The sequence below is a fragment of the Pseudoalteromonas sp. RWi3 genome (assembly GCF_054960735.1).
In genome coordinates this window covers 115,344-163,111 of sequence record NZ_JBHNYL010000009.1, presented here as the reverse complement: position 1 = coordinate 163,111, position 47,768 = coordinate 115,344, and the positions used below count along the sequence as shown (strand labels likewise).

33 protein-coding genes (1 of these 33 only partly in view) are annotated in these 47,768 nt (G+C 40.5%); 12 read left to right on the top strand and 21 right to left on the bottom strand.

Annotated features, from left to right (window positions below; all coding sequences use genetic code 11):
• Window positions 1-137 precede the first annotated feature (137 nt).
• The 3 genes from ACFI4Z_RS13130 (at window position 138) to ACFI4Z_RS13120 (ending at window position 3,128) form a co-directional block, all read left to right on the top strand.
• Window positions 138-1,973, top strand: a complete 1,836-nt coding sequence (locus tag ACFI4Z_RS13130; RefSeq protein ID WP_462670983.1) for a diguanylate cyclase — start codon at window positions 138-140, stop codon at window positions 1,971-1,973.
• 118 nt (window positions 1,974-2,091) lie between these two features.
• A complete protein-coding gene (locus ACFI4Z_RS13125; RefSeq protein ID WP_462670982.1) occupies window positions 2,092-2,706 on the top strand; it encodes a DUF1287 domain-containing protein in 615 nt (204 codons plus the stop codon).
• Between the two features lie 17 nt (window positions 2,707-2,723).
• A complete protein-coding gene (locus ACFI4Z_RS13120; protein ID WP_462670981.1) occupies window positions 2,724-3,128 on the top strand; it encodes a DUF1801 domain-containing protein in 405 nt (134 codons plus the stop codon).
• A 91-nt stretch (window positions 3,129-3,219) separates the two neighbouring features.
• Here ACFI4Z_RS13120 and ACFI4Z_RS13115 read toward each other — a convergent pair whose 3' ends face one another.
• Window positions 3,220-5,400 (bottom strand): OsmC domain/YcaO domain-containing protein, encoded by a 2,181-nt coding sequence (locus tag ACFI4Z_RS13115; RefSeq protein ID WP_462670980.1) that lies wholly within the window; start codon window positions 5,398-5,400, stop codon window positions 3,220-3,222.
• Window positions 5,401-5,814: 414 nt separating this feature from the next.
• Here ACFI4Z_RS13115 and ACFI4Z_RS13110 point away from each other — a divergent pair, with 414 nt between their 5' ends.
• Together ACFI4Z_RS13110 and ACFI4Z_RS13105 are read left to right on the top strand one after the other, a co-directional pair.
• A complete protein-coding gene (locus tag ACFI4Z_RS13110) occupies window positions 5,815-6,894 on the top strand; it encodes a porin (RefSeq protein WP_462670979.1) in 1,080 nt (359 codons plus the stop codon).
• A gap of 10 nt (window positions 6,895-6,904) precedes the next feature.
• Window positions 6,905-7,321: a type 2 periplasmic-binding domain-containing protein gene (locus tag ACFI4Z_RS13105; protein WP_462670978.1), complete on the top strand. Its 417-nt coding sequence runs from the start codon at window positions 6,905-6,907 to the stop codon at window positions 7,319-7,321.
• Window positions 7,322-7,415: 94 nt separating this feature from the next.
• Here the strand turns inward: ACFI4Z_RS13105 and ACFI4Z_RS13100 are convergent, their stop codons facing one another.
• Together ACFI4Z_RS13100 and ACFI4Z_RS13095 are read right to left on the bottom strand one after the other, a co-directional pair.
• Window positions 7,416-8,501, bottom strand: coding sequence for a methyl-accepting chemotaxis protein (locus tag ACFI4Z_RS13100; protein WP_462670977.1), 1,086 nt, complete (start codon window positions 8,499-8,501; stop codon window positions 7,416-7,418).
• A gap of 181 nt (window positions 8,502-8,682) precedes the next feature.
• Window positions 8,683-9,633: an AraC family transcriptional regulator gene (locus ACFI4Z_RS13095; protein ID WP_462670976.1), complete on the bottom strand. Its 951-nt coding sequence runs from the start codon at window positions 9,631-9,633 to the stop codon at window positions 8,683-8,685.
• A 173-nt stretch (window positions 9,634-9,806) separates the two neighbouring features.
• Here ACFI4Z_RS13095 and exaC point away from each other — a divergent pair, with 173 nt between their 5' ends.
• From exaC to ACFI4Z_RS13075, 4 genes are all read left to right on the top strand, one after another.
• Window positions 9,807-11,327 carry an acetaldehyde dehydrogenase ExaC gene (gene exaC, locus ACFI4Z_RS13090; RefSeq protein WP_462670975.1) on the top strand — a complete coding sequence of 507 codons (1,521 nt, stop codon included), beginning with the start codon at window positions 9,807-9,809 and terminating at the stop codon, window positions 11,325-11,327.
• Between the two features lie 73 nt (window positions 11,328-11,400).
• Window positions 11,401-11,721 (top strand): PspC domain-containing protein, encoded by a 321-nt coding sequence (locus ACFI4Z_RS13085; protein WP_462670974.1) that lies wholly within the window; start codon window positions 11,401-11,403, stop codon window positions 11,719-11,721.
• A gap of 133 nt (window positions 11,722-11,854) precedes the next feature.
• Complete coding sequence (locus tag ACFI4Z_RS13080) at window positions 11,855-12,289, top strand: hypothetical protein (RefSeq protein ID WP_462670973.1); 435 nt, start codon at window positions 11,855-11,857, stop codon at window positions 12,287-12,289.
• Window positions 12,290-12,464: 175 nt separating this feature from the next.
• Window positions 12,465-13,946 carry a S41 family peptidase gene (locus ACFI4Z_RS13075; protein WP_462670972.1) on the top strand — a complete coding sequence of 494 codons (1,482 nt, stop codon included), beginning with the start codon at window positions 12,465-12,467 and terminating at the stop codon, window positions 13,944-13,946.
• 58 nt (window positions 13,947-14,004) lie between these two features.
• Here ACFI4Z_RS13075 and ACFI4Z_RS13070 read toward each other — a convergent pair whose 3' ends face one another.
• Genes ACFI4Z_RS13070 through ACFI4Z_RS13035 form a run of 8 tightly spaced genes read right to left on the bottom strand, consistent with a single transcriptional unit; the run spans window position 14,005 to window position 24,340 of the window.
• Entirely contained in the window at window positions 14,005-14,790 is a 786-nt protein-coding gene (locus ACFI4Z_RS13070) for a sterol desaturase family protein (protein ID WP_462670971.1), read from the bottom strand.
• Window positions 14,783-15,415 (bottom strand): CDP-alcohol phosphatidyltransferase family protein, encoded by a 633-nt coding sequence (locus ACFI4Z_RS13065; RefSeq protein ID WP_462670970.1) that lies wholly within the window; start codon window positions 15,413-15,415, stop codon window positions 14,783-14,785. The genes ACFI4Z_RS13070 and ACFI4Z_RS13065 overlap by 8 nt, the downstream gene beginning before the upstream one ends.
• Window positions 15,408-16,058: an ATP-binding cassette domain-containing protein gene (locus ACFI4Z_RS13060; RefSeq protein ID WP_462670987.1), complete on the bottom strand. Its 651-nt coding sequence runs from the start codon at window positions 16,056-16,058 to the stop codon at window positions 15,408-15,410. The genes ACFI4Z_RS13065 and ACFI4Z_RS13060 overlap by 8 nt, the downstream gene beginning before the upstream one ends.
• Window positions 16,048-17,769 carry an ABC transporter permease gene (locus ACFI4Z_RS13055; RefSeq protein WP_462670969.1) on the bottom strand — a complete coding sequence of 574 codons (1,722 nt, stop codon included), beginning with the start codon at window positions 17,767-17,769 and terminating at the stop codon, window positions 16,048-16,050. The genes ACFI4Z_RS13060 and ACFI4Z_RS13055 overlap by 11 nt, the downstream gene beginning before the upstream one ends.
• Window positions 17,766-19,031: an ABC transporter substrate-binding protein gene (locus tag ACFI4Z_RS13050; protein ID WP_462670968.1), complete on the bottom strand. Its 1,266-nt coding sequence runs from the start codon at window positions 19,029-19,031 to the stop codon at window positions 17,766-17,768. Before ACFI4Z_RS13050 ends, ACFI4Z_RS13055 begins: the two co-directional genes overlap by 4 nt.
• On the bottom strand, window positions 19,018-19,836 hold the full coding sequence (locus ACFI4Z_RS13045; RefSeq protein ID WP_462670967.1) for a DUF547 domain-containing protein: 819 nt from the start codon (window positions 19,834-19,836) through the stop codon (window positions 19,018-19,020). Before ACFI4Z_RS13045 ends, ACFI4Z_RS13050 begins: the two co-directional genes overlap by 14 nt.
• Window position 19,837: 1 nt before the next feature.
• Window positions 19,838-21,991, bottom strand: coding sequence for an FAD-dependent oxidoreductase (locus tag ACFI4Z_RS13040; protein ID WP_462670966.1), 2,154 nt, complete (start codon window positions 21,989-21,991; stop codon window positions 19,838-19,840).
• 12 nt (window positions 21,992-22,003) lie between these two features.
• Window positions 22,004-24,340, bottom strand: coding sequence for a TonB-dependent receptor (locus ACFI4Z_RS13035; protein ID WP_462670965.1), 2,337 nt, complete (start codon window positions 24,338-24,340; stop codon window positions 22,004-22,006).
• 146 nt (window positions 24,341-24,486) lie between these two features.
• Here ACFI4Z_RS13035 and ACFI4Z_RS13030 point away from each other — a divergent pair, with 146 nt between their 5' ends.
• Entirely contained in the window at window positions 24,487-24,912 is a 426-nt protein-coding gene (locus ACFI4Z_RS13030) for a hypothetical protein (protein WP_462670964.1), read from the top strand.
• A gap of 164 nt (window positions 24,913-25,076) precedes the next feature.
• Window positions 25,077-25,274 carry a CPXCG motif-containing cysteine-rich protein gene (locus tag ACFI4Z_RS13025; RefSeq protein WP_462670963.1) on the top strand — a complete coding sequence of 66 codons (198 nt, stop codon included), beginning with the start codon at window positions 25,077-25,079 and terminating at the stop codon, window positions 25,272-25,274.
• 89 nt (window positions 25,275-25,363) lie between these two features.
• On the opposite strand, the gene ACFI4Z_RS13020 is transcribed toward ACFI4Z_RS13025, so the two are convergent.
• The 5 genes from ACFI4Z_RS13020 to ACFI4Z_RS13000 form a co-directional block, all read right to left on the bottom strand.
• Window positions 25,364-28,345 (bottom strand): TonB-dependent receptor, encoded by a 2,982-nt coding sequence (locus ACFI4Z_RS13020; protein ID WP_462670962.1) that lies wholly within the window; start codon window positions 28,343-28,345, stop codon window positions 25,364-25,366.
• A 79-nt stretch (window positions 28,346-28,424) separates the two neighbouring features.
• Entirely contained in the window at window positions 28,425-31,085 is a 2,661-nt protein-coding gene (locus ACFI4Z_RS13015) for a family 16 glycosylhydrolase (RefSeq protein WP_462670961.1), read from the bottom strand.
• A gap of 557 nt (window positions 31,086-31,642) precedes the next feature.
• Window positions 31,643-32,068, bottom strand: a complete 426-nt coding sequence (locus ACFI4Z_RS13010; RefSeq protein ID WP_099296691.1) for a hemerythrin domain-containing protein — start codon at window positions 32,066-32,068, stop codon at window positions 31,643-31,645.
• 192 nt (window positions 32,069-32,260) lie between these two features.
• On the bottom strand, window positions 32,261-34,309 hold the full coding sequence (locus ACFI4Z_RS13005; RefSeq protein WP_462670960.1) for an alpha/beta hydrolase family protein: 2,049 nt from the start codon (window positions 34,307-34,309) through the stop codon (window positions 32,261-32,263).
• Window positions 34,310-34,402: 93 nt separating this feature from the next.
• Window positions 34,403-36,958: a TonB-dependent receptor gene (locus ACFI4Z_RS13000; protein WP_462670959.1), complete on the bottom strand. Its 2,556-nt coding sequence runs from the start codon at window positions 36,956-36,958 to the stop codon at window positions 34,403-34,405.
• A 227-nt stretch (window positions 36,959-37,185) separates the two neighbouring features.
• On the opposite strand from ACFI4Z_RS13000, the gene ACFI4Z_RS12995 reads away from it, so the two are divergent.
• Window positions 37,186-39,303, top strand: coding sequence for a winged helix-turn-helix domain-containing protein (locus ACFI4Z_RS12995; RefSeq protein WP_462670958.1), 2,118 nt, complete (start codon window positions 37,186-37,188; stop codon window positions 39,301-39,303).
• Here ACFI4Z_RS12995 and ACFI4Z_RS12990 read toward each other — a convergent pair.
• From ACFI4Z_RS12990 to ACFI4Z_RS12970, 5 genes are all read right to left on the bottom strand, one after another.
• Window positions 39,284-40,693 (bottom strand): TonB family protein, encoded by a 1,410-nt coding sequence (locus ACFI4Z_RS12990; RefSeq protein ID WP_462670957.1) that lies wholly within the window; start codon window positions 40,691-40,693, stop codon window positions 39,284-39,286. The genes ACFI4Z_RS12995 and ACFI4Z_RS12990 overlap by 20 nt on opposite strands.
• A 218-nt stretch (window positions 40,694-40,911) precedes the next feature.
• Window positions 40,912-43,473: a TonB-dependent receptor gene (locus ACFI4Z_RS12985; RefSeq protein ID WP_462670956.1), complete on the bottom strand. Its 2,562-nt coding sequence runs from the start codon at window positions 43,471-43,473 to the stop codon at window positions 40,912-40,914.
• Between the two features lie 897 nt (window positions 43,474-44,370).
• On the bottom strand, window positions 44,371-45,603 hold the full coding sequence (locus tag ACFI4Z_RS12980; protein WP_099296696.1) for a threonine/serine exporter family protein: 1,233 nt from the start codon (window positions 45,601-45,603) through the stop codon (window positions 44,371-44,373).
• Between the two features lie 117 nt (window positions 45,604-45,720).
• On the bottom strand, window positions 45,721-46,941 hold the full coding sequence (locus ACFI4Z_RS12975) for a glycosyltransferase (protein WP_462670955.1): 1,221 nt from the start codon (window positions 46,939-46,941) through the stop codon (window positions 45,721-45,723).
• Window positions 46,938-47,768 carry the 3' portion of a LacI family DNA-binding transcriptional regulator gene (locus ACFI4Z_RS12970; RefSeq protein ID WP_462670954.1) on the bottom strand. It continues 177 nt past the right edge of the window, so the window shows 831 of its 1,008 coding nt (coding positions 178-1,008); its start codon lies off the right edge, out of view — the gene reads right to left on this strand; it ends in the stop codon at window positions 46,938-46,940. The genes ACFI4Z_RS12975 and ACFI4Z_RS12970 overlap by 4 nt, the downstream gene beginning before the upstream one ends.

The window sequence follows — 47,768 nt, the reverse complement described above, 5'->3', positions numbered from 1 at the left end:
CCCGAGAATGGTTATGATGATAAGAAGTTGTTATTTCAATCTGTTATCAAATTCATTTTAGTGCAATAATTGTTTGGATTTTAATGTTAAATACTTAAATAATAAATACCTCGCTTTGGACTAAGGGATTGTAAAGTATGTACAGGACGTTGTTGTTTTTTTTCTTTTCAACCAGCATTTTTGCCAGTGATGTAAAAAATAGCATCGATCGCGTTTATCAAGGGTATACCACCAAGCCTGAGTCTGTGGCTGTATTAGCTTCACTTGAAGCTGGTATGCCATACAATGATGACTTAGACGATGCTAGGGTTATGGCGTTTAAGTGTCTCTTTTTTGATACCGATACGCTAGATAAGCGCCATGCATTTAAAGTGTTTTTAGCCGAGGCTAAGCAGGTTATAAGCTTTTCAGGAGATGCAGTGCTTTGGCAAGATCTTAGAGTATGTGAGGCCCACCAACTTTACAGCCAAGGCTTATATGAACGTGCAAAAATGATTTTGCAGCCAATCGCTGAAGTTACTTTAAATCCACAACTTGATAATAAATCACAAACCTCTGCTATTGGTTTTGCTAATCTTGTCTTGAACCGCGTTTATTTAGCGAAAGGCCAATACAAGTTGGCTTTTGATGCTGCACAAAAATCTTACCAAGCTTTCGAACTGGCTGAAAACTATTACGAACGAGCTTTATCTCTAAGAGAGATAGCGTCTATACATTTAGCTCTTTTTAACTATGATTTAGCGATTGAGCAGTTACTTCGTGCAAAGTCTGAGTTGGCAAAATTTAATGTGCAAGAACATTATAAAGTGACTGACGAAATTGCTTATGCGCATGAATTAAAAGGGGAAATTAGTAAAGCTATTGAGCTATATTTATTGATCTTTTCTGCGGTGCGTCAATATGAAGATGATGATGGTTTTGGTTACTTAGTAATAAAAGTTGCCCAGCTTTATACTCAGTTGAATGAGTTTGAAAAAGCACAGCAATATTTTAGTCAAGTACAAAAACTTGATATTACAAGTGATTGGATAACGCTTTTATATACATTGGCACGTGCTCAGTGGTTTTTAGCAACAGAGCAGATATCCAGTGCAGTTCGTGAAAATAATGTACTCGCTCAATTAGAGCAACAAAATTGGCCTGCAAGTTTTACAAAGCGATATTTGCAGTTTTACGCTACTTTAGCTATGCGACAAGGTGATTACCAAACACAAGCTAATGTACAAAAACAGTTGCTAACAATTGCAAATACCCAAGTGAATAATGTAGCTGATAGGGCGTTACTTTCTGAACGGTTAATGTTTAATTTAAATCAGCAAAACCGAGAAATAGCTCGACTCGAAGAAGTTGCTGATATTAAAGAAAAATTACTAGCTGTAGCTGTAGATAAGGCGCTTTGGCAGCGGCTAACTTTAGTCTTTGCTTGTGTGATACTTTTAATGTTGGCAGTGTATGCCTATAAGCAAGTTCAACATAAACAACATTACAAAGTATTGGCATTAAAAGATGAGTTAACCGGTGTTGCCAATCGCCGAGCTATTTTGGACATGAAGAAAAGAGCAATTAGTAAGAGCAAAAGTACAGGGATTGCTCATTCACTTATTTCTATTGATATTGATCACTTTAAAGTGGTTAATGACCAGTATGGACATGATATGGGTGACGAACTGATAAAGTCAGTGGTTAATGCACTTTTACAAGGTGTGCGCTCCTCAGATAAGGTTGGTAGGGTTGGCGGAGAAGAGTTTTTAATAGTACTTGAGCAACAATCACTGCAACATGCTTTAGAAGTCGCAGAAAGAATTAGAAGCTCTATTGAGCTACAAACTCATACGGTACAAAATATTAAAGCTACGGTGAGCATGGGGGTTGTGGAAGTTGCTCCAGATGAATCGCCTAAACAAGCTGCAAAACGTGCTGATGTTAATTTGTATACAGCAAAACGAAGTGGCAGAAATACGATTATTGGTTAAGGTGTTAAGGTGTTAAGGTGTTAAGGCGCTCATCGTACCTAATTTAAAATTAGGCTGATGCTCAGTGGGCTTTTTAGTTCCAACAGTTAAAACTAAGCTAAATGTAAAGGGAAATACAATGCAGTTAAAGTTTCTAGGTGTTAATACCAATAGCTTCTTGTTACTCGCTCTATTGTTTTCTGCTTTTAGTCATAGTAATACATTTACTGATGACTTGGTAAACGCCGCAAACGATAGAACACAACATAATGTACGTTACGATGGCGCCTATCATCGCATTGCTTACCCAAATGGTGATGTACCTGCGAATATTGGTGTGTGCACTGATGTAATTATTCGAAGTTACCGAGCTTTAGGGATTGATTTACAAAAGTTAGTGCATGAAGACATGCGCGATAACTTCTCTTCTTATCCTTCAAAAAGAATATGGGGCTTAACTAAACCCGATAGTAATATTGATCATCGCAGAGTGCCCAACTTACAAACTTTTTTTAAACGTCACGGTACAGTGCTAGCTATGACTAATGATGCTGATAGCTATAAAGCGGGTGATATTGTTACGTGGATGCTGCCTGGCAATTTGCCGCATATAGGTATCGTGGTAAATGAGCTCGCGGCAGATAACAAAACGCCGCTTATTGTGCATAACATCGGAGCCGGGCCACAACGAGAAGATGTGCTGTTTCGCTATAAAATCACCGGGCATTACCGGTATAAGCCAGCTGAACTATAAAGGAAATATTTAAAAATATGGATGAAAACGTAAAGCAAAAGTTTACGACTTACCCTGACAATATTGCACTTTTATTGCACGATATTCGAAATTTAATTTTTGGCGTTGCCGCACAAGATGGTATCACCGAACTTGAAGAAACCTTGAAATGGGGAGAGCCCAGTTATATCTCAAAATGTGGTTCAACAATCAGATTCGATTATAAAGATAAAGCACCGCAGCAGTTTTGTATTTACTTTAATTGTAAAACAAAACTAATCGATACATTTAAAGAACTATACGGCGATACCTTTATCTATCAAGGTAACCGTGCGTTGGTGTTTGAGCTTGATCAAGCATTGCCGAACAAGGAACTTGCCCATTGTATCTCTTTGGCACTGCGCTACAAAAAAATAAAGCACCTGCCAATGCTAGGTGCTTAAATTTAATGGCTGATTAGCGCGGCGTAAAGCTGAGCCTACGTGAAGGACGACGGCTCAAACCTTTAACCACGCAAACTCGTGCTCACTCTTTTTACTTAGCCCTTGCAGCGCGTGCAGCGTGAAGTTTTTTGTAGCTGTCGATTAAACGCTGATGACGCTCTAATCCTTCAAGCTGCATATTGGTAGGCGTTAAGCCATAAAACAATACATCGCCATTGATTGAACCTACCACGGCATCCATCACTTCTTGTCCAAACATGCGGGTAAAGCTGTGAATGTAGTCTTCAATTTCAAGTTCATCATTTAAGGCAACTTCAAGTGTGGCGTGCATTGCTTGGTAAAACAAGCCGCGTTCAACGGTGTTATCGTTAAATTGTAAAAAGGTTTCAACCAATTCCATCGTCGCTTCTAAATCACCTAATGCCAAGTAAATAAGTAATTTAAGCTCAAGAATTGTTAGTTGGCCCCAAACTGTGTTTTCATCAAACTCAACACCAATTAGAGTGATAATATCAGTGTAGTTATCAAGCTGGCTTTCTTCTAAGCGCTCGACTAAATCGGCAAGTTGGTCTTCATCTAAACTGTGCAGGTTTAAAATGTCTTCACGGTATTTAAGGGCTTTGTTGGTGTTATCCCAAATTAAATCTTCAACAGGGTAAACTTCTGAGTAATCAGGCACTAAAATACGACATGCGGTGCCTAAGTCTGAAAACTCAGCTATGTAGGCTTCTTTACCTAAATCTTTTAAGATGCCGAACAGGCTGGCCGTTTCTTCTTCATTGGTGCCCGAAAAGTCCCACTCTACAAAGTCATAATCATGTTTTGCACTGAAAAAGCGCCATGAAATTTTACCGGTTGAATCAATAAAGTGCTCAACAAAGTTTTCAGGTTCTGAGACAGCCATGCTGTTGAAAGTTGGTTTTGGTACGTCATTTAAGCCTTCAAAACTGCGACCTTGTAATAGTTCTGTTAAGCTGCGCTCTAGGGCAACTTCAAAACTAGGGTGTGCACCAAATGAGGCAAAAACACCGCCGGTTTTTGGATTCATTAATGTCACGCACATCACAGGAAATTGGCCGCCAAGGGAGGCGTCTTTAACAACGACTGGAAAGCCTTGCTCTTCTAAACCTTTAATACCGGCAACAATACCTGGGTATTTAGCAAGCACGTCTTCTGGTACGTCAGGTAGTACGATTTCTTGTTCGATAATTTGGCGTTTAACAGCACGCTCAAAAATCTCAGATAAACATTGTACTTTTGCCTCAGCAAAGTTATTACCGGCGCTCATACCATTACTTAAGAATAAGTTTTCAATTAAGTTTGATGGAAAATACACGGTTTCGCCGTCAGATTGGCGCACATACGGGATAGAGCAAATACCGCGTTCAACATTACCTGAGTTTGTGTCGATTAGGTGTGAGCCACACAACTCATCTTCAGGGTTATAAATGCTCAGCGTGTAGTTGTCTAAAATGCCCTCAGGCAATGAATCATCGTCAGTAAGGGCAAACCATTTTTCATTCGGGTAATGAACAAATTCGCTGTTGGCAATTTCTTCACCAAGGAATTGATCATTATAGAAAAAGTTACAGTTTAAACGCTCAATAAATTCGCCAAGGGCAGAGCATAATGCGCTTTCTTTAGTTGCGCCTTTACCATTGGTAAAGCACATTGGAGAGGCAGCATCACGAATATGTAATGACCACACGTTTGGTACAATATTGCGCCACGATGAAATTTCAATCTTCATGCCCAAATCGGCTAAAATCGCGGTCATATCAGCGATGGTTTGCTCAAGCGGTAAGTCTTTTCCAAGAATAAAGGTGTTTTCGCTGCCCTCAGGCTTTGTCATTAACATAGCCTCTGCGTCGTTATCGAGGCTTTCTACCGCGTCAATTTTAAACTCAGGCTTGGTTTGAATAACACGTTTTACTGTACAGCGATCGACTGAGCGCAGGATACCGGTGCGATCTTTTTCAGAAATGCTTTCAGGCAGTTCAACCTGAATTTGAAAAATTTGGTTATAACGATCTTCTGGATCAACAATGTTATTTTGCGCAACGCGAATACCGTCGGTCGAGATATCACGCGCATTACAATACACTTTTATAAAATACGCAGCACATAAAGCTGAGGAGGCCAGGAAGTAGTCAAAAGGGCTTGGCGCAGAGCCGTCGCCTTTGTAACGGATTGGTTGATCTGCAATGACTGAGAAATCGTCGAACTTAGCTTCTAATCTAAGGTTATCGAGAAAATTAACTTTAATTTCCATTGAGTTGGTCCACCTTCGTGCGCACTTTTTTAGTTAGCTTTACTTTGTTTTAGCCACACTAAATCAGTGTATTTTCATTAATTGGTAATTATCCGCTTTTTAAGGCCTCACATACAAGTAATAGTCTTAGGTTAAATAAAATAAATACGGGTAACGATCCCGCGCAATCAAAGTTTAGTACGTCTATTTTTGTGAAAAACGCGATAAATATTTAGAGGTTTATAGGAAAAATAGAGTATTTGAGTCAGAGGATATACAGTGATGAGCTTACAGTGTCAGACTTTATAGTGGCGTGTATTTGTGCCTATCATACTTATTTTTGAAATAATCTGTTGGATTAATGAGCAATATTTTGATGTTGGTCTAGTTTTAATTATGCATATTGCAAAATACTCATATCATAAGGTAACGCAAATGATGAAAAAGCTGTATTGGTTATTAACTGTAAATTGTTTACTGTTTACGGGGGTTTCTTACGGCGAGATTAATTTCTCAGGCTTTAGCAGTATTAATGCTGGTAAAGTTTTATCCGGAAGTGGTGTCCCGCAATACGATATACCTCCTACCTTTTTAGCTGATTATCCGATTGTTTCAGCGTATGACGAAGATGTTTCATTTAAACCTGAGAGCTTATTTGGGTTACAGGTAAGTGCAGATTTAGCTGATGGTTTGTCTATGACAGGGCAAATAGTTGCACGGGGCGCTAATGATTTTGATGCATCAATCGAGTGGGCTTATTTATCCTATGAGCTTAATGACAATTGGACAATTCAAGCAGGAAAGAAACGCTTACCTCTATTTTATTATTCTGATTTCTATGACGTAGGTTACGCCTATGTATGGATGCGCCCACCTGCAGATAATTACACCTGGCAAATCTTTAATTACAATGGTGTGAACGCCTTATACAGCGGAGAAATCGGTGACTGGTCTGTGATGGGAAATCTTTACTATGGAGAAGAAGACGATAAAGATAATAAATTACTCAGCGAGTTTTTCTTTAAAGAGCCAACACGTGAGATTTGGCGTGACATGCTTGGCGCAGTGCTGCAACTAAATAAAGAGTGGTTTGAAGTACGGCTCACTCACATGACTTATAAAAATGAACGGTATCGCAGTGGTGAACGTGTGCTATTTGATGGTGAAACGAGCCGAACTGGTAAGTTTTATGGCGTGGCTGTTAATTTAGATTTTGACAACATATTTGTTTTAACAGAATTAAATCGCTTAGACTTAAATGGCAATCTCGATACCTCAATGATCACACTAGGTTATCGCTTTGATGCTGTAACACCTTATGTTTCATATTCTCAATTTAAAGAAGATTCGCAAGATGGTGAGCAGCATAATACTACGTCACTTGGAGTACGTTGGGACTTTCATTCATCGGCAGCGTTTAAAGTGCAATTTGATAAAGTGAACGATGAATCATTTGACCTTGCTGTAGCAGGTGATAGTGAATCAATCTCACTTGGCATTGACTTGGTATTTTAAGGAATACGTTATGATAGTGTTTAAAAAATTACTCTTACCACTTTTATTACTGGGTTGTTATTCAGTAAATGCAGAAGTTGTTGTTATTGTTCACCCATCTAATAGTAGTAGTTTTGATCAATCAGAAATCTCTAAGTTTTTTTTAGGTAAAGCAAAATCGTTTTCTGATGGGAATCAAGCTGTTCCAATTAACCAAGAAGATAATTCCACAGTACGTAAAGAGTTTGATAGTAACGTGTTATCTAAATCTGGAAGCCAGCTCAAAGCGTATTGGTCAAAACTTATTTTTACGGGCAAGGGATCCCCGCCAAAAGAAGTGTCAAATGATGCAGATGTAATCGATTTAATCAGTAAAAACCCCAGCATGATTGGCTACATTGATGCTGCATCACTCAACGATACTGTTAAGTCGGTGGGTAAGTTCTGACCCTATATGTGAGTATAAAAAGTCGATTACATTTAAACCGTCATCGACTTTTTAATGTCTGCGCTATGATGTTATTTGTGACTAAAATTGTGGTTTATTGGTTTGCTATATCATCAAGCAGATTCATAACACGCTCACTGGCTGCTTCCATTAAGTTAATATGCTTGATTGCATTTGCTTTTTCACCGCTATGAATAAGCACGAGTGCTTCAACGCCGTTGCGATGTACTTCTTTATGCGGTTCTTCCAATTGTTTAAATGCATTAAGCTGCTTAAACTCTTGTGCTTCTTCAGAATTGTACCATTGGCCCAAGCGGCACATTGTATGGTTACTAAAATCGTCAATCGACTTATTTAAAGTGCCATTAGCAACCGCATATACTTCGCCTTTCCATACGATATGGTCAAGTTTTACGGTTTGAATAAATGAACGTATAGCAGCATTAGTTATGGTGTTTTTCATACTTGAGCAATGATCAATGATGGTGCCGTAATCATTATTTAATGCCCCAAAGTTACTTGAAAGCTGCGAGTTGTTGTCTTGAATTGTTGAAACGGAGTTAACGGTTTCACTTGTTTTACTAATAATGCCTTTAACAAGCTCAGAGACTTCTTGCGCAGATTTATTGGTGTTAGTGGCCAATGTTCTTACTTCATCGGCAACAACACTAAACCCTCTGCCAGCCTCACCCGCTCTTGCTGCCTCAATAGCGGCATTTAATGCCAATAAGTTTGTTTGATCAGAAATTTTAGAAATGGTGATTACAAAGTTATTAATGCTATCAGCCATAGTCGACAGCCCAGAGATACTCTGTGTCATGCTGCCCATTTTAGTGGTCATTTGATCCATTTCTTGGATGATTTGTTGAAGCGATTTACTCGAAGTCTCTAGAAGGTCGCTGATTTGATAGCTCACCTTACTTTCTTCATCAATGGTTGTGTATGACTCTAAAACTGTCTGCCTTATGCCCTCAATTTGGTTGATACATTCAATTGTACTTTGTAGTAAGCTTGCATTAAATTGTTGTTCTTCGTCTGATGACTGCTGATTTAACTGAGCGTGCAATTGTTCATTTTCGATGGTGATTGCTTGATTGTCGGCTTTTAATAACTCAATTTCTTTTAAAAGCGCCTCACATTGGTTTTGTGATGCTAAATAGGTTTTACTTGAGACGAACATGAACATTTCCTGTAATTGAGGATCCAAAGATGACCCGAACAATAAAATTAGCTTAGATTTAGACGAAGTACAATCATATTAATACATTAGGTTAACTTTATCTTAAATTTAATTCGTTAAATTTTCTTATTTTGTGAATGGCAATAAGTAACTAATCTGTTCATCCACATACATAGTTAGGTTATTGCAGCGAATTATTGCACTTTTTATCGAGTTTATTTTTGACTTGCATCAACATGCTCTTAGGTGGCTTGCCAAACGCGCTTTTAAATAATCGGCTGAAATGACTCGGGCTTGCAAAGCCAAGTTCGTAACAAATCTGACTAACCGACTTACCCTGTTGTAATTGTGAGTGTGCAAGTTTAAGCCTTAATTGCTGTTGCCATTGGGCAGGGCTTTGGCCAAAAGCAAGTTTAAACTGTTGATAAAATTTACTGCGGCTCATGCAGGCTATTTTACATAGTTCATCAATATCAAGTTGGTGACTTAGGTTGTGTTCAATATGCCTTAAAACGTCTGTAAAACCACAATCAATGATTGGTTTTTGGCTATTTGCCAATAATAAATCGCGGCTTTGTTGTTGTAATAGGCGAGTAATTAATTCATTAATGCTCAATTCAATCAAGTATTTGCGGTCTTGCTCATTCTCGCTAAATAAACCCACCATGCGTTCTAATAAGCTCTGCGTGTTTTGATTGTGTTCAGTGTGAACAAGTTGCGGGGTATATTGAAAGAAATCATCCTTGCTTATTTGTTGTTGTATATTCAACGCATCTGCTACTTGGCTTATTTTCTCTCTACTAATCTCAATGGCTAAGCACGTTGTTGGTTGTGCCATTGACGCTTCAGGAAAGTCAATCAATACCCCTTGCTCAGGGGCAAGCACAAATGATTGTTGGGGCAAAAATGCGTGGTGATAGTCACTGTCGTTTACATGCATTATTTTTTTTCCAGTGATCATGCCGCAGAATAATAATTCACTGGAGTGTAATGCTACTTTTTGTGCATTTTTATATGTGTCATAGATACTTAGGTGTGCACTGTCAGAGGCAAAAGTGAGCTTGTTTTCAATGAGTACATCAACCGCTTTACGTTGCTTTGTTAGCTTTTCATTCATTAAGTAGGCTGTCATCATAATCCCTTTTTAAGTTTGGACACACAGGCACGTTTTCTGGACAGGCAATCAAGTTTGTATGCTTTATATACGCTAATGTCAATAAATGGCAGATAAACAATTAATAATTACCTCGCCATATTGAGCCTTATTAGGCAACTATTGAGCAACAACTGATCAAAGGACACACAATGATTTACGCAAATCCTGGCGCAGAAGGCGCACTCATTAATTTTAAATCGCAATACGGTAATTTTATTGGTGGGCAATGGGTTGAGCCTGTAAATGGCCAATACTTTGACAACATAAGCCCTGTAAACGGCGAGGTGTTTTGTAAAATTCCACGCTCAGATAAAGCAGATATAGAACTGGCGCTCGACAAAGCGCATGAAGCCAAAACTGCTTGGGGCGTAACTTCTGTTACTGATCGCAGTAACATCTTACTTAAAATAGCGGATCGAATTGAGCAAAATTTAGAGTTATTGGCTGTTGCTGAAACATGGGATAACGGCAAAGCGATTCGTGAAACGTTAGCGGCTGACATTCCACTTGCTGCTGATCACTTTCGCTACTTTGCGGGCTGTTTACGTGCTCAAGAGGGCTCTATTGGAGAAATAGACGAAACCACTGTTGCGTATCATTTTCATGAACCACTGGGTGTAGTTGGGCAAATAATCCCATGGAACTTCCCAATTTTAATGGCGGCATGGAAATTAGCCCCAGCGCTTGCTGCGGGTAATTGTGTTGTGCTTAAACCGGCAGAGCAAACCCCAGTCTCCATCTTAGTGTTGATGGAAATTATCGGTGACTTACTACCTGCGGGTGTATTAAATGTTGTTAATGGCTTTGGTAAAGAAGCTGGTGAAGCACTCGCAACAAACACTCGTATCGCAAAAATTGCCTTCACAGGCTCGACTCCTGTTGGCTCACATATTTTAAAGTGCGCCGCAGATAACATTATTCCATCGACAGTTGAGCTGGGGGGCAAATCGCCCAATATTTTCTTTAATGATGTAATGGACAAAGATGATTCATTTTTAAGTAAAGCTATTGAAGGAGCTGTGCTTGCTTACTTTAATCAAGGTGAGGTGTGTACTTGTCCATCACGTTTGTTTATTCAAGAAGATATTTACGAGCAGTTTATTGAGCGTATTTTAGCGCGCACACTGCAGATAAAACGTGGCAACCCACTTGATAGTGAAACCATGGTAGGGGCGCAAGCATCTCAAGCACAATTTGATAAAATACTTAGTTACATTGAAATTGGTAAAAAAGAAGGGGCAGAAGTTCTCACAGGCGGCAATATTGAACAGTTAAGTGAAGAGCTAAACGGTGGTTATTATATTCAGCCTACTTTACTTAAAGGCACGAACGATATGCGGGTATTCCAAGAAGAAATTTTTGGCCCGGTTATTTCTATGTCGACTTTTAAAGATGAAGCCGAAGCACTTGAGCTTGCTAACAGCTCAGAGTTTGGCTTAGGTGCAGGCGTATGGAGCCGTAACATGAACCGTGCCTATCACTTTGGCCGTAAAATAGAGGCAGGCCGGGTGTGGACCAACTGTTACCATATGTACCCAGCGCATGCCGCATTTGGTGGTTATAAGAAATCAGGTATTGGTCGCGAAACCCACAAACTCGCTCTTGAGCATTACCAACAGACCAAAAACTTATTAGTAAGTTATAGCGAAGATCCACTTGGCTTTTTTTAACTACTAGGCATTCCTCAGTACATAAAGTAATGTCAAGCGCTGTATTTTTGCAGCGCTTTTTTTATTCAAAGCAATGGCTTTCAGCTCATATAAAAGCGAATTTTTTCATAGCCTCTTTATATTTAACTATAATTTTAATTATCTTGAGTCTCAATTTTATCTAGCATTAGTAAAATTATTAACACGGGGCGAATCCTGTGTTTTTGGCGGTGTATGTTCGGAGTTAGCTGATCATTACAATTTGAGAAAGAATGGCTTACGATTAGCTTTTATATTTAGCAGTTTTTTTAGTTATTCCCGTATTGTTATACGTTGTTTTATGGCTTATTTTACCTTGTTATCCGTCAACACAGGCTATGGCGAGGCATTTAAGGCACAAAGCACTGCATTATAAAAACAGCGCAGATTAGCACTCGTTTTTTAATAGGGAGAGTTGCTTTGTAAATCCAGTACGTTTAGTTTTGTCACTATTAATTTGTGGTTGTGCTGTTTAAAAACGCGATATTGAGTTAATTCAAGGAAATTAAATGCAAAAAGGACTGACAGGGGTGTTTGATGTTGACTCAGTAATAAAAACACTTGTTTTGTGTTTGCTGACGATTGGCGTATACCTGATCTACAAACTATATACTTTTTCTAACCAAATAAATAAACATACAGAGTATAAAATACCCACGTTATTTATTGTAACAGCGAGTGTGCTATTTGTTGTTTCATTGGGTAGCTTAATCTATGGGCTTACTAATTTTCATGACTCTAGCGTTTTAAGAAGCTCTATTGGCTTGCATGTGGTATCAAGTATTTTTGATGTGACTTGGATAGTCATGGTACGCAACCGTATTAATTTAATGACTAAGGCTAAAAAGGGTGACACACTTTGGTTAAATTCGTTAAGTACCTCGCTATTTCATGTGATTTATATGCAGTATAAAATTAATCAGATAATGGTTAAAAACACATAGGAAACGTGTTTAAAATGCAGTCCAGTATTTTTTGTGGGAACCGACTTAATTTATTGATAAAAAGTCTTAAGCAAAATAGTAATTATCGAGAACATGGCTTTATGTGACTGAGGTTTAGCTCTCTATTAACCTGTATAAAACTTCAAGTTAGCTCGGAATAAATAGAAGGATTTAGATGAAAAACGTAATTAATTTGTGCTTTATGGGTTTGATAACACTTATTTCATTCAATAGCTTTTCGCAAAATGATGACTTTGTAAAATCAAGTTTCCCACGAACCGCAACACAGTGGCAAGCGCTCACAGAGCATGATATTAAATATGCCTATACGCAAACTGCTCAAAATCATCCGGGCATGTACGACAGTGAAAACCCAAACTTCCCCACGTTACTTGAAGACGCTAAAAAACAAGCTTTAACACTTGCTCAGCAAGTGACAACGCCTCAAGGGTACGAGGCTGCAATTGCCCGCTTTAATACGATTTTACAAGATGGGCATGCTGGGGCGGTCGCTGTTTTACCTGATGAGTTTAGATTACCAAAACGCTGGCCCGAGTTTTCGGCTGTATGGCGTGGTGATAGCTTAGAGGTGTATTACAGTGAACACCCTAAAGTAAGCAAAGGTGACAAAATAATACGTTGTAACGATACACAAATTAAAACCCTAATGCGCGAAACACTCTTTAATTTTCATGGTGAGGTTGACCAGCCCGGGCATTGGTGGAACCAAGGACGGCGTTTATTGATTGATGATGGCAATCCATTTTTGCCTAAATTAAAAAACTGTGACTTTGTCAACGCAAATGGTGCTATATACAGTGTGCAACTGAAGTGGCCTGTTCGTCCAAGGAGCGTGAGTAAGCATTTAAAGCACGCCTTCAATGGTGATGAGTTACCTATTGGCTTGGGTTGGCCAAGCGAAAATATAGCGTGGATTGCAATGCCAACCTTTAGCCCTAATGAGTTGCAAATAGCTGATTACCAAATATTGCTTGATGATCTTGCAAATCAACGAGGTAAATTACTCAATGCCAAAACGGTAGTTCTCGATCTTCGTCATAATCAAGGTGGCTCTTCTTTTTGGAGTTTAAAAGTTGCTGAGCAATTATGGGGAGAACGCATTGTAAACCAAAAAAGAGCGCATTATGGACGCAATACGCAAGTATGGTGGCGAGCGTCTAAAGAAAATACTCACTATGTTGAAGCTCTGAAAGTCCTGCTCAAAGATCAGCCTCAAATGTATGACATGGTTGATAAAGTATCTGCTGGTATGAAGGAATCGTTAGAAAAAGATGCGATATTTTATGTCGAGGAGAAGCCAGCTTTAGCACAAGAAGAAGTGGTGGCACAGAGTGATTTTAATAATAACGTTATCGTGATTGTGCCGGGGCAGTGTGCCAGTGCTTGTCTTGATGCAATTGATACATTCAAATTATTTCCAAATACAGTGTTATTAGGTGCACCCAGCAGTGCCGATTCAACATATATGGAAGTAAGACTTGTTGATACTCCATCGGGGCTAACTAAGGTGATTATTCCTAATAAAGTCTATGTGAATAGGCCCCGCGCAAAAGGTGCTTATTACAAGCCGGATATCCCTTTTAATGAACTTGAGTGGACAACGCAAGCGTTACTAGCACGAATAAAAACACTTTAGCTTCTCTCACTCAGCATAGTCATAATATCTGAGTGGGTAATCTCTCGGTATTTTGTATTTACTTAAAGGGCATCAGTAATAAGGTTATTAATGATGAACTCTTTTTGCTTGCGGGGTATTGGCTTAAGCCGACTTTCAATGTGGCGTCGGTTTCACTGGCATGCGGTTTATAACTTGCAAAGAGTTTATCCCACCAAATTACACTAAAGCCGTAGTTACTGTTGGTTTCATCAGGCTGCTGGCTGTGATGGATACGGTGTAGTTGCTGAGTGATTACTACAATCCGTAATACCTGCTCTAGTTTTTTGGGTAATCGTATATTGGCATGGTTAAACAGGGCAAAGCCGTTTAGTGCAATTTCAAATATAAGTACTGCAATCGCAGGTGCGCCCAGCGCTGTAACGGCAATTAGTTTAATTAAAATACTGAGCACAATTTCAAATGGGTGAAAGCGTAGCCCTGTACTGGCATCTATATGGCTGTCAGCATGGTGAACTTTGTGTAAACGCCATAGCATTGGTACTTGGTGGAATAGTCTGTGTTGCCAATATATAAGCATATCGAGTATTAATACACTCAGCAGAATAGTTAACCAAAGTGGTAGTTGAATTAAGTTAAAAAGTCCAACACCTTGCTCGGTATTGTAAATTGCTAATGCGGTTAAGCCGATGGGCACAGTTAAACGGGCAATCACAGATGATATAAACACTAAGCCAAAGTTTGCAAACCAACGGTGCTTAGCCGCAACCAAAGATTGGCGAGCAGGTTTTAACCCCTCAAGCAACATCATGATTGCTAAAATACTGATAAAAAAACCGAGACGCCAATAAAGCTCATTATTCATCTGTAATTGACTCTTGTTGTTTGAGTGTTACATAACCGCCATAAATACGAGTAACAATTGTAATAGCGCAGGCAAAGGCAAAAACGTAGGCCATAACGGCAAAGTGCTGAGGCCAAATACAAAAGGCAATAAATAGCGCAATGGTTTCTGTGCCTTCAGTCAGGCCATTTAAATAATAAAAGCTTTTATATTTAAATTGCGGTTTGTCTAACTTAAATTTTTCGGCGGCAATCGCAAAAGCTAAAAAACTTGAACCAGTGCCAATAAAAGAGGCCAATAAAATCGCACCAGCAATCGCATTTTGCGCAGGGTTGGCAAGTATAAACCCAAGCGGTATTGCAGCATAAAATAAAAAGTCTAAGGTAATATCTAAAAAGCCTCCCGCGCTTGAACTTTGCTGACTGTAGCGTGCTAAGGCGCCATCAAGGCCATCGAAAATGCGGTTAATTATTATTGCCCCAAGTGCTAAATGCCAAAGCTCAAAAGCAAGCAAGGGCACGGCTAATAGTCCGATTAAAAAACCGGTCACGGTAAGTGTATCGGCGGTGATACCGCGTTTATCAAATATGGCAACCACAGGTGTTAACAGTGGCTTAATAACGGGAGTAATGTATTTATCAAGCATGACTGTGTTCCTGTGTTCCGAGATTTACAATTTTACCCTGTGCGGCTTGGGCATCAACACAGTCGTGTGTAACCATGATTGCGGGGAGTTTGTGTTCACGTATTTGTTTAAACACCAGCTCTCGGGTTTCTTGGCGCAATTGGCTGTCTAACTTGCTAAAAGGCTCGTCTAGTAAAACTGCCTTAGGCTCACTTAATAACACCCTGAGTAATGCTACTCTTGCTTGTTGACCACCAGATAGACTTTCTGGTGCTCTGTTATGTAAACCTGTTAAGCCCACTTGCTCAAGAGCTGTAACTATTTTATCCATGCGTTGTGCTTTATTCCCTTGTGGCATGGCGAACGCAATATTTCCAGCTACAGATAAGTGCGGAAATAAAAGCGCGTCTTGATAAAGTAAGCCTAAATGACGCTGGTGGCTTGCAGTTGCTGTGATCTCTTGTTGGTTTAAATACAGCTTACCCTGCGCAGTAAATGCACTAGGAAGCATACCCGAAAGCCAATTTAACAACGTTGATTTACCACTGCCAGATGGGCCCATAATACTGAGAATCTCACCGCCTTGGACAGTCTCATTAAGTGTAATAAGTTGCTTACTCTGTTGCCAGATAGTGAGTTTTTCAATGACTAAACTATGCATGATTGGCCTTATATTGAAACTTGACGAGGTACTTTGGTATTGCCCAAGCCAAAATGAAAGCAAGGGCTGGTAATAGCATTTGCACTAATGCATACACAGAGCTCACACGCCGACTGGCTCCACTGGCAAGGGCCACCGCTTGCGTTGTTATTGTGTCAATACGCCCGCCACCGTTAAGAAGAGTGGGTAAATACTGACTAAAGCTAACAGCTAACCCGAGTGCAAATGCGACGCAAATTGGTCCCATTAGCATAGGTAGCTTGATACGCCAAAATATTTTTGCAGGTGTTGCGCCAAGGCTACTGGCTAATTGTGCATAGCGCGAGTCTAAACGCCGGTAGCCACTTGCTAAAGATAAATATACATACGGTATAACAAATATTAAATGGCTAAACATTACATTGAATAAAGCATGATGACTGTTTACTTGTTCTTGCAGCCAAACTAGGCCAAATAAAAACGCAATACTTGGGATAAGCAGTGGTAAATAAATCAGTATGCTAGCAAAACGCGACAACAGATGAGCCTGTTGTTGCTCAGCTTCAAGAGTAAATAAGGTAAATAAAGTGGCAATTAGCGTCGCTGCAAAACCAATTAATACTGTATTGAGTAACGGTGTTTGTATATTCACCAGCGCACTTTGCCAATGCATTACTACGAATTGTTCAGGTAAGGTATCAGGAAAACGCCAATACCCAGCAAATGACCAAAGTACGAGCCCTGCAAGTGATAGCATAGCACTGGCGATTAACAGGCATGTCAGGATATGCGTTATCCAAGTAATAATAGGGTCAATATAGCTGCGCTTGCCATTAATAAAGCTGTGTTGTGTTAAGTGTTTAATTAATGTTTCGAATAACCACCAGCTAACGAGTAAAGCCAAAGTTAAAAGTAGTTGGATCACAGCTCCTGCGGATGCTTTAATCCGCAATGTTAAATCAACATCATTAAACCAGTGCATAATTGCAACAGCAATTGTAGGCGGTGCATTTGGGCCTAATATGAGTGGGATTTCTACATTTGCACTAGCATAGGCTAGAACAGCTAATACAGGAAGTTTTAAATGAGGGTATAGATTGGGCAGCACGACTTTAAAAAAAGCAGTCAATGGACTGTAGCCTAAACTAAGAGCTACCTTATGGTGTGCACGTAATGTAGTGCCTAAATTTGCTTGTGAAAGCGCGGCTAATGCCATGAGTAATAAGAAGGGTAATTCTTTTAATGTCAGCCCTATAATCATACTTATTCCCCATGAGTCGTGGGGGAGTAACCAATCTGCAGGGCTTTGCCAACTAGTTAACCAAGGTGAAAATAGCCGTGAGATCATACCTGACGGCGTAATTAAAAAGGCAATAGCAATGGCTGCGGCTGCATGAGGGATAACTAATATAGGCCCTAACAATTGTTGAATACGACTCAGCCAAGGGCTGTTAAAGTAGCTTGCTATTATCAACACGGTCATAGTCAATGCTAAAAACGTACTGATGAATGCACTACGAATGCTTAATAACACCATTTCACTGAAACCCGCAGTTTCGAATAAACGGGTAAAACCACGTAGTGACAGGTGTACTTCATTAAGGGCAGGGATATAACCAAACGCAGGAAGTAAAACAGCGATTAGCCCACCAATAACAGGAACTACAAGAATTGCCATGAGAAGCTTAGGGCTAAATCGTATAACATTGATAAATATACTGTTCGCGCTAATCATTTACCTGCCTTTAGCGCACGCTTTTTGGCGCCGTAGCGCGCAAGCCACTGTTGATTAATATATGACACCCAGCTTGGGTGAGGCTCTGCAAGCGCTGGACTTAAGCCTTTTGAAACTAAACTACTCGGGTGCGGGTTAGGTTGTGCAAATAGCGTTTTTTGCTCAGTATTTAAAAGTGATAAATCAAGCACAGTACGGTCACCCCATATACTAGCTTGCTGCTTTTTGGCTTGCGCTTGTACGCTAAGCATAAAGTTAGCAAGCAATTTTGCACTGTCGCTGTGGCTGGCATTATAAGGAATGGCGACAAAGTGTATATTGCTTAAACTGCCATCGCGCATAGCGTAACTGCGAATGCTAGTAGGTAAGTCAAAGCGTTCAACGGCACTAGGTACCTCAGGCGCTGAAAATGTAAGTGCTAAACTCAGCTCTGTATCTCCCACTAAACGCCTAAGCGCGGTGCTGCTTGAAACAAAGTATTGCCCCTTTCGCCAAAGATTGGGGTGCAGGGTATCTAAGTATTGCCATAGCGCTGGCAACAAAAAGGCCGCACTTTGCTCAGTAGCAGGTTGATAAAGTAAGTGTTGCAACGACTCTGGTGTAAGGCTTATAAGCGCGTATTTTAAAAAACTTACACCAATAAAATCAGGGGGCTTTGGGTAAGTAAAGCGACCTTGATGTTGAGCACTCCATATTAGTAACTCAGCCAAACTATAAGGAGGGGCTGACATCGCTCTACTATCATAGTAAAAGGTTAAAGCAGCTTGCCCCCAGGGGGATTCCATACCTTGAGTTGGTACACCAAAATCAAGTGTAACAGCAGGGTTTTTATCCGGGTTTGTTAGGGCAAAGTTAGGCAGTGATTGTGCCCAATGAGGTGCTAATAAACCATGTTTTGCCATGGCTGCAAAGTTAGCGCCGTTGATCCAAATTAGGTCAACTTTTCCTTCATCGTGATTACCTGCTGACTTTTCAGTTAACACACGGCTTACAGCTTCGCTGGTGTCGGTAAGTTTTATATGATGTAGTTCAATATTGTAGCGCTGCTTAACCTGCTCACCAAGCCATTGTATATAAGTATTTATTTGTGGGTCGCCACCCCAAGCATGAAAATAAACAGGCTTGTTACTGCCATTGTTAACTATGGTTTGCCAAGTAGTGTTATGCTCTTTTGCAACACTGAAAAGGGGAGCTGTCAGCAATAAAATCAGGCCGCAAAGTATATTACCTATAACAATATGTGGTTGTTTATGGCGTATCATTCAATGCCCAGTTGTAATCTAAAAACTTAATTTTCACAGTGTTGTTTTTAATTTTGCGTTGTTCGGTTGGTGTTAAGTTTAGCGCATTTGAGTACAGTAGGGTAAATGCATTTAAGCTAGTTGCACCACCAAAACCTTGCTCAAAATCATCACGATACCATTTAAAAATTGATGACAAATAGAGTGTATCACCGGATATATAATTGCGTGTTTTATCAGCTAAAAAGAGCGTTGTTTGTTGCTCCAGCTGCATATCTAACTGCTCAGCACGATAAGCTTGCGCTCGTAGGGCAGGGCAACCAATGCTGGCACAGTTAACAGCAAAATGAATACGAGGCTCGTTATAATTTCCTTCACCACGAATTAATATGTGTTCTATGTTATCTAAACTACGAGTTTTGCCTAATAAAGGGATAAACTCTTTACGCCAAGGCGAACTAAAAAAACTACCTAGCTCTTTAATCGATTCGATATCTGGGTATTGGGTTAAAATAAATGTCACAGTCCATGCATTGTAAGCGTTAATCAAAAACGCTAACTGCTTTGATTTTGACCATGTGTTGAATTCATTCTGACTTACCTGTGAGAGAGTATCTAAGTAGCCCGTTAAAATTATTTGGTCAGCTTTAAACCCGCTGTAGTTAACTCCAGTACTGGTGCCTCCACTAATGCTTTTTACATGTTTGCTTAACAATTGGTCCCAAGGCTGATGAATTGAATCCGATTCATCAGCCTTTACAGTGGTGCTGGCTAAAAAAGCCAACAACACTGTAATCTTAAAAACAAAATAAAAGGCTAATTTCATTTTAGCCTCTGCGCCAAGTGTGGTATTTCTCAAGCCAATTAAGCACAGTGTGTGGCGCATTAGCACGTTTCCATTCACCTGCTGCGTACTTGTTACCTTCAGCCCATGTTGGGTAACTATGAATAGTACCCAGTATTTTATTAAGCCCTAAGCCGTGTTTCATCGCTAATACAAACTCAGCAATCAAATCACCCGCGTGTTCAGATACAACGGTCACACCTAATATCTTGTCTTTACCTTTGGGCGTAATCACTTTAATAAAGCCTTGCGTTGCACTCTCGGTGATTGCACGGTCTAGCTCTTTAAATTCAAAGCGAGTCACTTCGTAGTCTAGTCCCTGTTCAATCGCTTCTTGTTCATTGATACCTACGCGAGCGACCTCTGGGTCAATAAAGGTGGTCCATGGGATCACACGATAATCCACTTTGAATTTCTTAAAATTGCCAAACAAGCCGTTTACAGCAGCGTACCAGCCTTGGTGAGCAGCAACATGGGTAAACTGATAAGGACCGACTATATCGCCCGCAGCAAAAATATTTGGGTAGAGGGTTTCTAAGTACTCGTTGGTAACAATAGTTCGGTTGGTTTCAATACCTAACTCTTCAAGGCCATAGCCCGTTAAGCGGGCACTACGGCCAACGGCACATAACAGTTCGTCGTATTCAATTTCAGTTTCTTGTTCGTTGTGCTTAACAATAAGGTACTTTTTACCATCACGTGCTTCACAGCGCAGCGCTTGATGATTGGTTAATACATTCACGCCACTGGCTTGTAAAGCGTGGTTGGCAAACTCTGAAACTTCAATATCTTCTTTGATCATTATGCGATCGGCCATTTCGATTTGCGTAACCGATGAGCCAAGCCGTGCAAAGCTTTGTGCAAGCTCAGAGCCGATTGGCCCACCCCCAAGTACCACTAGCTTTTTAGGTGCTTGACTGTAATCAGCAAACTTTTTCCACAATGTGTCACTGGTAACATAGCCTGTTTCTTCAATGCCAGGCAAAGGAGGCACAAAGGGGCGTGCGCCCGTGGCAATAACAATTGTTTTAGCGGTTAGGGTTTGTGTGCTACCGTCGTTTAGTTGTATTTCAACTGTCCACGGGTCAGTAATTTTAGCGTAGCCTTTAAGTACCTCAACACCTAAGTTTGTATAGCGTTCCACGCTGTCGTGCGGGGCAATATCAGCAATAACTTGGTGCACACGGGCCATTACTTTTTTGAATGAAAATTCAGGGCTGATCCTTTCTAAACCGTATTTATCAGCATGTCTAATTTGTTCAGCAACTTTGGCGCTTTTGATAATTGCTTTACTAGGCACACAGCCGTAATTTAGGCAGTCACCGCCCATTTCACCGGCCTCAATCAAAGTGACTTTTGCTTTCACGGCGGCTGCAATGTAACTGGTTACTAAGCCGCCAGCGCCCCCACCAATAACAATCATATTGCGGTCAAACTGCTTGGGTTTAGTATAGCTTTTATATACTTTACGTTTTTTTAGCAAATTGATAATTGCTTTTGCAATAAGCGGGAATACACCCAACAATGCAAAAGAAACAATAAGGTCTAAGGATAAAATGCCCGATAAGCTATCAATTTGTGCTAATTGCGTACCGGCATTAACAAATACAAACGTGCCAGCTAACATGCCTATTTGACTGACCCAATAGAATGTCCATGACTTAATAGCTGTCAGGCCCATCAGCAAGTTTATCAAAAAGAATGGGAAAACAGGCACTAACCTTAAGGTAAATAAGTAAAAGCTGCCTTCTTTTTCAACCCCTGCATCAATGGCAGATAAACGTTCTGGAAAACGCTTTTTAACCACGTCGCGTAATAAATACCGCGAGACTAAAAACGCTAACGTAGCGCCAATGGTTGATGCAAAAGAGGCAACCAATAGCCCCTCTGCAAGACCAAATAGCGCTCCCGCAGCCAATGTTAATATGGCAGCACCGGGTAATGACAGCGCAGTGACCACAACGTAGAGTAAAAAGAACCCTCCGATCACCAATAAAGGCGATTGTTCACGCCATTGGCTAAATTCTTCCATTGAGCCTTTTAAGCCATCAAGGGTAAGTAGCTGGTGAATATCAAAGTGAAAAAAGAGCCCTACACCCAGCAAGGCAACAATCAACAATAGTAATTTTTTTAACATGTTCACTCGCTATTAAAAGTTATAGGTAAAGGTCAATTTGCCATGAATTGGCAGCTCTGGATAAACCAGTGTTGCGCCAAAGTAACCGCCTTCAAACACAGGTCGCCAGTTTTCTTGGTTGGTTACATTGGTAATATCTAAACGCAAAGCCATTTGCTCATTAAATGCATAGCGACTGTTTAGATTAAGTGTGTATTGGTCGCGTATATAAACAGTTGCTAAATAGTCTAAAGGATAGCTTTTGGTATAAATACCACCCAGCCCAATATCCCACTGTGGTGTAATTGAAATACCGCCATTTATACTGACAGATTGCTCAGGTATTCCTTGTACACGCTGTGTTGATGGGGCAAATGCAGTAAAGTTAGGTGCGCCACCCGCTGTGCCATTGATAATATCAGGGCGAGAGTTATTAAATACATCAGAGACTTGTTTTGCGCCTTGGCTGCTTGCTGAATTGTCGTAACGGGCATCAATATAACTATAACCAACACTAAACCAATAATTGGTTGCATCATAAAAAGCCTGACTTTCGAAGCCTTGAGTACGAATACCTGTATTACTGCCATCTCGGTTACGCAAGCTGCGGCGTTGATTAAATAGTGCGCCGTCGACATACCATGCACTATCTGCTGGTGCGTATTTTAAGCCCACTTCAGCTAGCGTGTTATCGGTTGCAAAGTTTTGTGCACTAATTTTGTTGTCACTACCTAATACATTACCGCCAGCCATACTGTTCGAGGTTGCTTGGTTGTAGCTTCCTGCCATGTAGCTTGTCAGTGCTGGTGTCAGTTTATAGTTAATACTTGCTTGACCAGAATGCAGGGTTTCATAAATGTTATCGCTGGCGGCTATTTGACCTTGGGGTGCAATAGGATCGCTTGCTTTAACGTCATAATAGTCAATACGATAACCTACGCTGGTACGAACCTTATTTGTCCATTGGCTATCGTGTTGAATCGCGATACCTGTTTGCAAACTGGTGGAGTTAGTGGTGTCTGAAAGTGAAAAATCACCACTTCCGTCATTATTTATATCGTATTGGCCACCGGGTGATACAAATACGCCGGGGCGTAACTCAACTAGGCGTGCTTGTTGCTCTGCTGTAAGCGGTATACGGCGGCTTTCAATGGGACCTGTTAAGTCAATAGGGGAGTCTGCTTCAGTGGTAAATTGGCTGAAGCCTTTAACCTTGTTATACCGCACATCAAAGGCAAATAAAGTATTTTGATTATCAGCCCATTGATAGCTTAACTCTGTGCGGTTTTGCGCGGTGTTGGCGCCATCAATAATTTCTACAAAGCTATTTTGCGCAATTTCTTCGCGTTCTAAATGCTGAAAATAAGTAATATTTTTGAGGGTTAATTGATTACTGAGCTCACGTTTATACACGCTATGAAATAAATATGTTGTAGCGTCATTTATGTTGTCAGGGTCGGTCAATACTTGATTGCGCGGTAACATCACTTGCCCTGTTGGCGAGACAATAGCCCCAGCACCGGGTACTGTGCTGCCATTGGGTTGCACGCCTTGGCCTGTGATATACAGCCCGTCATCAATTAATGCCTGTGTGGGTCGGTTTATACCTGCGTTATCAGTAAACTCAACATGATAGAGCTCAAAGTTTATATCCCAGCTGGTTTTATCATCAGGTAAAAAACGCACAGCCCCAAAGAGACTATCACTTTGATAACCTGCGTAATCATAAAAACTACCGTTATCAATATGCTCAACACTCACTCTAAATCCGCTTTCGCCTTGGACTATAGGCGCTGAATAATCGAGTTGAGCACTGAAGTGATCCCATCGTCCTGCTGATAGGCTTGCTTTGCCTTGTGAGGTTTCGGTATTGGCTGTTTTTGAATGTAAATTAACGAATCCGCCATTGCGTTGGCTACTACCAAATAATACTGTCGGTGCGCCTTTTACTACATCAATTTGCTCAACCGCATTAAATGATACGGGAATACCAAAGCCGTTGTTACCTGCTTGGCGACGAACGCCATTTTGATAAAGTTCACCCAGTTGACCGCGTAGTGTAGGTAAGCTAGGAGCACCAAAGCCGCTGGCTGCGTAACTGTTAGGCGTAACGGCTAAAATATCTTGCAATGTGGTGATGTTGAGTTGCTCAATCATGTCGCTAGAAATAGGGGTAATTGCGCGTGCGATGTCGCTTAGTGACAGATCATCGCCAAATGGCCCGCTTATTTTCGCATCTTTAGGCGATAGCTGATGGGCCTTTAGTTTTTCTGCGGATACTTGGATTACTTCAATTTCGTTGTTTGCTTTTACGACAGATGTAAAGCTGGCACAAATACTGAGTGCTAAAAATGCGTATTTCAAAATCATCTCACTGCAATTAAATAGTTCATATACGATGTATGAGACCCTAAAGGGGTAAAAATACTTTCAAATAGTTAATAAAGTTTTTTGTAAGAAATTAACGGCTGCTCGGTCTTGTAGTTTTTATTCATAATAATTTTATAGGATAGTCAATGAACCAAACATACACACCGGATATTAAAAGTCGCCTGCAATGGTCTTTATTTTCATTACGTTTAGGCGTATTTATTGTGATGCTGATGTGGACGCTGGATAAGTTTGTAAACCCAGGGCACAGCGCACGCATTTTCGAGCATTTTTATGGCATAAGTGGGTCTACTGACACCATAGCCTATATTTTGGGGAGTTTACAGCTGGTACTGGTGTTTGCATTTATGGCGGGTATCAAAAAGCGTATTACTTATGGTTTAATTTTTTTAATGCATGGTGCTTCCACACTCTCATCTTACGCGCAATATCTTGATGGGTTTAACAATTTATTGTTTTTTGCAGCATGGCCAATGTGGGCGGCCTGTTTTGCGCTTTACTTATTGCGCGACCAAGATGTTAAATTTATAGCCGTGAGACGTGCATCGTAAATTAGACTAAAGGTAAATTAAGCGAGATTAGCTAAGGCTACTTTAAAAATCGATGTATTGTTTTAGGTTTTTTATCACAATGATAAAGTATCAAGCAGATGAGTAAATCGTCAAAGTAAAGCAGGTTGCAGTTATCAAACTTTATAGTGTAAGGAGCTATTGTAATGAATCAATTAACACAAAGTACCATCACATGCCCTTACTGTGGTGAATGCTTAGATATATTGATTGATCCCAGTGATTTGGATCAACAATACATTGAAGATTGCCAAGTGTGTTGTAAGCCTATTAACTTTTTAGTGCAAATGGATAATGATGAGACGCTTTTCGTGACTGTTTCAAGTGATGATGAGGGCTTTTAAGCGTTTATAGGCACAGGGTTTTCGTTATGTATATAAAAAGCCGCTCTATGAGCGGCTTTTGTTTTAGCAATAGGGGAATGCTGTATTGTTTAGTTGCCCATTGAATACCTAAAGCCAATTGCGTATCGCGGGCCGTATTGAGCTGCGCTCAAGAACTGACTTTCGAATCGGCTAAATGAGCGTTCAGTTTCATTTGTTAAGTTAACACCTTCAAAGAACACCGTGGTACTTTCGTTGACTTCGTAGTTAACGCTAACATCCCATTGAAGATACTCTTCAGCGTACTGTGGTGGCGCAGTGGCGCCTGAGTCCGGTAAACCTTGCGCTATAAGATATTGGTCGCGCCACGCACCTGTAATTTTTACAGATAAGCCGTCTTTTTCATAAAAACCTTGTAGATTCGCTGAATCACTCAGTCCTGCTAAAATAGCTTGAGAGGCAAGTATGTGGTTATCATATTCAACATCACCGTCAACCATAGTTGCATTGAAGCCTGCGCCAAAGCCAGATTCACCAAACAAATGCTGAATAGAGACTTCTACACCGTTAACCTTTCGAGAACCCACATTTTCGGGCGATTCAATTGTCCACTCAATCAGCGGATCGGTTGCAGGGTCAGGTAAAATACGATTGTTTTCGCCAATACCTACACCATTTGCAACAATCTCATTGTAAATTGCTCCGTCGGTTGCTTGTTCACCACGACCTTCAATGGCAGCAACTGCGTTATTCCAACGTTCACCTAAATAGACGTCATGCAGGCCTTCGTAAGTTGCATTAACTTGCGTGTTATCAATCCAGTCATCAACGTCTTTCCAAAATAGACCAACCGCGGCATAACTGCCTTCGTTGTAGTAATACTCCAAGCTTAAATCAAAGTTAGTTGATTTAAATGGTTTTAAGTTAGGGTTGCCACGGCTACCACTACGTGAGTTCAACTTAGGTGAGGGGGTAAGACTTAAGTTACCTAGCATAGCGCCTAAGGTAGGTCTTGATATTGTTTGACCCCATGATACACGAGAGACTAAATCGTCAGTTAAATCGACTTTAATATCGATCATCGGAAGGAGTAAGTCGTATTGGCCTTTGTAGTCAACTTCAACTAACTCACCGCCACTTGCAAACTGCGTTAACCATTCAGAACCACCAGCCCAGTATACTTGTTCAGCCACGCGGCTTTTAGCTGGACTGACAATATCGGTTTCTTCATAACGTACACCTAAATTAACGAATACATCGTAATCGCTTACATTAAATACCCAGTTCGTTGAAAGGTATAAGCTGATGGTTTCTTCTTCAACTTTATTAGTTGGAAAGCCATCAAAGGTGCCAATTTGATATACATCACTGCCTAGTACGTCTTCTGTAAGATATGCACTTTGGCGCGCAAAAGCTTCATCAAAATCATACGTGTAAGCATAACCTGGCGCTACGCCATTTGGACCAAAAGAAAACTCATCGAGGAAGTTTGCTAAGTCAACACGTTCAAACATCGCATCAGGAAAAATCTCAGCAAATGTGCCGTTATTAAACCCTGGTGCATTCGCATTATTTGAACCACCCCATTCACTTAAGGATTGCTTAGTGTAGGCTGCGCCAAATTTAACTGTTTCAAGGCCAATATCAGTATAAGTAAATAATTGACCGTCGAGCTGCACTTGGGATACTTCAGATTCACCCGGCGTGCGTGTGAAAATACTAAAGTTAGAGCCTATTTGATTAGGGTCGATTTCTTGCGTGCCATTGTTCCAATTAACATTAAAACCAGGTACATCACCTTCACGGAAAGAATACTCTTTTGAAGCAATATCAGCTGAACCTAAGATAATACGGCCATTGGCGTTCAAACCGGTATCTTTGCCGTTATCAATCGTTGTTTTTGATGTGTGTGCATCGAGTGTAAAGCTGAGGTTTTCAGTGGCGAGCCACTCAACATTTAAGCCGGTCGCTTTAGCATCTACCTCGGTTGTTTCACGAAATGCAGTGAATGATGCATCATCTCCCGCTGAATTGTAATAGATGGCTGTGCCATTTTCGTCTAGTTCATATTCGTTCGCATTACCGCCAAATGAGCCATTCCAAATACCCCAAGATAGTGAGTTATTTCCCGTCACTGCATTTGAAATTGTGTGATCAAGGGTAAACGTTAAGTTATCAGTAGGAGCAAACTGGAACGTTGCTTGTGCATTAAGGCGCTCACGTTGAATGTCGTCTTTGGCAAAACTAATTTCTTGCGGGAAGAATGCAGCAGAAACACGTTCTCCGTTAGCATCCGTATACTGTTTTGCTGGGTTACCGTCAGCGTCTGTTGGGCGATTATCAGTAACGTTTTCAGCATCTAAAGAAAGGTTAGGGTTTACTAACCACGAACGTACATTTGCTGATTGCTTTTGGAAATCACGACGATGATATGAAAAGTTTGCTGATACACCAAAGCGCTCATCATCAAAGGTGTTGCTGTAGATACCAGCAATCTCAGGCGTCACTTCATCACCGTTTTCTACAGACGAGTCATGAATCCCTTTTGCCATGAATGAAAAACGTTCACCTGGCTTTTGTAATGGCTTTGCTGTAACGATGTTAACAGTGGCACCTAGTCCACCTGTTGGCATTTCTGCACGGGCTGTTTTCATTACTTCTAAAGAGCTAACACCTTCAGATGATAGGTTTTCAAAGTTAAATGAGCGTGTAAAACCTGTGCCAGCCATTTGGCGGCCATTAAGTGTTACGAGGTTAAATGATGGACCAAAGCCACGCACAGTGATTTGGCTGCCTTCACCGTTAGAGCGACTTACAGATACACCGGTAATACGTTGTAGTGATTCTGCTAGGTTGGTATCTGGAAATTTACCCATTTCTTCAGCTGAAATGGCATCAACAACGCCTGATGCATCACGTTTAACATCCATTGAACGAATCAATGAGCCTCGAATACCTTTTACTTCAATTACTTCTAGCTCTGGTTCGGCAGTTTCTTCTTGCGCTGCGTAAGCTAAATTAAATGTGCTTGCAGCGATGATAAGTGACACAGAAGCCGCTAGTTGGCTTTTTTTAAACTTAATTGTGTTCATAATTGCTCTGCTTTTACTAAATTGGTTAGGGTTGGCAGATAAATCACTTTGTTGATTATCTGCCACTTAATAAGGTGTTTTAAGGATTCGCGATAACTACATTATCAACACGATAAACCGCACCTTCACCTGAGCCCCATGCTGGGAAAATCATAAGTACATTGATATCACTGATATCTAAGCCTGCGTCAAACAGCGACTGCAATGTAAATGTATATGTTTGCCACTGCCCAATAACGGGAACTTCGCCTTCAGCACTGTCAGAAAGAGGTAACTCTACAGCAGTTGCGGCGCCCGTTGACTCAATTTTAAACAACCATTGTGCATCTGTAGCATTAGGTGGAGTCACCATTTTCATTTCAAATTGAACAACGCCGGTAGCTAAAATAGCCGATGCATCAAACGAAACACCTTCATCAGCTAAAAAGCCCATTACCGTAGGTGCAGCACCAATCTCAAATTGTGCAACAGTACCATGTGCGTCGTCATCTGTTTGCTCTGTTGGTGTAGAGCCACCACAGCAATCCCAAATACTCCACATATCGGCTGCTTTATCTTTAAATACGGTCAGTTCGTTGCCAGCTGGAGCGGCTGCACTTGGATCGTATATTTTTGCGTTATCTACACGGTATACAGCACCTTCACCTGTGCCCCATGCTGGGAAGATCATCACTACATCCAGAGCGCTTACATCTAAACCTGCGCCAGCTAGATCAGAAAGTGTATACGTATATGTTTTCCACTCACCTACAACGGGTGCATCACCTGCGTCTGTTAATGGCAGTTCTACCGCAGTATCGCCTTCATTCGATTCAATTTTCATAACCCATGTTGAGTCAGGGCTATTAGGAGCCGTCATTACTTTTACATCAAACTGCAGTACACCACTTTCTAAAATGCTGCTAGCATCAAATGGATTGCCGCTGCCGCCTGCTGAAGTGCGTGTGTTAAAGCCCATAACTGTAGGTGCTTCACCAATGCTGAACTCAGCAGTTAAACCATGTTCCTCGTCATCCATTGCTTCAACCGGGGTTGAACCACCACAACAATCCCACATTGGCCAATCAAGGTTTTGTCCATCGGTAAATAATACCACTTCAGGTGATGCACCTAAGTCACCTTCAATCGCAATATTAGCAATAAGGTACTCTGCACCTTCGCCTGTTTGCCATGCTGGGAAAATCATTAATACGTCAATCGCGCTTAGATCAAGTCCTTTTTCTTGTAAGAAAGAAAGGGGGAATGTATAGGTTTGCCATTGGCCAACAACAGGGTCTACACCTTCTAAACTTTCGTTTAGTGCAACATCACCGGTATTTGGACCACCGTCACCGGCTTCGGCTTTTAATAACCATGTTGTATCAGCATTAGGCGGAGTAACAACTTTCATTTCAAAGCTTACACGGCCATTTACGTCTACTAATGGAGATGCATCAAATGGCGCTGATGTGCCTGCAAAGTCATCAGGGAAATGGCCGCCACGTGTAGAGAAACCTAACACAGTGCCGTTGTTATCATTGATATTAAATTGTACAACGTCGCCTTTGTCAGCATCAGTGATGATCGCTGGCATAGTGCCGCCACAACAATCCCATGCAATCCAGCTAGAATTTAATCCGCCATCAAAAATATTTAGGTTTTTAGCTACGCCATCACTCGGTGGTGTTGGCACTGGGGCTGCACCTTCAACTAGTGCATCATCTAGGCTATCGTACCCAGGGCGAACTGTTTCACAGCCTTTACCTGTAGCAGGGTCAGATTGACACTCATAAACACGAACGTAGTCAACTTCAAAACTCTGCCCTTCTGCAAATGCAGTCTCATCAATACCTAAGTTGTTAACGTTTTCAGGCCAATCTCCACCTACGGCGTGATTTAGGATTAAGAAGAAGTCTTTATCAAAAGGGGCCGTATCCCAGTGTGTTGTGAGCTCGCCACTGCCTTGCTCAAAATATTCTGCGAACCAACCTTTATGTTTTAGGCCAACGGCTTCATCTTTTGAGTTGTAACGCACTTCGGAACGACGTTGTGTTGCATATAAATAACCATCAACATACCAGCGAATTTCACCTTCCTGCCATTCAATTGCATATGTGTGAAAATCGTCTGCGGGATTCATACCTTCAGGAAATGTATAAGCTTTACCTGAACTGGCATTATTTGGCCACTCGCGACCGTAGTGGAGTGTCCCGTAAATGTTTGATTCTACAGTGCCGTCTTCAGAAACTGTTTTTAAGTTAACAGCTTCCAAAATATCAATTTCACCAGAACGTGGCCAACCACCATATTCAGAGTCTGTTGGCATCATCCAAAATGCAGGCCAGCTACCTTGGCCTGATGGCAGTTTCGCTCTCATTTCAAAACGACCATAGGTAAAATCGGCTTTGTACTGTGTGGTTAAACGGGCTGAAGTATATGGCTTTTCTGCACCTTCTTCTGCAGGCAAGGCAACGATATTAAGGATACCATCGCTTACAAATGCGTTTTCACTGCTGTCGGTGTAGCATTGTTTTTCATTATTTCCACCGCCAGCACAATTTAGCTCGAAGTTCCATTTTGATGTATCAATGGCTTGGCCGTCGAAGTCATCGCTCCAAACCATGACCCAATCAGAGACGGGCTCGCTTGGTTCGACAGCTGTTAAATCAGATTTTGTTTCAGCGCCGCCACCGCAACCGAACAACATTGTTAATGATGTGGCTGCAAAGAAACGGCTAAGATTGGATGTTGTCATGTTCATTATGTGAACCCCAGTCGACTTAATAAATGGAAGCGCTTTTTAGCATAGTTCATTTTTTACAAATGCACATGTAAGCGCTTACATGTGTGTGATAAAGTTAGCGCTTTCTATGTAAGCGCTTACAAAGCGTATGATAATGCGTGCATTAGGTCAACATATTTAATGTCTTTGATTAACTTTTATTTAACTACTGCTTGATTAAGGTTGGAGGGTAGAATGAAGTGTGCCTACTATCTTATTGATTATGCTTAAATATTTTGTTTTTATGATAGAAATGTTAAATTTTAAATATTCTGTTTAAAAATAATAAAATGCAATAATTGCCAAACATCAAGTGTTGTTTCTTAATCCATAACAGCTGTCGCTATTTTAGTACGACTTTTTAAAGTTGTTGCAGTAATACCGTGGGGAATATTAAAAAGAATAATGGAAGGTTAGTCCTTAGATTATGTTGTAGATTAATGAAGTTTGCATGTGGATAATTTTTGGGACCAAAAAGGAGGTAACAACCGAAATACTCGGTTGTTACTAAACTTAAACTCTGGTTAACAGAGATACTAATGCATGGCGTTGTTGTATTTATCAGCTAATAACTGCTTTTGATTTTCAGTAAGTGCTTTACCTGCTAGTTGAAACACCTCTTGTTCTTCTTCCTCAAGATGATGGTGTACTATATGGTGCAGTTTTTTTGCTTTTGCAAGCCATGCAGGTGAACTCATTTCTGTATTTTCAAGTGCTTCAATCAGCTCATCAATATCATGGTGCTCAGCAACACTGTGACGTGCTTTCTCTTGAGTTAAGTCATCGCACATCAGCGGATTATAAAAAAAGCGTTCTTCGAACTTAGCATGCTCTTCGAGTTCATGTTTTAGTTCAGTCATAAGTGACTGGCGGTTTTCAGAGTCACCACTGGTTTTGATCAGGGCATCTACTAGTGAGCGTTGTTTATCATGGTCGTGACGTAATGCTTCAAAAATATTCATAATGTATCCTTGCTTATTTTAATATAGTTTAATTGTGCAAAGGATGAACCATAATTTAAGTAATTGTTTTATGGTGGTTTTATTTATACTTGAAGTGCTTCGTAGGTTTTATTTTGTAATAATTACAGACTAAAATGAAAAAGGCTAACACTGTGGTTAGCCTTTGGAGTAATTAAATTATTAATTTACTAATTATTTATTCGCGTCTTTAACTGTTTTTAATTTAGCCGCGTGGTCAATTTCAAAGGCTGGCATGTCTTTGTTGCCATCCATTAAATAATTGTCCATCCAACGCATCAAGCGTAAGCTGTAATCGTATTGTGCCGCCACTTTACGGTTACCGTGACCTTCACCTGGGTAGTAAATTAAGCGAACATCTTTACCTTGTACCTTCATGTAACGGTACATTTCCATTGACTGAGCAGGGTGAACACGTGGATCATCTTTACCGTGCATGATCAGTAATGGTGTTTCAGATTGACCAGCCCAATAAATAGGGCTGCGCTCTAAGTACCATTGCCATTTATCCCAAGGGTATGAACGCGCATGAACTAAGTTCATTTCGTTTGAAATATCAGTCGTACCAAACTTTGACAGTTGGTTAGTTACACCGACAAACATCACACTTGCTGCGAAGTGTTTGGTTAGTTTAGTTGCCGCCCAAGCTGACGCATAGCCACCATAAGAGCCACCGGTAATACCAACACGTTTAGTATCAACTAAGCCCATATCAACAAGGTGATTTTTAAAATCAACCAAGTCATCAAACTCTTTGCCTGCATAGTCATTTTGGCCAAGCTTCGAGTAATCAACACCTTTACCTGTTGAACCGCGATAATTCGGGTAAAATACCGCATATCCACGTGCAGCACCCATTTGCCCTGGGCGAGAGTAGTTTGTTATCCAACCGTCTTTGTCATGACTTTCTGGGCCACCATGTACAGACATAATTAATGGGTAACGCGTGCCCTCATTGTAATCAAGCGGATATACAAGTACACCATCAATTTCAACACCATCACGTGCTTTTAAAGAAACGGTTTCTTGTTTTGCAAAACGTTTGTCGTTTAACCATTCGTTTGAATCTGTTAAACGTGTGGCTTTACTTTTACGTACAATAAATACTTCGTTAGGGTGCTTTGCAGTGTTACCGCGAAGCGCAATCGTTTTATCTGAGTCTGAAATACTCAGGTTAGAAGCAATAAATTGACCTTCTTTGATCAGCTTTTTATATTTTTTTGAGCCTGCTTTGATACTTGCTACATAGCTTTGAGTGCCAACATTCGCTATGAAATTAAGCGTATTGCGTTTGTTTGACCATTCGATGTCAGCAATATGGCCCATAAAATTAGGCAGCCATTCTGTAATTTGTGCTGTTTTAGTATCAGCTATGAATAAACGGCCTGTCGCTGGATCATGTTTATCTTCTGCACCGATAATTGCAATGTACTTGCCATCATGAGAAAGCTCTGCATCGCCCAATTTGCCTTCTGTTTTAAATGATAACGTTACTTGGTTACTGGCAACATCGTATAAATGCCACATAGATTTTGTGTATCGATCATCAATAAGTGCTGTTGGCTGAGTTTTAACAAGTAACTTTTCGCCATTGGCCGCCCAGTTAACATCACTTACGTAGTTTTCTACGTTTAATGCTGTTGGGGTAACTGGTTTATCTGATTTTTCTAAATCAACAATAAATAGCTGCTTGTTTTTTAGGCCAAGCTCATATACTTCTGCCTTGAAACCCAGTTTTTTAAGTTCTTTATCTGACTTGTCGGCAGCAGGCATAGCTAAGATGGCTAGCTGCTTATTGTTCGGGCTGAGCTGATAGCTTGAAATAGATGTGTCTTTAAGTGAAAGTACTTTTTGTGCTTCACCACCATCAACCGGTATTTGGTACAACGCAGTGTACTTTTCGTCTTCTAGTTTAGCTAAAAAGTAGATTTTTTTACTATCATTTGACCACTGAATACTTTTGATATTCACCGAACCTGTGATGAAAGGACGTTCAACACCTTCGTCATCTACCACATACAGTTCGCTGTAGTTACGGCCATTTTCATCTACGTAAAGGGTACGCGGCACTGATCGAGTAAAAGCAACACTATCACCATCAGGGCTAACGCTGGTTTGAATAACAGACTGAATTTTTGGGATATCTTCAATCGTAATAGGTGTAGCAGCAAAAGCTAATGAACTAGTCAGTCCAACGGCTAATGCTAAACTGGTTTTTAGCATGGGTATTTCCTTCGCTTGTAATAATTATTTGCACAGTATAACAAGGCGTACCTTAATTACTAAAATATGCGATTAACGTCCAAGCTCTGACGATTAATGGCTGTAGCGAACACCAAAATAAAACCGTCGGCCATTCTGATAAACCCCAGTGGGTGCATAGTGGTTCCGTTCGTAAATATGTGTAATTTCATCAGTAAGATTAATAGCTTCAAATACCAAATCTAGATGGTTACTTACTTTAAAAGTCAAGTTGCCATCAAGTTGACCAAAATCATCCATTATTGCTTCACCGACACCTGTAGCAAAGTGGGTTCGATAATTATAAGCTAAGCGTGCACTGAGCCATTCATTGTCATAGTAACTTGTTAAATTAACCGTGTGCTTTGAGGTTCCTGGTACATAATTTTTACGACCCGTTGAGCTATCGGTGCGATTACCATCGACGAAAGTGTAATTAGCAATCAGACCAACGCCATAAAATAGTTCTTGTTGATAGCCTAATTCAACACCGCGTATTGTGCCACCATTCCCATTTATAGGGCGGTCTATGGTCATGTTTATGCCTTCATGTTGTTCAATGGTTCGCTTAAATTCAACAAATGATTCAACGTCTTTGTTAAACAATGCCATCGAAAGTAGGGCGGCATCATCAAAGTACCACTCTAGACTAAAATCGAATTGGCTGGCACGGTAGGGATCTAAATCTGGATTACCACCTTGGCCTTGCGCCTGAGTGACATTGTAGTTTGTTGAAGGCATTAAGTGGTTGTATTGTGGGCGCGACATAACCCGAGCAGCACTAATCCGTGTTATAAGGTTTTCAGTCAGATCGATACTCACATTGACGCTGGGAAGTATATCAACATAGCTTTTTTTATGCTGTTGCCATACAAAGTTTTGTTGCTGTGAAATTGCTGACCCAATCCGTTTGTACGCGCTGGCATTTTGCTGAGTGTTTACCAGCCTTAGCCCGAGGTTCGCGCGGTAATCTTGCCCTTCTAGCATTAATTTAACATAACCTGCTAAAGTGCGTTCCTGAATATCAAATCGACTTGCTTTTTCTTCTTGTTGGGTAAAATCTATATTTTTAAAATCATTCGATAATTTATTAATGTCTGCATAGCTATATTCTTTTAATGTTTGTGCATTACCAATGTCAGCTAAAAACCCTGTAGGCAACTGACTCGGGTAATCTGCCAAGGTCCAATCTAGTTGTTGTGCTAAGCCATCAAAGGCGCCATTAAAAGAACGGTAGCGAATAAAATCACGTTGGTGATCGCGGTATTTAGCGCCCAGTTTAAAAGCGCTAATAATTGAATGATCAACCACTCGCTCAAAATCTCCTTGTAGGTATAACTCTTGATCATTTGAGTCTTGGCTATCATTACGGGCTTCAGTTAATTGCCACGCCTGCGCATCAAGTGGTGATACGTCGTAGTTTGCGATTATATTTTTGTTCTGACGTGTATCAACAGTAAACGCCGTATTAGTTGAAAACTGAGAGGTGTAATCTTGTTTAGAGCCCCCTCCGCCTTTGGTGAAACCTACTTGATACTGGTTTTGCCACAAATTAGCTTGCTGAGTTACTAATAAGTGCAGGTTGCTGGTATCAATTTGTGACTCACGCCAAATTGCTTCCATGGCAGTACTAAAAGGTAGATTTTGGGCATTATTTTCGGGAACTTTTGAATATTCAGCGTATGCAAGCGTACCATCTATGATCACTGGATCATTTATGTGGCCGCCTCTTGCAAATACGGTGCTTGGTTGCCATAAAAAATTTTGATTACTATTATCTGCGCTAAGTACTGAATACAAAGTGTTGAGCTGGATGTTCCAATCAAGGTTTGGTTGGTATTCGATGCTTGCTGTTGCGCTAGTTAATATTCGCTGTTGTTGAAAAATAGCGGAGCCACCACCACCTGCGGTCCAAATATTTTTTATATCTGCATTTTCATTTGTTGTCGGCGTCAGCTGGTTTTGCGAATTTTTATTATAGTTTCGTTCGTGCCAGCCCCACGATTCAAGACCATCACGGCGTAAAGAGCGATGATTGCGAGTAAATGTGAGGTGTATGCCGAGATCTTTATCTGGGTTTTTCCAGCTATAAAAAGTATTTAGTAAAGGATCAAACTCACCAGACAAGTCGTTGTATTGCATTTGTACATTAACCACAAACGGATTACGCTGTATGTGCAAAGGACGCTGGGTTTTAATATTAACTGTTCCACCTAACGACCCTTCATTGTGGTCCGCTTGCGGCGTTTTATACACTTCTAAAGATGTAACGAGTTCTGCAGGTAATAATGTGTAATTGAACCCTCTATTTGGCTGTGTAGAGATCCACCAATCAGCCGAGGCTATGGACTGGCCATTTAAGAATGTACGATTTTGTTCTGGTGTAGTGCCTCTTACACCAACGCGCTCACCTTCCCCTTGTGCTCTTGAAAGTGAAATACCCGTCACCCTTTGGAGTGCTTCTGCTACATTTTTATCAGGAAATTTCCCGATGTCTTGTGCGCTAATAGTATCTATAATAGATTGACTGTCGCGCTTATCTAAAAGAGACTTGACAGCGCTGTCATGGTAACCCCTGATTTGAATGGTTTCTAAATGATTAGGGTTTGTTTTTGGGTCTGTTTTAGCCATCCCTTGGGCCGTGAAAAAGACACTGAGAATAAATGTTATGTTAACAAAATTTATGGTTTGTATTGTCATATTCAACCCAACTAAAACAACATGAGAAAATACTAATTATGAGAAGTAGTTTTAAAATAAGTACATCGCACTTTGCTATGCTATTGTGTACCGTATTTGCCTATAATACGCTTTATCCGCTTATTTAACCATAGATTAACCTGTGTAAAAACCAAACAATGTCAAAAGCAGAGCCAAAACAATTATTACTCAACGATGTACTTATTGATTTTGCTTCCTTAAAGATAAAGGTGGCGGGAAAATGGTGTGCTATTGAGGCTAAACAGTTGCAGTTACTGCGGTTGTTAATTGCACAAAAAGGGCAAGCAGTCACACGGGATAAAATAATGGACGCTGTTTGGCCTGATGTTGTTGTCAGTGATAACTCAGTCAGTCAGTTAGTAACCCAATTGCGAAAAAGTTTATCTGATGACAAAAATACCGCGTACTTTATCCGCACAATACCACGGGTTGGTTATCAGCTTATTGCACAGGTGAATGATGCGCCAACGATTTTAGAAAAGGTTGTGCCAGCGAGTCCACGTACTTCTGCGTTGTTTATTGTTGCCGGGCTTGTATTGGGTGCGTTGTTTACTTTATTAAGCCAATATTTATTAGCTCCCGAGCAGGCGAGGTTAGATTATCAATATCAATCACGATTAACATCTGCTCCTGGCGCTGAGGTGTTTTTGCGCTATTCACCCAATGGTCGATATTTGGCATTTAGTCAATCAAACGATCAACAAAGTCAGTTTGACTTGGCTGTATATGATAATCAAAGTAAAACAGTTCATAGCATCAAAAACTCAGGTTATTCAGAGGAAGCACCTGTTTGGTCACCTGATGGAAAGTGGTTAGCTTACTTTAGATATGACCCAATTAGCTGTGATATTCGTGTTATGTCAGTTGCAAATGCTATTGAGACTTGGCGTCTAAGCCCTGAGTTTAGGCTTACTCGATGCCAGCAGCGTCATGGCCCAACCAAATTGCACTGGGTTGATGAGCGCACCATTTACACAACACATTGGCAAGATGAGCAACCGCGTTTAATTAAGTACACATTATCACTTACTCCCAGCCCTAAGTTAGAAGCTCAACAAGTGGTAGGGGACTTTAAGCCATTAGCATTTGATATTAGTGTTGATAACACGCTGCTTATACTAGAGAAAAGTGCTGGCTGGTATACCCTTAGTGAAGTGGATTTAAATACAAAGCTTGAACGAAGAGTAATAAAGCGAAGTCGCCACTCGCATGCGCCATTACTATTAGACAGTGAACGCGGTTATTATTGGCTTGGTGATGATGCGTTAACGCGCTATGGATACGATGGTAATAAGCAAACTGTTCATGAACCCTTAGGATTTATTGCCGATATTAGTATAAACCCGCAAACCGGAGATATTGCACATGCTGAAGGGCAAGCTCGCATTAACTTGTATCAAATAGAATTAGATTTGAATACAGAACAATTACTTAAAAGTGCTCAGCAGTTATCATCTTCATCACGCATGGATATGTTGCCTGCGGTGTCGTTAGATGGTCAACAAAGTGCCTTTATTTCATTGCAAAAACGGGGGATTACAGGGTTCACTCACAGTGAAGTATGGTTAAAACATAAACAACGTAAAAGTGCTAATTTAATTGCAACTTTGCCCAGCGATATAACGCCTAAGTATTTATTATTTTCGCCAAATGGTGACAATATCTTACTTGCTGATCAGCTCCATAATATCTATTTGATTAATACCTTTTCTCGGCGTTTAGTACCTATTATTTCTGGTTTTGAACAACTAAATGGTGTTCATTGGGCACAAGATAGTCATAGTATTTATTACCAAGCAAAAAACCCGCAAGGGCAATGGCAAGATTGGCGTTATGACATTCAATTAACAAGTAATACCTTAGTAAAAGACAACGTGCCGCTGGAAACGCTTGATGATGACCATTTACTTTGGCAACTTAATGCTTCATACATTGAATACGAGAAGCATGTCTCAAGCTTTTTAGCCGCAGCACTTGAACAACAACTGCCTTCTTTATCGCTTTTTAAGCCTGCGGTGTTTAATGGAGGGGTTTATTATGTGCTTAGACAAGGGCATCAGCTACGTTTATATTGCTATTTGACGACACAAAAACGAAATGTGTTCATCAAAGAGCTTGGTGTATACGGCTATGACTTGGATATTAATTTAAACATAAGTAGTTCCGCTGATGGAACGCATGTGGTGTTTAGCCAAGTGGATGGTATTGAAACCGATATTTTGTTACACAAAGCAACTAAGGCTGAGACGCAATAAAGGCGTCAATATTGCCAGTAAACCAGTTTCTACTTTTTGCTTCATTTAATGCTTGCAGAGCGATTCTTTTAGCGGCTTCTGGATCTCTTTTCGCTATGATTTTGGCTTGTATTAATAGCAGAGGGGGGTGCGTGGGATCATCAGCTAAAGCTGATTTCAATGCTCTTTTTACAGCACTTACATCAGCATCTTCGAATGAGTAAAGCAATTTCGTCAGCTCTCTCTTAGCACTAAATAGCCCTTGCTTTGCAGCGGCAGTTAGCCACTTTAGTGCTTTATTCGGCGCATAATCGAGGTACTTTTTATCTAATAGCTCTCGGCCTAATCGATATTGAGCTTGGGCTAAGCCATTCTGTGCAGCAAGTAACACCCAGTTGAGGCCTTTTTCTCTTTCTACTTTGCCGTACTCCCCACGTAATAAATTAGCACCAATTCGGTACTGTGAATTGGCATAGCCATTCGTTGCGGATTTCAACAGTAATTCGTCACTGGCATTACTGTGTTGCCAATGGTACTTCAACAAGCGCGTTGCATTATATTCATCCGAGCTTAGCCAATTTGCAATATAATATTGCACAATGGCATTACCTTGTTCTGCCTCATCAATTAAATCCGTAATTTTTTCATTGTATTGTCGTTGCTGGCTTTTAAAGCTTTGCGCGTATTGTTTACCTTTAAACGTTGTGAAGTGGTAAATTAACGACCTGTTGTAGTATGGTAAGTGTTCCTTACTGGCTTGATAATGCCAACGTTTGACAGCATTAATAATTGCTTTATCGAAGGTTTTTTCAGGGTTAGAGTCAATAATAGTAATGTCGGTAACCGCGCCACTTTCATCTATGTCAAATTCAAGCCAAACCCAGCCCTCGATACCATTTTTATAGGCATGCTCTGGGTAGCTAGGTTCAACCATGTAATCACGCACAATTGAGGAGTTAAAAGTTTCTGTACTATTGAGTTCAGGCCTAAGTTGTTCGTTGTACCACGCAAAACTTAGCTGTTTTAGCAATGCATTATAGGCATCATTAAGTGGTTGTTGATTAGGTGTTTGATTAGCAATCAGCATGGCTGTATCACGGGCATCAACTAAGCCAAAATCGGCAGCTAAGCTAAACCATGCATAGGCTTGCGCTGTATTTTTTTCAACGCCTTGGCCGTGTAAATACATTACTGCAATATTATAAATAGCATCGGGGTTGCCAAGTTGCGCAAGTTGTAAAAATTCTTGTTTAGCTTTTGAAAATTTGCCTTGGTGGTAATCAAGCGTTGCACTAAGAAGGTCTGCTTTAGCGTTAAACCCAAACAGCAGCCCACACACAAAAATACACACTTTTAAAAATAAAAAGCATGGTGTAGGTTTGGCTGAGTAGTTATATATTTTTGCTGACACTTAATAAACTTGCGCTATTGCTAACATATACTTAGTGGTGTTTTTACTTACTGATTGTACTTGTTTTGTTTATTATTACTAGCGCGATTATGCGATGTGTTTAATAAAAAAAGCAGGCAACCAAAAGGTTGCCTGCTTTAAACCCCTGGGCATAGGGGCGGCCATCCTTGGCGAGAGTCGATGACCTGTGTTAGCTAGGAATATCGACTAATTCGTTATTAAAAATTGAAACGAATACCAGCAGAGAAGCGACGTCCATCAGCATAAACCCCAGTTAAGGCTTGCTTAACGCCTTTTTCTTGGTAGCTAAATGTATGTTCGTCAGTTAAGTTTGTCGCTTCAAATACAGCCGTAATGTTTTCTGTGACGTTGTAGTTAAATGTTGCATCAACTTGACCATATGCATCTTGGTAACCAGGCCACGCTCGGCCAGTGTCATAGCCTGTGCGATAGTTATACGAAATACGACCACCAAATGTTTCTGATTCATAATAAGTACTGATATTGTACGTATGATCTGAAATACCCGGAATTAATACGTCATTGCCTTGCGTATCTTTAGACTCACCATCTACAAATGTGTAGTTAGCAGCAACGCCAAAACCTTGTGTGATTTCGGTTTGAAAGCCAAGCTCCAAACCTTTCAATGTGCCTGAAGGGCCATTGACTGGGCGGCTAATTTCAATTCCAGTACCATCAAACACTTCAGTTTGTGTGTTGTTGCCTAATGTAGATTGTAAATCTTTATAGAATAATGCTGCTGAGAAGATACCAGCGTCTGTAAAATACCACTCATAGCCAACATCAAATTGTGTGGCTCGGTATGGGTCAATATTTGAGTTACCGCCAGTTCCAACACGCGTTTCAGTATTGTATGTTGTAGCATTCGTCATAGCGGCATAGTCTGGGCGTGTCATTACGCGTGCAGCACCAATACGAAGCAACATGTCATCATTAAGATCAATAGCAAGGTTTAAGCTTGGTAAAATATCAAAGTAGTCAGTTTCTTCTTCTTGCCATACTTTTGCATCTGCAGGGCCTACATACGCACCTGTGGTTTGTTTTGTCTCAACTAAACGAACACCAATATTACCGCGCATACCTTCAACATCTATATCTGCTTTTACGTAACCTGCAAAAATGTTTTCTTCGATCGCAAAGTTGCTATCAAATAATAAGCTGTATTGCCAATCAAGTGCGTCACCATCTTTACGGACTTTTGCTAAGTCGGTCATTGCGTAATTGCTCAGAGTGCCACTGCTTCCGATCCCTGATAAAAAGTCACTAGGTGAAGCATTTGAATAGTCTGCTAAGCTCCAATTTAAATCAGTACGTGTTTGAGATTGTAAGCGAACATTTTCACGCTTGTGGTCGCGGTATTTTACACCAAACTTGATTTTGCTAAACACAGATACATCAATAGCGCGTTCAAAGTCGGTTTGAGCATAATATTCTTTATCAAGCGCATCATTTGAGTCATAACGAAGGAAGCCTAAATCCCATTGTGTTCCATCTGCAGGGTTTTTAGCATAACTTGTTTCAATACTTTCGACATTGGCTGCATTAAAGCTGTGCTCGGCATTGCCTTCCCATCCCACACTTCGGTCAGTTTGTGTACCGCCAGAGCCCTCTGTTACACCTAAGTGATACGATGATTTCCAGATTTCACCTTCATGGATAAGCTTTAAATCATATGAATTAGTTTTTAATTCCGAGTTACGAACTTTCGTTTCATCAAGAATATTATTACCGTCAGGAGAGAGGCCAAATGTACCAGCTTGCGCGAATTTGCCTACTTTATCATGCTGAACAACATCTAAAGACGTGTATTTTGAATTACCGTAGCCTGCTAGCCATAGGAAGTTTTGATTCGCGTTGTTAGCCTTCATTGTCGAATTAAGCGCATTGAAAGTCACATCAATATCATCAGTAGGGCGGTATTGTAATGTTAAGTTAAAACCTGTTCTTATGCGTTCTTGGGTGAACATCGCTGAGCCACCGCCACCTGGCGTGTAAACATCATCAATTTGTGTGCCGTCTTCTAAGGTGATATCACGGTGCGTCCAGCTCCAAGCCTCGATACCATCACGACGTAGGTTACGTACTTGTTTAAATACAGAGACAAGTGCACCTACTGTTTCTTCATCATTTTTCCAGCTGTATAAACCAGCAAGCTGTGGATCTGTTTCACCGGACACTTCACTGTGCTGCATTAAAATTGAACCTGCCACTTTATTGGCTTCTAAATCGAGTGGCTTACGCGTTCTTACAATAACAGTACCACCGATTGAACCCTCATCAATATCAGCTTCAGGCGATTTATAAACTTCAAGACCCGATACAATTTCAGATGGCAGCATTGTGAAGTTAAAGCCACGGCTTGCAGATGAATCTACCCACCAATCAGCAGAGCCAACAGCCTGACCGTTGAGTAAGGTACGGTTTTGATTTTCAGATGTACCACGAATACTGATCCTTTCACCTTCGCCAAATGCGCGGCTCATTGAAACACCTGTGATGCGTTGCAGTGACTCAGCAACGTTTTGATCGGGGAACTTACCAATGTCTTCAGCGGTTACAGCATCCACGATTGTGTTTGCATAACGTTTAGTATTAAGTGACTTAACAACACTACCACGAATACCACGTACTTGAATAACTTCAACTTCGTCCGTATTTTGTGCTTGTGCGCTGTGTGCTACCATCGGTAAGCTTAATGCTGATGTGATAAGTGATGCACTTATAGCCAGATGAAGTTTATTCATTTTTATATTTGTCATTTTCGATTCCCCTTGAATCAACACTTCGTTTTTAATGTTTAACGGTATGGCTCAAAGGCCTGCTTACATTGCTTTATGACACAGCCTTTATTAACCGATTCACTCCCCCAAAGCAGTAAGTTAAATGTATGGCAATAACAGTTACTAACTTGGGTTTGTTTTTCTATTAAACGCCTTTTGATTAAACGAGTCTTGAAACTATATGAATAGTTGTGAAAGTTACGAAAATGATAATGAATTAAACTGAATGTTGATTTTAAATGATATAAAACAATAGGTTAAGTTTTTATGTGTTTTTAATTTATTTTAATAAATTAAATTTACTTAAAGGATTTAGAGTTATATTTAGAAGTGTTTCACATCTAGTAATGTATTTCTTAGCTAAATAAAAAAAGATATGGCATCAAAACGTATTTAGCTGAGCAATGTGTTACTCGTTAAATAATTTAAAGTAATACTGCGGTTGTTGTCAGGCAACTATCCTAATGTAGGGCTTTCTATAGGTAATTTGATGTGTTCGGTTTGATAGATGGTTACTTACTAAGATACTAATTTTAGAGTAAGAGCACCTAAAGGATAATGCGGATGGAAGTATATTTTGAATGCTTAGTGGCAATTGAGCTTTGACGAATCAAGCGCTAAACCCCATACGAGTATAGGAAAGTTAAATAACCTGAACTCTGGATAATAAATCTATCTCCAGCGGCTACTTTCAACGCTAACTGCGTTGAATTTACTTGCAATAGGCTAGCTATTGACGCGTAAATTCGCCTGGTTATCGCTAAAAGTCTCCGGCTGGAGACTAATAAATATATTTGTGATTTAATATCAATACATTAGTACATCTCTTAACCAGAGTTCAGGTTAAATAGATGCTTAGCTTACGCTAAGCATTTTTTATAGGCTTTTCTTTGGAGGGAGTGCGACGTTGGCAAATATTAACCCTGCAACCAGCGACATAAATATTAAAAATGTTTGCTGTCCAATATGATCAGCATAGACAAAGTCTTGCCCTTCAATCAAAGAGTTTAAGCCGATATAGGTTTTACTACCCGGTACTAATACAATCAGGCCTTGCATGGCGACGATAGAGGCAGGCGCATTAGCGACGCGGTTAAATAGATTACTAAAAACACCCACTGAAAAGGCACCTATAAATGTACCTAAAGTATAATCTAAGTTTAAATAGATGGCTGGGCCAACACTGGTTCCGTAGGCTATAAAGCCAGAGGCAATTGACCATGCCGCATGCTTTAATTTTGTTCTAAAAATAACGATTAAGCTACTACACAAAAGCAGAATTGCAAGCCAAGCAGTCCACTTTGGGAGTGGTTCTGGTGGCACAAAATCTGTTTGTCCAAACAGCGCAAAGCCAATTGCCAGACCGATAAATGCACCAAAATAAAGCTTAAATAAAAGCATAAACGAATCCATGACTCGTGCAGTACCAGAAACTAAGTGCCTTGCAGCAAGCTCTGCTAAACCAAGTGCTAATGCAAGCCCAGGTATAAAGACAATTATAGCGGAGAGTACGATAAGGCGAATATTGATCTGTGCGTCAATATAAACACTAATTGCACAAGCCAATATTGCTGAAATAATAGCTACCAGAGGTTCAAGCATGTGCCCAACGCGTTTTGAGCGCGCTGACCAAAGCACAAATAAATAAACGATTAGGGTCAATAAGCCTGACCATAGAACATCATTCCAACTGGTTCCCATCAACATGGCAAACGCACCGCCAGAGGTTGCAAATGCAATACCTGTTAAAACTCGGTTGTAGGGGGCTGGGGCATCAAAAATGATGTCAAGTTGCTCATCGACTTCTTGTAGTGTTAACTCTTTATTGAGCAACTTATTAACAAGATCATCGGTGTCAGCCAATGAGCCAAGATCGTGATCACCCGGCTCGACGCGTGCAACGTGAGTGTATTCATCTTCGTGACCATCTGTCCATATTACGAATGTCACAGAAGTTGGTGACATAACGAATGACGACTTAAGGCCTAAGTAAGTGGCAATTTCCATTAAGTGAGCTTCAAGACGGTACGCAGGAGTGCCGTACTTATGGAGCATTTTGCCTAGCTTTACTATAAATTTTCGTTTTTCAGTAAACGTTGCGGTTTTCAAGTGAGTATTGAACCAAAATTTAAATTATTCAGTTAAAAAATATAGACAATACATCAAAACTTGCCTAACTTGTTTTGCCGCGATTTTAAACACATATAAACCTCTGTCTAGTTTTTTTTATTTGTTTTTTGCTTCAATCCACTGCGCCATATACTGAGTACTTCGCATTGTATGATGTTTAAGCATTTGTCCAGTAAAGTTTGCCTCTCTGTGTGCTGGTAAATCGGCTTCAATAGCCGTTACTTTATCAATAAAGCGCTTTGCTAACTGCGCTTTATCATAATGAATATTCAGTAGCGTATGCGCATTTTTTTGTGCGTTTAAAAAAGTACATTCATCTTGATAAAGTGAAACAGCTGCGTTTGCAAATTCTTGTGGAGAGTTTTTTATAATACCCGGCCAAGGAAGTTCGCCATGCATACCTTCACTGCCAATTGAAGTGGTAACACTAGGGGTCTGCATTATCATGGCTTCAAGTAATTTACCTTTAATTCCGGCGCCAAAACGCAAAGGAGATAAACAAACTCTGGCGTCTTCCATTACTTGATAGGCGTCAGTGGCCCATCCTTTTACTAAAAAGCCCGTTTTAGGATTATGAAGTGCGGTAGCCTTAGGGGGTGGATAAGAGCCATAAATATGTAGTTCAGCAGTGGGGAGCTGTTTGCGAATTAGTGGCCAAATTTTTTGTAAATAAAGCACTGCATCCCAATTAGGAGCATGACGAAAATTACCTATCGTCATAAAGTGTTGTCGCTCTGTAAAGGACTTTGTTTGAGTAGGCAGTGATGCTAAGTCAACCATGAAAGGTAAATGGTGTAATAAGCGACTATCAACATTAAATACATCAGCCAACAGCGCCATTTCATAACTTGAAATAATCAAGCTAAGGTCGCATCTTAAAATAGCCGCTATCTCACGTTTTGCGATATCCGAGTGTAAATCACTTTTACTAAATGCCCGCTTACTTTTATGGGCATCGTGACGTGCATTTCTCAAACACTGCAAGTCTTCAGTGTCGAGTATTTTTATGGCATTAGGGCAATATTTGTCAATGCGCCAACCAAACTGTTCTTCCATCATAAAACGGTCAAACATAACAATGTCAGGGTTATATGTTGTTACATAGTGATCGAAGCTACCGCAATTAAGAGCAATTGTTTGTGATGAAACCCCATGTTGTTCTAGGTTTTCCATATGTTCGGTTTTTTGAGCTGGACTTGCAAATTCAACCTGCCAATTCTGTGCTCTAAACGCGTGTAGTAACGACATCATATGCATACCCGCAGCGGATGAATTTGGCTCTGGCCATACATAGCCAATAACTAACACTTTTTTCATTTGCTTGAATCTCTAATTTGTAAATTTACATCAACCAATGTTCGCAAAGGCGCGGTATTAGAGCTAAGCAGCTCTTGTAAAATTTGGCAACTGCGCCTACCAATCTCATCGGCGTTGATACAAACAGTACTTAATGAAGGGGACATTAATTTAGAATCGGTCAGATCATCAAATCCAACTACCTTTATATCTTTACCCACCGTAAGCCCAAGCTGTTGTATAGCTTCAACAACCCCGTAAGCAATAACGTCGCTAAAACAGATAATGGCTTTTATGTTTGGTTGAGCGCAATACAGTGTATTAAATGAATCACGACCGCCTTGTCGGTTTGTAGGTGCTTGAATTACTGGCTTATCTTCATTGATATTGAACTGTGCAAGTGCAGACTTAAACCCACTGAGACGTTCTAGATGGTCAGAAATATCATCTGTTCCCCCTAAAAAAGCAATGTCAGTGATGCCTTGTTCAAGAAGGTGCGCCGTAGCAATGTGTGCGCCTTTTTTGTTATCAGGTAAAATAGTGGGGGCGTTACTAAATGCCACTTCACGCATAATATTGATAACTGGTGAACCACTGGCAATAAGGTTGTCTACCCAAGATTGTTCTGTCCCGGGTGCAGGGCACATTATAAATGCGGCGACATTGTATTCTTTTAGTGTTTTGACAATGTGTTGCTGGCGCTGCCAATTTTCAGCCGTATTTACGACCATTGGCAGCATCCCCATGTCGTAAATATAACCCTCTAGGCTAACCGCTAATTGGGCAGAGTAGGGGTTGGTTAAATCATTGATTACTAGTGCAACTAAATTAGAGCGTTTCCCTCTTAA

Bases quoted from the DNA above. Each gene is read 5' to 3' on its own strand.
- ACFI4Z_RS13130 (WP_462670983.1), top strand. From the start codon at position 138: ATGTACAGGACGTTGTTGTTTTTTTTCTTTTCAACCAGCATTTTTGCC.
- ACFI4Z_RS13125 (WP_462670982.1), top strand. From the start codon at position 2,092: ATGCAGTTAAAGTTTCTAGGTGTTAATACCAATAGCTTCTTGTTACTC.
- ACFI4Z_RS13120 (WP_462670981.1), top strand. From the start codon at position 2,724: ATGGATGAAAACGTAAAGCAAAAGTTTACGACTTACCCTGACAATATT.
- ACFI4Z_RS13115 (WP_462670980.1), bottom strand. From the start codon at position 5,400: ATGGAAATTAAAGTTAATTTTCTCGATAACCTTAGATTAGAAGCTAAG.
- ACFI4Z_RS13110 (WP_462670979.1), top strand. From the start codon at position 5,815: ATGATGAAAAAGCTGTATTGGTTATTAACTGTAAATTGTTTACTGTTT.
- ACFI4Z_RS13105 (WP_462670978.1), top strand. From the start codon at position 6,905: ATGATAGTGTTTAAAAAATTACTCTTACCACTTTTATTACTGGGTTGT.
- ACFI4Z_RS13100 (WP_462670977.1), bottom strand. From the start codon at position 8,501: ATGTTCGTCTCAAGTAAAACCTATTTAGCATCACAAAACCAATGTGAG.
- ACFI4Z_RS13095 (WP_462670976.1), bottom strand. From the start codon at position 9,633: ATGACAGCCTACTTAATGAATGAAAAGCTAACAAAGCAACGTAAAGCG.
- exaC (WP_462670975.1), top strand. From the start codon at position 9,807: ATGATTTACGCAAATCCTGGCGCAGAAGGCGCACTCATTAATTTTAAA.
- ACFI4Z_RS13085 (WP_462670974.1), top strand. From the start codon at position 11,401: ATGGCTTTCAGCTCATATAAAAGCGAATTTTTTCATAGCCTCTTTATA.
- ACFI4Z_RS13080 (WP_462670973.1), top strand. From the start codon at position 11,855: ATGCAAAAAGGACTGACAGGGGTGTTTGATGTTGACTCAGTAATAAAA.
- ACFI4Z_RS13075 (WP_462670972.1), top strand. From the start codon at position 12,465: ATGAAAAACGTAATTAATTTGTGCTTTATGGGTTTGATAACACTTATT.
- ACFI4Z_RS13070 (WP_462670971.1), bottom strand. From the start codon at position 14,790: ATGAATAATGAGCTTTATTGGCGTCTCGGTTTTTTTATCAGTATTTTA.
- ACFI4Z_RS13065 (WP_462670970.1), bottom strand. From the start codon at position 15,415: ATGCTTGATAAATACATTACTCCCGTTATTAAGCCACTGTTAACACCT.
- ACFI4Z_RS13055 (WP_462670969.1), bottom strand. From the start codon at position 17,769: ATGATTAGCGCGAACAGTATATTTATCAATGTTATACGATTTAGCCCT.
- ACFI4Z_RS13050 (WP_462670968.1), bottom strand. From the start codon at position 19,031: ATGATACGCCATAAACAACCACATATTGTTATAGGTAATATACTTTGC.
- ACFI4Z_RS13045 (WP_462670967.1), bottom strand. From the start codon at position 19,836: ATGAAATTAGCCTTTTATTTTGTTTTTAAGATTACAGTGTTGTTGGCT.
- ACFI4Z_RS13040 (WP_462670966.1), bottom strand. From the start codon at position 21,991: ATGTTAAAAAAATTACTATTGTTGATTGTTGCCTTGCTGGGTGTAGGG.
- ACFI4Z_RS13035 (WP_462670965.1), bottom strand. From the start codon at position 24,340: ATGATTTTGAAATACGCATTTTTAGCACTCAGTATTTGTGCCAGCTTT.
- ACFI4Z_RS13030 (WP_462670964.1), top strand. From the start codon at position 24,487: ATGAACCAAACATACACACCGGATATTAAAAGTCGCCTGCAATGGTCT.
- ACFI4Z_RS13025 (WP_462670963.1), top strand. From the start codon at position 25,077: ATGAATCAATTAACACAAAGTACCATCACATGCCCTTACTGTGGTGAA.
- ACFI4Z_RS13020 (WP_462670962.1), bottom strand. From the start codon at position 28,345: ATGAACACAATTAAGTTTAAAAAAAGCCAACTAGCGGCTTCTGTGTCA.
- ACFI4Z_RS13015 (WP_462670961.1), bottom strand. From the start codon at position 31,085: ATGAACATGACAACATCCAATCTTAGCCGTTTCTTTGCAGCCACATCA.
- ACFI4Z_RS13010 (WP_099296691.1), bottom strand. From the start codon at position 32,068: ATGAATATTTTTGAAGCATTACGTCACGACCATGATAAACAACGCTCA.
- ACFI4Z_RS13005 (WP_462670960.1), bottom strand. From the start codon at position 34,309: ATGCTAAAAACCAGTTTAGCATTAGCCGTTGGACTGACTAGTTCATTA.
- ACFI4Z_RS13000 (WP_462670959.1), bottom strand. From the start codon at position 36,958: ATGGCTAAAACAGACCCAAAAACAAACCCTAATCATTTAGAAACCATT.
- ACFI4Z_RS12995 (WP_462670958.1), top strand. From the start codon at position 37,186: ATGTCAAAAGCAGAGCCAAAACAATTATTACTCAACGATGTACTTATT.
- ACFI4Z_RS12985 (WP_462670956.1), bottom strand. From the start codon at position 43,473: ATGACAAATATAAAAATGAATAAACTTCATCTGGCTATAAGTGCATCA.
- ACFI4Z_RS12975 (WP_462670955.1), bottom strand. From the start codon at position 46,941: ATGAAAAAAGTGTTAGTTATTGGCTATGTATGGCCAGAGCCAAATTCA.